49 protein-coding genes and 1 rRNA gene (1 of these 50 only partly in view) are annotated in these 57,474 nt (G+C 72.4%); 12 read left to right on the top strand and 38 right to left on the bottom strand.

Annotated elements, in window-relative coordinates; translation table 11 throughout:
• The 5 genes from ACWD3E_RS20910 to ACWD3E_RS20890 form a co-directional block, all read right to left on the bottom strand.
• Window positions 1-894 carry the 5' portion of a DNA polymerase Y family protein gene (locus ACWD3E_RS20910; protein WP_451389039.1) on the bottom strand. It extends 117 nt beyond the left edge of the window, so 894 of the gene's 1,011 nt are visible here — the first part of the coding sequence; its start codon is at window positions 892-894; the stop codon falls past the left edge of the window.
• Window positions 891-4,322, bottom strand: coding sequence for a DNA polymerase III subunit alpha (locus tag ACWD3E_RS20905; RefSeq protein ID WP_451389038.1), 3,432 nt, complete (start codon window positions 4,320-4,322; stop codon window positions 891-893). Before ACWD3E_RS20905 ends, ACWD3E_RS20910 begins: the two co-directional genes overlap by 4 nt.
• A gap of 226 nt (window positions 4,323-4,548) precedes the next feature.
• Entirely contained in the window at window positions 4,549-5,631 is a 1,083-nt protein-coding gene (locus ACWD3E_RS20900) for a S1 family peptidase (RefSeq protein ID WP_451389037.1), read from the bottom strand.
• A 334-nt stretch (window positions 5,632-5,965) separates the two neighbouring features.
• Window positions 5,966-6,865: a S1 family peptidase gene (locus ACWD3E_RS20895; RefSeq protein WP_451389036.1), complete on the bottom strand. Its 900-nt coding sequence runs from the start codon at window positions 6,863-6,865 to the stop codon at window positions 5,966-5,968.
• Window positions 6,866-7,334: 469 nt separating this feature from the next.
• Entirely contained in the window at window positions 7,335-8,471 is a 1,137-nt protein-coding gene (locus ACWD3E_RS20890; protein ID WP_451389035.1) for a DUF5685 family protein, read from the bottom strand.
• Between the two features lie 263 nt (window positions 8,472-8,734).
• On the opposite strand from ACWD3E_RS20890, the gene ACWD3E_RS20885 reads away from it, so the two are divergent.
• Window positions 8,735-9,172: a cell division protein SepF gene (locus ACWD3E_RS20885; RefSeq protein ID WP_451349658.1), complete on the top strand. Its 438-nt coding sequence runs from the start codon at window positions 8,735-8,737 to the stop codon at window positions 9,170-9,172.
• Between the two features lie 37 nt (window positions 9,173-9,209).
• Here ACWD3E_RS20885 and ACWD3E_RS20880 read toward each other — a convergent pair whose 3' ends face one another.
• Together ACWD3E_RS20880 and ACWD3E_RS20875 are read right to left on the bottom strand one after the other, a co-directional pair.
• The gene (locus tag ACWD3E_RS20880) at window positions 9,210-10,400 is read right to left on the bottom strand and encodes an acyl-CoA dehydrogenase family protein (RefSeq protein WP_451389034.1); all 1,191 of its coding nucleotides are present in this window, start codon (window positions 10,398-10,400) and stop codon (window positions 9,210-9,212) included.
• A gap of 68 nt (window positions 10,401-10,468) precedes the next feature.
• Window positions 10,469-12,136, bottom strand: a complete 1,668-nt coding sequence (locus ACWD3E_RS20875; RefSeq protein WP_451389033.1) for an MFS transporter — start codon at window positions 12,134-12,136, stop codon at window positions 10,469-10,471.
• Window positions 12,137-12,396: 260 nt separating this feature from the next.
• Here ACWD3E_RS20875 and ACWD3E_RS20870 point away from each other — a divergent pair, with 260 nt between their 5' ends.
• Both ACWD3E_RS20870 and ACWD3E_RS20865 read left to right on the top strand, forming a co-directional pair.
• Window positions 12,397-13,791, top strand: coding sequence for a hypothetical protein (locus ACWD3E_RS20870; RefSeq protein WP_451389032.1), 1,395 nt, complete (start codon window positions 12,397-12,399; stop codon window positions 13,789-13,791).
• A 236-nt stretch (window positions 13,792-14,027) separates the two neighbouring features.
• Window positions 14,028-15,056, top strand: a complete 1,029-nt coding sequence (locus ACWD3E_RS20865) for a phosphatase PAP2 family protein (protein ID WP_451389031.1) — start codon at window positions 14,028-14,030, stop codon at window positions 15,054-15,056.
• A gap of 119 nt (window positions 15,057-15,175) precedes the next feature.
• Here ACWD3E_RS20865 and ACWD3E_RS20860 read toward each other — a convergent pair whose 3' ends face one another.
• The 3 genes from ACWD3E_RS20860 to ACWD3E_RS20850 all read right to left on the bottom strand — a co-directional run bounded on the left by ACWD3E_RS20860 (window position 15,176) and on the right by ACWD3E_RS20850 (window position 17,540).
• On the bottom strand, window positions 15,176-15,391 hold the full coding sequence (locus ACWD3E_RS20860) for a proteinase inhibitor I78 (RefSeq protein ID WP_451349663.1): 216 nt from the start codon (window positions 15,389-15,391) through the stop codon (window positions 15,176-15,178).
• A gap of 301 nt (window positions 15,392-15,692) precedes the next feature.
• Window positions 15,693-16,736, bottom strand: coding sequence for a helix-turn-helix transcriptional regulator (locus ACWD3E_RS20855; protein ID WP_451389030.1), 1,044 nt, complete (start codon window positions 16,734-16,736; stop codon window positions 15,693-15,695).
• A 90-nt stretch (window positions 16,737-16,826) separates the two neighbouring features.
• On the bottom strand, window positions 16,827-17,540 hold the full coding sequence (locus ACWD3E_RS20850; RefSeq protein WP_451389029.1) for a transglycosylase family protein: 714 nt from the start codon (window positions 17,538-17,540) through the stop codon (window positions 16,827-16,829).
• A gap of 540 nt (window positions 17,541-18,080) precedes the next feature.
• Here ACWD3E_RS20850 and ACWD3E_RS20845 point away from each other — a divergent pair.
• Together ACWD3E_RS20845 and ACWD3E_RS20840 are read left to right on the top strand one after the other, a co-directional pair.
• Window positions 18,081-18,866 carry a hypothetical protein gene (locus ACWD3E_RS20845; protein ID WP_451389028.1) on the top strand — a complete coding sequence of 262 codons (786 nt, stop codon included), beginning with the start codon at window positions 18,081-18,083 and terminating at the stop codon, window positions 18,864-18,866.
• Window positions 18,867-18,980: 114 nt separating this feature from the next.
• Window positions 18,981-19,379 (top strand): hypothetical protein, encoded by a 399-nt coding sequence (locus ACWD3E_RS20840; RefSeq protein ID WP_451389027.1) that lies wholly within the window; start codon window positions 18,981-18,983, stop codon window positions 19,377-19,379.
• A 57-nt stretch (window positions 19,380-19,436) separates the two neighbouring features.
• On the opposite strand, the gene der is transcribed toward ACWD3E_RS20840, so the two are convergent.
• From der to aroH, 5 genes are all read right to left on the bottom strand, one after another.
• On the bottom strand, window positions 19,437-20,930 hold the full coding sequence (der, locus tag ACWD3E_RS20835; protein WP_451389026.1) for a ribosome biogenesis GTPase Der: 1,494 nt from the start codon (window positions 20,928-20,930) through the stop codon (window positions 19,437-19,439).
• Between the two features lie 75 nt (window positions 20,931-21,005).
• Window positions 21,006-21,593: a lysophospholipid acyltransferase family protein gene (locus ACWD3E_RS20830; protein WP_451389363.1), complete on the bottom strand. Its 588-nt coding sequence runs from the start codon at window positions 21,591-21,593 to the stop codon at window positions 21,006-21,008.
• A gap of 53 nt (window positions 21,594-21,646) precedes the next feature.
• The gene (gene cmk / locus ACWD3E_RS20825; RefSeq protein WP_451389025.1) at window positions 21,647-22,342 is read right to left on the bottom strand and encodes a (d)CMP kinase; all 696 of its coding nucleotides are present in this window, start codon (window positions 22,340-22,342) and stop codon (window positions 21,647-21,649) included.
• Window positions 22,343-22,439: 97 nt separating this feature from the next.
• A complete protein-coding gene (locus tag ACWD3E_RS20820) occupies window positions 22,440-23,525 on the bottom strand; it encodes a prephenate dehydrogenase (protein WP_451389024.1) in 1,086 nt (361 codons plus the stop codon).
• On the bottom strand, window positions 23,522-23,884 hold the full coding sequence (gene aroH / locus ACWD3E_RS20815) for a chorismate mutase (protein WP_451389023.1): 363 nt from the start codon (window positions 23,882-23,884) through the stop codon (window positions 23,522-23,524). The genes ACWD3E_RS20820 and aroH overlap by 4 nt, the downstream gene beginning before the upstream one ends.
• Before the next feature lie 186 nt (window positions 23,885-24,070).
• On the opposite strand from aroH, the gene ACWD3E_RS20810 reads away from it, so the two are divergent.
• Together ACWD3E_RS20810 and ACWD3E_RS20805 are read left to right on the top strand one after the other, a co-directional pair.
• Window positions 24,071-24,475 (top strand): Rieske (2Fe-2S) protein, encoded by a 405-nt coding sequence (locus ACWD3E_RS20810; RefSeq protein ID WP_451389022.1) that lies wholly within the window; start codon window positions 24,071-24,073, stop codon window positions 24,473-24,475.
• A 22-nt stretch (window positions 24,476-24,497) separates the two neighbouring features.
• Window positions 24,498-25,193 (top strand): nucleotidyltransferase domain-containing protein, encoded by a 696-nt coding sequence (locus ACWD3E_RS20805; RefSeq protein WP_451389021.1) that lies wholly within the window; start codon window positions 24,498-24,500, stop codon window positions 25,191-25,193.
• Here the strand turns inward: ACWD3E_RS20805 and ACWD3E_RS20800 are convergent, their stop codons facing one another.
• From ACWD3E_RS20800 to ACWD3E_RS20750, 11 genes are all read right to left on the bottom strand, one after another.
• On the bottom strand, window positions 25,194-26,216 hold the full coding sequence (locus tag ACWD3E_RS20800; RefSeq protein WP_451389020.1) for an ADP-ribosylglycohydrolase family protein: 1,023 nt from the start codon (window positions 26,214-26,216) through the stop codon (window positions 25,194-25,196). It abuts the gene before it with no gap.
• Window positions 26,213-26,932: an NUDIX domain-containing protein gene (locus ACWD3E_RS20795; RefSeq protein WP_451389362.1), complete on the bottom strand. Its 720-nt coding sequence runs from the start codon at window positions 26,930-26,932 to the stop codon at window positions 26,213-26,215. Before ACWD3E_RS20795 ends, ACWD3E_RS20800 begins: the two co-directional genes overlap by 4 nt.
• Window positions 26,933-26,994: 62 nt before the next feature.
• The gene (locus ACWD3E_RS20790; protein ID WP_451389019.1) at window positions 26,995-28,062 is read right to left on the bottom strand and encodes a pseudouridine synthase; all 1,068 of its coding nucleotides are present in this window, start codon (window positions 28,060-28,062) and stop codon (window positions 26,995-26,997) included.
• A gap of 12 nt (window positions 28,063-28,074) precedes the next feature.
• Window positions 28,075-28,725: an SMC-Scp complex subunit ScpB gene (gene scpB / locus ACWD3E_RS20785; RefSeq protein WP_451389018.1), complete on the bottom strand. Its 651-nt coding sequence runs from the start codon at window positions 28,723-28,725 to the stop codon at window positions 28,075-28,077.
• Window positions 28,722-29,831, bottom strand: a complete 1,110-nt coding sequence (locus tag ACWD3E_RS20780; protein ID WP_451389017.1) for a segregation and condensation protein A — start codon at window positions 29,829-29,831, stop codon at window positions 28,722-28,724. The genes scpB and ACWD3E_RS20780 overlap by 4 nt, the downstream gene beginning before the upstream one ends.
• A gap of 18 nt (window positions 29,832-29,849) precedes the next feature.
• The gene (locus ACWD3E_RS20775) at window positions 29,850-30,416 is read right to left on the bottom strand and encodes a hypothetical protein (RefSeq protein ID WP_451389016.1); all 567 of its coding nucleotides are present in this window, start codon (window positions 30,414-30,416) and stop codon (window positions 29,850-29,852) included.
• Window positions 30,401-31,534 (bottom strand): ParA family protein, encoded by a 1,134-nt coding sequence (locus tag ACWD3E_RS20770; protein ID WP_451389015.1) that lies wholly within the window; start codon window positions 31,532-31,534, stop codon window positions 30,401-30,403. Before ACWD3E_RS20770 ends, ACWD3E_RS20775 begins: the two co-directional genes overlap by 16 nt.
• 425 nt (window positions 31,535-31,959) lie before the next feature.
• Entirely contained in the window at window positions 31,960-33,075 is a 1,116-nt protein-coding gene (gene ald / locus ACWD3E_RS20765; RefSeq protein ID WP_451389361.1) for an alanine dehydrogenase, read from the bottom strand.
• A gap of 147 nt (window positions 33,076-33,222) precedes the next feature.
• Window positions 33,223-35,358, bottom strand: a complete 2,136-nt coding sequence (locus ACWD3E_RS20760; RefSeq protein WP_451389014.1) for a tetratricopeptide repeat protein — start codon at window positions 35,356-35,358, stop codon at window positions 33,223-33,225.
• A 182-nt stretch (window positions 35,359-35,540) separates the two neighbouring features.
• Complete coding sequence (locus tag ACWD3E_RS20755) at window positions 35,541-36,167, bottom strand: NUDIX domain-containing protein (RefSeq protein ID WP_451389013.1); 627 nt, start codon at window positions 36,165-36,167, stop codon at window positions 35,541-35,543.
• 98 nt (window positions 36,168-36,265) lie between these two features.
• Entirely contained in the window at window positions 36,266-37,915 is a 1,650-nt protein-coding gene (locus ACWD3E_RS20750; protein ID WP_451349684.1) for a CTP synthase, read from the bottom strand.
• Between the two features lie 574 nt (window positions 37,916-38,489).
• Here ACWD3E_RS20750 and ACWD3E_RS20745 point away from each other — a divergent pair.
• The 3 genes from ACWD3E_RS20745 to ACWD3E_RS20735 all read left to right on the top strand — a co-directional run bounded on the left by ACWD3E_RS20745 (window position 38,490) and on the right by ACWD3E_RS20735 (window position 43,493).
• Complete coding sequence (locus tag ACWD3E_RS20745; protein WP_451389360.1) at window positions 38,490-40,292, top strand: glycoside hydrolase family 15 protein; 1,803 nt, start codon at window positions 38,490-38,492, stop codon at window positions 40,290-40,292.
• A gap of 127 nt (window positions 40,293-40,419) precedes the next feature.
• Window positions 40,420-41,802, top strand: coding sequence for an FAD-binding oxidoreductase (locus ACWD3E_RS20740; protein ID WP_451389012.1), 1,383 nt, complete (start codon window positions 40,420-40,422; stop codon window positions 41,800-41,802).
• Between the two features lie 44 nt (window positions 41,803-41,846).
• A complete protein-coding gene (locus tag ACWD3E_RS20735; RefSeq protein WP_451389011.1) occupies window positions 41,847-43,493 on the top strand; it encodes a PucR family transcriptional regulator in 1,647 nt (548 codons plus the stop codon).
• Window positions 43,494-43,499: 6 nt separating this feature from the next.
• Here the strand turns inward: ACWD3E_RS20735 and ACWD3E_RS20730 are convergent, their stop codons facing one another.
• From ACWD3E_RS20730 to ACWD3E_RS20705, 6 genes are all read right to left on the bottom strand, one after another.
• A complete protein-coding gene (locus ACWD3E_RS20730) occupies window positions 43,500-44,636 on the bottom strand; it encodes a glycosyltransferase family 4 protein (protein WP_451389010.1) in 1,137 nt (378 codons plus the stop codon).
• A gap of 298 nt (window positions 44,637-44,934) precedes the next feature.
• The gene (locus ACWD3E_RS20725) at window positions 44,935-45,687 is read right to left on the bottom strand and encodes a hypothetical protein (protein ID WP_451389009.1); all 753 of its coding nucleotides are present in this window, start codon (window positions 45,685-45,687) and stop codon (window positions 44,935-44,937) included.
• Window positions 45,684-47,435 carry a DNA repair protein RecN gene (recN, locus tag ACWD3E_RS20720; RefSeq protein ID WP_451389008.1) on the bottom strand — a complete coding sequence of 584 codons (1,752 nt, stop codon included), beginning with the start codon at window positions 47,433-47,435 and terminating at the stop codon, window positions 45,684-45,686. The genes ACWD3E_RS20725 and recN overlap by 4 nt, the downstream gene beginning before the upstream one ends.
• Before the next feature lie 39 nt (window positions 47,436-47,474).
• A complete protein-coding gene (locus tag ACWD3E_RS20715; RefSeq protein ID WP_451389007.1) occupies window positions 47,475-48,392 on the bottom strand; it encodes an NAD kinase in 918 nt (305 codons plus the stop codon).
• Window positions 48,389-49,204, bottom strand: a complete 816-nt coding sequence (locus ACWD3E_RS20710) for a TlyA family RNA methyltransferase (RefSeq protein ID WP_451389006.1) — start codon at window positions 49,202-49,204, stop codon at window positions 48,389-48,391. The genes ACWD3E_RS20715 and ACWD3E_RS20710 overlap by 4 nt, the downstream gene beginning before the upstream one ends.
• A 44-nt stretch (window positions 49,205-49,248) precedes the next feature.
• On the bottom strand, window positions 49,249-49,551 hold the full coding sequence (locus ACWD3E_RS20705) for a hypothetical protein (RefSeq protein ID WP_451389005.1): 303 nt from the start codon (window positions 49,549-49,551) through the stop codon (window positions 49,249-49,251).
• 42 nt (window positions 49,552-49,593) lie between these two features.
• Here ACWD3E_RS20705 and ACWD3E_RS20700 point away from each other — a divergent pair, with 42 nt between their 5' ends.
• Complete coding sequence (locus ACWD3E_RS20700; protein WP_451389004.1) at window positions 49,594-49,941, top strand: sterol-binding protein; 348 nt, start codon at window positions 49,594-49,596, stop codon at window positions 49,939-49,941.
• On the opposite strand, the gene ACWD3E_RS20695 is transcribed toward ACWD3E_RS20700, so the two are convergent.
• The 4 genes from ACWD3E_RS20695 to ACWD3E_RS20680 form a co-directional block, all read right to left on the bottom strand.
• Window positions 49,925-50,737 carry an ABC transporter ATP-binding protein gene (locus ACWD3E_RS20695; RefSeq protein WP_451389003.1) on the bottom strand — a complete coding sequence of 271 codons (813 nt, stop codon included), beginning with the start codon at window positions 50,735-50,737 and terminating at the stop codon, window positions 49,925-49,927. The genes ACWD3E_RS20700 and ACWD3E_RS20695 overlap by 17 nt on opposite strands.
• Before the next feature lie 59 nt (window positions 50,738-50,796).
• A complete protein-coding gene (locus tag ACWD3E_RS20690) occupies window positions 50,797-51,834 on the bottom strand; it encodes a FecCD family ABC transporter permease (RefSeq protein ID WP_451389002.1) in 1,038 nt (345 codons plus the stop codon).
• Entirely contained in the window at window positions 51,831-52,874 is a 1,044-nt protein-coding gene (locus tag ACWD3E_RS20685; protein WP_451389001.1) for a FecCD family ABC transporter permease, read from the bottom strand. The genes ACWD3E_RS20690 and ACWD3E_RS20685 overlap by 4 nt, the downstream gene beginning before the upstream one ends.
• Before the next feature lie 79 nt (window positions 52,875-52,953).
• Window positions 52,954-53,982: an HAD hydrolase-like protein gene (locus ACWD3E_RS20680; RefSeq protein ID WP_451389000.1), complete on the bottom strand. Its 1,029-nt coding sequence runs from the start codon at window positions 53,980-53,982 to the stop codon at window positions 52,954-52,956.
• Between the two features lie 75 nt (window positions 53,983-54,057).
• On the opposite strand from ACWD3E_RS20680, the gene ACWD3E_RS20675 reads away from it, so the two are divergent.
• The gene (locus ACWD3E_RS20675; protein WP_451388999.1) at window positions 54,058-55,341 is read left to right on the top strand and encodes a DUF1015 family protein; all 1,284 of its coding nucleotides are present in this window, start codon (window positions 54,058-54,060) and stop codon (window positions 55,339-55,341) included.
• A gap of 67 nt (window positions 55,342-55,408) precedes the next feature.
• Here ACWD3E_RS20675 and ACWD3E_RS20670 read toward each other — a convergent pair whose 3' ends face one another.
• Together ACWD3E_RS20670 and rrf are read right to left on the bottom strand one after the other, a co-directional pair.
• Complete coding sequence (locus tag ACWD3E_RS20670; RefSeq protein ID WP_451389359.1) at window positions 55,409-56,188, bottom strand: tetratricopeptide repeat protein; 780 nt, start codon at window positions 56,186-56,188, stop codon at window positions 55,409-55,411.
• Window positions 56,189-57,379: 1,191 nt separating this feature from the next.
• Window positions 57,380-57,474, bottom strand: a 5S ribosomal RNA gene (rrf, locus tag ACWD3E_RS20665); the annotation flags it as partial.

Raw genomic sequence — 57,474 nt, 5'->3', positions numbered from 1 at the left:
CGACGCCTGGTCGGCGGGGGTGAGCCCCTCGGCGCGCAGGGCGAGTGCGCGGACCCGGGCGCGCTGGAGGCCGAGGGCCTCGTACATGCCGTAGGCCGTCTTCGTCAGGGCCGCCGAGTGTGCGGTCGGCTCCTTGAGGGTGCGGCTGCGGGTGGTGGAGGAGCGGTCGGCGTAGCGGACGGTGAGGGTCAGGGTGCGGCAGACCTTCTCCACCGTGCGCAGCCGGGCGCCCAGTTCCTCCGCGGCGGACAGGAGTGCCCTGCGGTGCCGGTCGGGGTCCAGCTCGTCCAGCTCGAAGGGGCGTTCGGCGGCGAGGATGGGGGTCCCCCCGCTCGAGCGAAGCCGAGAGTGGGGGAGGGAAACCGCGTTCGGGACGACCCGGCCGCGGTCGACGCCGTTCGCCTTCTCGCGCAGCTCGCGGCCCGCCTTCGCGCCGATCAGCCGCTGGAGCGTGGACAGCGGCGCGGCGGCGACGAGACCGAGGGTGTCCAGGCCGTACTCGCACAGGGTGCGGGCGGTCGCCGCGCCGACGCCGGGCAGCGCGGACACGGGCCGTGCGGCGAGGAACTCCGCGACGACGTCCGGCTCTTCGGGTACGGCACAGGTCACCCCGGGCCGCGCTTCGCGCAGCGCCATACAGGCCAGCATCGGGCCCGGCCCGGCGCCGATCACGCAGTCGACGCCGTACAGCGCGAGCGCCCGGACGCGGATCACCGCCGCCAGTTCGACGGCGCTGCGCCCGAAGTAGCGTTCGGCGCCCCGGAGATCGGCGAGCGCCCCGTCCGGGGGCAGCGCCTCGACGACCGGGGTGAACTCCTCCAGCAGGCCGAGCAGCCCGGGCAGGGCCGCCTCGTACATCGGCGGCAGCTGGAAACGTACGCAGAGAATGGTCATCCCGCACTCCCCGGACTCTGGTGCCACAACTTCCGTGTCGTAGAAGGCCCTTGTGAGGCCTCCTGACCCGCCGGGCGCAGATCGGCCCACGGGTGCAGTTCGTATCCGGTCGGCAGCTGGATGCGGCGGCCGTGCGTCGGGTCCCCGCCCGTCGCCCCCTCCGGCACGGGCGCCGCCAGCCGGGCCGCCACCTCGTCCAGGCCGCCCTCGGCGCGCAGTTCTGCCAGTTCGGCGAGGTTCCAGGCGGCGGAGCCCACCACGCTGAGGCTGCGCGGGCCGCGCCGCTGTACCACTCCGCGCACCAGCAGCAGCCAGGAGTGGAAGACGGTGTGCGCGCAGGCGTCGTGGGAGTCGTCGAAGAAGGCGAGGTCGACCAGGCCCGTGCCGTCGTCCAGCGTGCTGAAGATGACCCGCTTGCCGGACCGGATCGGCGGGGTCTGGGTGGCCGCCTTGGTGCCCGCGACCAGCACGGTCTCCCCGTGCCGGGCCGCGCGCAGCCGGCGTGCCGAGACCACGCCCAGCTCGTCGAGGAACTCCCGGTGGTCGTCCATCAGGTTGCGCGAGGCGTCCATGGACAGCACGCCCAGCTCGGCGCTGAGCCGCTCCGCCGAGGTCAGGTCGGGCAGCCCGGCCGAGGCCGTCTTCCGGCCGCCGGCGAGAGGGAGCTGGCCGCCGCCCGCACCCCGGGCGCCCCGGTGCAGCTCGGTCAAGTGCAGTTGCAGATCACGGCGATTGGCGCCGAAGGCGTCCAGTGCGCCGACCTGAGCAAGCCGCCCGGCCAGCGGCCGGCTCGGGCGGGCCCGCTCCCAGAAGTCCAGCAGGGAGGAGTACGGCTGCCCGTCCGCGATCCGCTTCGCCTCGGCCTCGCTGATGCCGTGCACGTCGGAGAGGGCGAGCCGCAGCCCCCACATCCGAGGGGGTTCAGACACCAGTTCGATACGGTGTGCGACCCCGGACACGTTCACGTCCAGCGGCAGGATCGGCACCCCGCGCCGCCGCGCGTCCGCCAGCAGCAGCCGCTTCGGGTACATCCCGGGGTCGTGCGTGAGCAGCCCGGCGTAGAAGGCGGCCGGATGATGGGCCTTCAGCCACGCCGACTGGTACGTCGGCACGGCGAAGGCGACCGCATGCGCCTTGCAGAAGCCGTACGAGCCGAACGCCTCGATGGTCTCCCAGGTCCGCTGAATCGTTTCCGCGTCGTATCCGTGCGCCGCCGCGTGCTGCGCGAACCACACCTTGATCCGCCCCTGCGACTCCGGGTCGGACAGCCCGCGCCGGACGCGGTCCGCCTCGCCGCGCCCGCAGCCGGTCATGATGGCGACGATGTCGATGATCTGCTCGTGGAAGACGACGACCCCGTACGTCCCCTTCAGCGGCCCCTCCAGGTCCGGGTGCGGATAGCGCACCGGCGCCCGGCCGTGCCGCGCCTCGATGAACGGCCGCACCATGTCGGCGGCGACCGGGCCGGGCCGGAAGAGCGAGATGTCCACGACCAGGTCGTGGAAGGTGGCCGGCTGGAGCCGTCCCACCAGGTCCCGCTGGCCCGGCGACTCGATCTGGAAGCAGCCGAGCGTCTCGGTGGAGCGGATGAGCCCGTACGTCGCCGGGTCGCCCGGCGGCACCGCGTCCAGGTCGATCCGCTCGCCCGTCACCCGCTCCACCTCGGCGACCGCGTGCGCCATCGCCGACTGCATCCGCACACCGAGCACGTCGAGCTTGAGCAGCCCGAGGTCCTCCACGTCCTCCTTGTCGAACTGCGACATGGGAAAGCCCTCGCCGCTGGTCGGCACCACCGGCGTACGGGCGAGGAGGGAGGCGTCGGACAGCAGCACCCCGCACGGGTGCATGGCGACTCCGCGCGGGAGGGCGTCGAGGGCCTCGACCAGCTCCCACAGCCTGCCGTACTTCTCCTTCTCCCCCGCCAGCTGCCGGAGTTCGGGCAGCTCCTCCAGCGCGGCACGGGCGTCCCGGGCCCGGATGTGCGGGAAGGACTTGGCCAGGCGGTCGATCTCGGCGGGGTCCATGGACAGGGCGGCGCCGACGTCCCGGATGGCGTGCCGGACGCGGTACGTCTCCGGCATGGAGACGGCCGCGACGCGCTCGGTGCCGAACCGGCCGATGATCGCGCGGTAGACCTCCAGGCGGCGCGCGGATTCCACGTCGATGTCGATGTCCGGCAGCACGACCCGCTGCTTGGACAGGAAGCGCTCCATCAGCAGTCCGTGCGCGACCGGGTCGGCGTGCGCGATGCCCAGGAGGTGGTTGACGAGGGAGCCGGCACCGGAGCCGCGCGCGGCCACCCGAATACCCATCGCCCGTACATCATCGACAACTTGAGCAACGGTCAGAAAGTAGGAGGCAAAGCCGTGGTGGGCGATGATGTCCAGCTCGTGGTGCATCCGCTCCCAGTACTCCCGGCGGCCGGCGTAGCCGTACCGCAGCATGCCCGCCGCCGCCCGGGAGGCGAGCACCCGCTGGGCGGTGCGACGGCCGGCGCCGACGAGGTGCGCCTCGGGGAAGTGGACGGTCCCGATACCGAGATCGTCCTCGGGATCAACGAGACACTCGGCCGCCGTGGCCAGGGTCTGCTCCAGCAGCCGGTGGGCGGTGTCGCGCCGGTAGCCGGCCGCCTCCACCACCCGCTCGGCGAGCTGGAACATGGCGTCCGCGCCCTTCAGCCAGGCCTCGCCGGAGTCCAGCTCCTTGCCGGGGTCGATCGGGACCAGGCGGCGGGCGGCGTCCAGGACGTCGGCGACCGGGCCCTGGCCGGGGTCGGCGTACCGGACGGCGTTGCTGAGCACCGGCCGGATCCGCTGCTCGGCGGCGAAGCCGACGGTACGGGCGGCCAGGCGCAGGGAGCCGGGCCCGGTGCCCGTGCGCCCGTGGCAGACGGCCTCCAGGCGCAGGGCGTCGCCGTAGACCTCGCGCCAGGGGGCGAGCAGCTTCGCGGCACGGTCGGGACGGCCCGCGGCGAGGGCGCGCCCCACGTCGGAGGCGGGCCCGAGCAGGACGGTAAGACCGTCGGCACGATTGCCGGACCAGGGAAGAAGCGGCGCGCCCTCGACAGCGTGGGCGGCGGTGACCAGGCGGCACAGGTCCGCCCAGCCGCGGGCGCCGTCCCGGGCGAGGAAGGTCACCCGGGGTGCCGACTCATCGACAAAGGCACCGCCACGCACCGGGGTACGGCGCTGCTCACGCCGTACGACCTCCGGCTCGGCCACCGCCAGGTTCACACCGAACAGCGGACGGACGCCCGCCTCGGCGCAGGCCTTGGCGAAGCGGACCGCGCCGCCGAGGGTGTCGCGGTCGGTGAGGGCGAGGGCATCCATGCCCCGTTCCCCGGCGCACTCGGCCAGCCGCTCCGGGTGCGAGGCGCCGTACCTCAGGGAGAACCCGGAGACGGTGTGCAGATGCGCGAAGCCCGGCACACGCACCTCCCGCACTCGCGAGCCCCGAACGGCTCTCGAACATCAGTTCCAACATCCCCACCCCCACCATACCCTCATTTCCGAACACGTGTGCGACATCCACTCCAACGCCTCCCACCTGCACAAACGCCCGGCCGACCGGGCCGTGGGGGACGCCGAAAAGTCCCGCCCCTCGCGCGCGGGGCGGGACTCCGTGGAGCGGGGTGGTGCGGGTGGTGCGGGTGGGTCAGCCGATCTGGGTGCCTGTGGCTTGCAGGGCCGCGGTGACCGGCTGGAAGAAGGTCTCGCCGCCGTTGGTGCAGTCGCCGCTGCCGCCGGAGGTCAGGCCGATGGCGTTGCTGTCCGAGAAGAGCGAGCCGCCGCTGTCACCGGGCTCGGCGCAGACGTCGGTCTGGATCAGACCGTTGACCGTGCCCTCCTGGTAGTTCACGGTGGCGTTCAGGCCGGTGACCTTGCCGTCGTGCACCTTGGTCGTCGAGCCGCTGCGGCTCACCTTCATGCCGACGGTGGCCTCGGCGGCGCCGGTGATCTTCTGGCTGGAGCCGTTGTACAGGTCGACCTCGCTCGGGTGGTCGACCTGCGAGGTGTACTTGACCAGGCCGTAGTCGGTGCCCGGGAAGTGGGACTCCGCGTTCTGGCCGATCTCCTTGCCGCTGGAGTCCGTCCAGGTGGAGATGGCCTCGGTGCAGTGGCCCGCGGTCAGGAAGTACGGCTGCCCGTCCTTGACCACGTTGAAGCCGAGCGAGCAGCGCCCGCCCGAGCCGGTGATGGCGTCGCCACCGGCGATGAAGGACTTGAACTCTCCCTGGGATCGCTTCAGTTCGGCCTTGCCGCCGAGCCCCTCGACCACCTTGCCGAGCTTGGCCCACTGGGCACCCGACACCGTCCTGTCGGCGGTGACGACGACCTTGTTCGTGACCGGGTCGGTGGCCCAGGACGTGCCCGGGATGGTTGCGTCCTTCTTCAACTCCGTGCGCGCGCCGTTCAGTTCGGCCAGCGAGTTGGCGACGATGCGGGCCTTGGCGCCGGCCGCCTCGACGGTCTTGGCCGCCGTGGCGTCCAGCACGTTGACGACGAGGCTCTTGGCCTGGGCGTCGTAGTAGCTGCCCGCCGCGTCGGAACCGAGGTCCCTGCTCAGGGTCGAGGCGAGGTTTCCGGCCGCAGGGGCCGACAGCAGCCGCGGCTGCGGTGTGGACTTCGCGGACTCACTGGCGTTCGCACTCTGCAAGCTGACACCCGCTGCGACCAGAGCGGCGATTCCCGCGCCGATCACGGCGGCCCGCCGCCCGGGTATGCGTCGGTGCTTCAACTCATGTCCTCCTGTGGGGGGTCGGCCCAGGAAGTTGTGGGGACCTCGAGGACCGGAAGGCTGGTTGACGGGCGCCTACTATTCCGAGGTCCACAGCGGACACACAAGGCCGGATTCCGGACGCGCGGACGGGCACGCCGCACACACTCGACACGCTCGACTCACTTGACCGAGGACAGTCATCCCAGGGGAATTCGCACTGCAAACACTACGGGCGAGTAACTCTTCACCGGACGGTCACCGTTACCCTTGGCCTGAATTCGCCCTCCGGTCGAGGATCGGCAAGAGAAAGCCCCCGTACGCCGGTTGCGTACGGGGGCTTTTGCGAGGTTCGTCAGCCGACGCTCACGCCGTACTTGCTCAGCGCCTCGGTGACCGGCTGGAAGAAGGTCGTACCGCCGGAGGTGCAGTTGCCGCTGCCGCCGGAGGTCAGGCCGTAGGCCACGCTGCCCGCGTAGAGCGGACCGCCGCTGTCGCCGCCCTCGGCGCAGACCGTGGTCTGGATCAGGCCCTTGACGATGTCACCGCCGCCGTAGTTGACGGTGGCGTTCAGCGCGGTGACCCGGCCACTGTGCGTGCCGGTGGTGGAACCGCGACGGTAGACGGTCTGGCCCACGCTGGGCGTGGCCGCGCTGGAGATGGTCTGGTTGCCGACCGTGCTCGGGTGCGAGATGGAGGAGTTGGTGTAGCGCACCAGGGCGAAGTCGTCGCCCGGGAAGCTGTAGCCCACGTTGGTGCCCAGCACCGTGCTGTGGCTGGAGTTGCTGTACCAGGTGGAGGCGACCTGGCCGCAGTGGCCGGCGGTGAGGAAGTAGTACGTGCTGCCGCTGTGCACGTTGAAGCCGAGCGAGCAGCGGTACTGGCCGCCGTAGATGGCGTCGCCGCCGCTGATCAGCTTGTTGAACTTGCCGGAGGTGTGCTTGATGGTCAGCGCGCCCGCGTCGGCGCCCGCCTGCCGCTTGATCTTGGCGATCTCGGCCTTGGACACCGTGTTGTCGACGGTGACGACGACACGGTGGGTCCTGCCGTCCACCACCCAGGCCGTGCCGGGAACGTCCGCCTTGAGGACGGAGTCGCTCGCCTTGCTGAGCTGGGTCGCGCTGAACGTGTGGGCGTCGCTCGCGTTCGCGGTGGGGGCCGCGAACGCGGCTGCGGCCAGGAAACCGCTTGCCACGGCGATCAGCCGGGTCCGTCTCGCGGTACCGCTGTGGGGAGTGGTGCGCTTGATCCTCACTTTTCGTTCCCTCCCAGGGGAAGTCGGGGGCCCGCGTGGGGTCGGAGGCCCGTGAGTCGCAGCCAGAGGCAGGGCCGGGATCCCCAGCACGTACGCCCCTGACAAGCGCTGAGGGGGAGTATTCGGCCGAACGGCCGGTTGCCACAAGGGTGCCTTTCGGCCGTGAACTTTTGAACCACCTTGGGCGCACCATTCCTTGACGCCGGCTCGGGACGCGTCCCGCCATCGGCTCAGGTCCTGTCCGGCGAGGGTGAAGGCCGGTTGTCAGGCCGTCGGCCTCGGTGACCGTCAGCACCACGGCGTCCCCGTCGGCCACCCAGATCCCGGGAATGTCCGGAAGTCACCCCTCCGGATAGTCCTCCAGCCAGTGGGCGGAGGTCAGTAGGTCAGGCCCAGATGCTCGCGCAGGGTGCCGCCTCCGCAAGGACGGCGACGGCGTCCAGCCGTCGTAGCGTTCAAGCGTTGACCGTCAGCAGCCGTCACAGGGGCAGCAGCAGTCGCACCCGTCGCAGCAACCGCCGTCACACCCGTCGCACGGACAGTCGCAGTCCCGGCAGCAGCCTTCCCGCTTCTTGCGCGACCAGGGTCCTTCGTACTCCTCGGCGCAGCACATCTGGCACGAGCAGCACAGCAGCAGGAACATCCCGCAGCCGGGCAGGAAACTCCGGGGCTCCTTGGGCTTTTCGGAGTGGTGCGGGGCACCGGGGATGTACGGCCCCGCCGGACCCGGCTGATGCGTCGCGCAAGCCGGCACGGTGCCGAACGCCCGGTCCACCGAGCGGCCCAGCTCGTGCACGAGCAGCAGATGGGCGAGCCTGCCGTCCGCGAACTCGGCCTCCCGCAGGGCCAGTCGGATGCCATGCAGAGCATCGTCGGCGAGCCGGCGGGCCTCGGCGAGGGAGGTGCCGGTGGCGGCCAGGGGGTTCCAGGCGCCCGTCTCGGCGTCGGCGTGCCGGTCCTCCACGGCGTCCAGGAGGTGGGCGAGCCGCCCGAAGAGCCGCCCGGCCTCGGCGAGGGGCTCCGCGTTGGCCGGCCGCCCGGCGAGCACCGCGGTGTGCGCGAACGCGGCGGCGGTCGCCGTCTCGGTCGGCTCGGTGACCGTCAGGATCGGGGTGCCGTGACCCGCGAGGGCCTCGATGCCCACCTGCCGGTCCACGGCGTCGACGAGCAGCCCGGTGTCGAACCCGACCGCCGAGCCGCTCCGTGCCCCGGCCCGGCCCCAGCTCGCGGCGACCCTGCGCGCGGCAGCCGCGACGGGCGCCCGCGCCAGCAGCCCGTCCCGGTCCACGACATGGTCGCGGACCTTGGCCGAGGCGAGCACCAGCGAGACGGCGGCGGCGAGCCGCGCTCCCTCGCCCTGGGCGACCGAGGCGGTGCGCATGCCGCGCAGTGCGCACGGCCCGGCGGTGCGCCGCGATCCGCTTGCCCGTCCCGCCTGAGCCTCCGTCAAAACGGATATGAGAAGCCCGTCATAGTTCGTCACAATACGAGCGAGCTGTCCGTGGTCCCGGCGCAGCGCGAGACACAGTCCGCACAAATGCGCCATCCACTCGGCCTTGAGGCTCTGCCCCAGCCGGTGACTGCATGGCCTGACGATCCCGAACACCGTTGATCCCCCCGTGACCTGATGAGACGTTCACCCGGACGCACCGCGTCTCACCCATCCGCCGACAACAATCATATTTCACTCACAGTCAGCAGCCGTATGTGTCACGCCCCTTGGGACACAAGGACTCTCGACGTTTGGGCTGTGCACCAGTACCGTCACAAACCCCCCGCGCGGCGACTATCCACTTGGCGCGCCGTCCGCATCATGGATGACCATAGGGATGCGATAAGCAAGAGAGACCGCTGTGAGAGGAGGCGTCCATGGGATCGGTACGCAAGGCGAGTGCGTGGCTCGGCCTCGTCGACGACAACGATGACGAGCGCTACTACGACGACGACTACAACGAGGGGACCGAGCCCGGCGATGCCTGGGTCACCGACCCCCGGGTGAAGGTGGCGACGGACGTCGCCGAGGAGAAGGGCCGCCGGATCGGCACGGTCACCCCGGACAGCTTCCGGGACGCGCGCGCCATCGGCGAGCTGTTCCGCGAGGGCGTTCCGGTCATCATGAACCTGACCGCCATGGAGCCGGCCGACGCCAAGCGCGTGGTGGACTTCGCGGCCGGACTGACCTTCGGGCTGCGGGGCACGATCGAACGGGTCGCGACGCGGGTCTTCCTGCTGACGCCCGCGAACACGGAGATCATCACCGGCGAGCCGGCGGCCCGCCGCGAGGACGGCTTCTTCAACCAGAGCTGAGGCAGGGCCGCTCACCGGCCCTGCCCCGCTTCTGGGGTCAGTGGAAGGCGTCGAGCCCGGTGAGCGCCTTGCCCAGCACGAGCTGGTGCATCTCGACGGTGCCTTCGTAGGTGAGCACCGACTCCAGGTTGGTCGCGTGCCGCATCACGGGGTACTCCAGGGAGATCCCGTTGGCACCGAGGATCGTCCGCGCCGTACGGCAGATCTCGATCGCCTCGCGGACGTTGTTGAGCTTGCCGAAGCTGACCTGCTCAGGACGCAGGCGGCCGGCGTCCATCCGCCGCCCCAGATGGTGGGCGAGCAGGATCCCCTTGTGCAGCTCGACCGCCATGTCGGCGAGTTTGGCCTGGGTGAGCTGGAAGCCGCCGATGGGCCGCCCGAACTGCTCCCGCGTCTTCGCGTACTCCAGGGCCGACTCGAAGCTGCTGCGCGCGGCGCCCATCGCGCCCCAGACGATGCCGTAGCGGGCGTGTGAGAGGCAGCTGAGCGGGCCGCGCAGGCCGATGCCGTCCGGCAGGGCGGCGGTGGCGGGCAGCCGTACGTCGTCGAGGACGAGTTCGCTGGTGACGGAGGCGCGCAGGGACCACTTGTGCTTGATCTCGGGGGCCGAGAATCCGGGGGTGTCGGTCGGTACGACGAAGCCGCGGATCCCTTCCTCGGTCTGGGCCCAGACGACGGCGACCCCGGCCACGGACCCGTTGGTGATCCACATCTTGCGGCCGTTGAGAACCCAGTCGTCGCCGTCGCGCTTGGCGTGGGTGCGCATGGAGGCGGGGTCGGAGCCGATGTCGGGCTCGGTGAGGCCGAAGCAGCCGATCACCTCGCCGGCGGCCATGCCGGGCAGCCACTCCTGCTTCTGCTCCTCGCTGCCGAACCGGTGGATCGCGTACATCGCGAGGGAGCCCTGCACGGAGACCAGGGAGCGGATGCCCGAGTCGGCGGCCTCCAGCTCAAGGCAGGCGAGGCCGTACTGGACGGCGGTGGCCCCGGCGCAGCCGTACCCGGTGAGCGACATGCCGAGGGCGCCGATGCCGCCGAGTTCGCGCGCGAGTTCCCGGATCTCGGGCAGCTCGCCCTTCTCGTACCAGTCGGCGATGTTCGGCAGCACGCGGTCGGCGGCCCAGCTGCGGACCGTGTCCCGGACGGCCAGGTCCTCCGGCTCCAAAAGGTCGTCGAGCCCGAGCGGGTCGGCGGCATCGAACGGGGGCAACTTCGCGGACGCGGACATGGAAACACCCTCCGGCACACTGAGACACAGTGAAAACTAGCGACGCTAGTTACAACTCGCGGCCGACGTTACGGTGCCACGTCCCGCACGTCCAGAGCCGCCACGGGGACCCTGGGCTGCACAACCTCCACCGGCGCGACCGCGGCCTCCCGCGGGGCCGGCAGCTCCATCTCCGGCTGCTCCCCGCACTGCATGATCCGCGGCAGCCGCAGGGCCATCACCGCGCCGAGCAGCAGCAGGCCGGCGCTCACCAGCAGGGTGACATGGAGCCCGTGCACGAAGGAGTCCCGGGCCGCCTGCCGCAGCGCGGCCCCGGCAAAGCCGCCGAGCCGGTCGGCGACGTCGTAGGCCTCGCCGAGCGAGTGCCCCGCCGAGGCCGAGGCCGACGCCGGGACGCCCGGCACCGAGGCCAGCCCGGGGGCGTAGGCCGCGTTCATGACGCTGCCGAGCAGCGCGATGCCGATGCCCGCGCCCAGCTGGTACGAGGTCTCGCCGATCGCCGCCGCCCCGCCGGCCTGCTCGGCCGGGGCCTCGCTCAGCATCGACTCGTAGGCGCCGAAGAGGGTGGTCTCCAGCCCGAAGCCGAGCAGCACGAAGGCGGAGAGCAGCAGGGCGGCGTTGTCGGTCGCGCCCATCTTCGTCAGCACGAGGACCGCGGCAGCGGTGAGGCAGAAGCCGAAGCACACCATGCGGCGCGGCCCGAAGCGGCGCAGCATCCGCGCGCCGGCCAGCCCCGCCGCCATCGCCGCGAAGGTCAGCGGCAGCAGCCTGAGGCCCGTCTGCAGCGGGGAGAGCCCGAGCACCAGCTGCAGGTACTGGGCCGCGATCAGCTCCAGGCCCACCAGCGCGAGCATCGCCAGCACGATGCAGCCCACCGACGTGCTGAACGCGGGCCGCCGGAACATCCGCAGGTCGACCAGCGGATACGTCCGCCGGCCCTGCCGCCGTACAAAGAAGAAGAGGAGCGCCGCACCCGCGAGCAGGGGCAGGAGGGTGAACGGGCTCGCGGCCGGCTCCCCGCCGCCGAGCCGCTTCACTCCGAGAACGACACCGAACAGGCCGGCCGCCGCCATCAGCGCGCCGACCACGTCCCAGGGACCGTTGCGGTCGCCGCGGGACTCGGGCAGCAGCATCCGGCCGACCGGCAGGCTCACCAGCATCAGCGGGATGTTGACCAGGAAGACCGCGCCCCACCAGAAGTGCTCCAGCAGGAAACCGCCGAGCAGCGGCCCGACCGCCGCGCCGACGGCGGCCACCGCGCTCCAGATGCCGATGGCCAGCGCGCGCTCGCGCCGGTCGGGGAAGACCTGGCGAAGGATCGACAAGGTCGCGGGCATGATCATCGCGCCGCCGACACCGAGCAGCGCGCGGGCGAGGATCAGCATCTCGGCGGTCTGTGCGAAGGCGGCCCCGGCGGAGGCGACGCCGAAGAGGGTGTAGCCGAGCAGCAGGACGCGTCTGCGGCCGACCCGGTCGCCGAGGGTGCCGAAGAGGATCAGCAGCGAGGCGCAGACCAGCGGGTAGATGTCGACGATCCAGAGCAGTTCCACGCCGCCGGGCCTGAGGTCCTCGGTGACGGCGGGGACCGCCACGTGCAGCACGGTCGCGTCCAGGGCGACGAGCAGCAGGCTGACGCAGAGGACGACGAGCACGACCCAGCGGTTGGACCCGAGGTGGGCACTGGCCCCGGCCGCCCGACGGCGCTGCCGCACGGCAGCCGTGGTCGTCCCGGACATGTACGTACCTCCCAGATGTTCCCTCGCGCGGTGCGGGCCGACGGGGTGGGGAAGCCCTGTCGTACGGCCGGAGAGGAGCGGTGTCTCCGGCCCGCGCAAACCCACGCGGGTGACTCGCCAATGTACGCGAGTTCGCCTGGGGCACGCGTGGCGGACCTCTCACACGCGCGACCGAACCCGTGTGGCGTACGCCACTGCAGCGACCCTTGACCGCGCCCCGCCGGACGGTCCGCTCCCCCGGTCCGTCGATAATCGAGCCCGTGACCGATCTTGCGACGCCCCTGTCCCCGCCCCGCGCGACCCTGCTGCGCCGGGCGGTCCCGGCTCTCCTGGGCTACGCGGCGGTGCGGTCCCTGGGCCTGATCGTGCTGGCGGTGTGGAGCGCCGCGCGGGGCAAGAGCGCGCACACCTTGCTGACCGCGCGCTGGGACGCCCTGTGGTACTCGCGGGTCGCCGAGCTGGGCTACGGCTACGAGGTGCGGCTGCCGAACGGCGACGTCCACTCCAACCTGGCGTTCTTCCCGCTGCTGCCCTGGCTGGAGCGGCTGCTGCACGCTCTCACGCCGCTGTCGTACGCCGACGCGGGCTTCGCGGTCGCCCTGCTCGCCTCGCTCGCCGCGGCCGGGGGGATCTTCGCGGTGGCCGAGTGGGTCTACGGCCCCCGGGTCGGCGTCTTCGCGGTGCTGCTGTGGGCGGTGCTGCCGGTCGGGATCGTGCAGTCGATGGCATACAGCGAGTCCTTGTTCACGGCGCTGGCCGCGTGGTCGCTGTACGCGGTGCTGACCGGCCGGTGGGTGAGCGCCGGACTGCTGGCGGCGCTGGCGGGGCTGACCCGGCCGGTGGGGGCGGCGGTGGTCGCGGCGGTGTGGGTGGCGGGCGCGGTCTCCTTCGTGCGAACCCGGGGCACGGCCGTCCCGCAGGGCGCGCGGGACGGCGAACGCGCCCCTGCCCCGGAGGGCGACGCCTCCGACGGGCGCACAGCGACACCGGACGGCGTGCACGACCAGCCCCGCGCCCCCTCCTCTTCTACTGGCGCACTCCACACCACGCACGCCTCTTCCGATCCCACCAGCGCGCACCGCTCGACACGCGCCTGTTCCGTCACCCCCGGCGCACAGGATCCGACACGCGCCCCATCCCCCACCCCCAGCGCCCCCGGGTGGCGTCGCGTCCTCGGCATGGTGCTCGCACCGCTCGGCGCCGCCGGATATGTCCTGTGGGTCGGGAACCACACGGGCAAGGGGCCGCTCGGATATCTGGACGTGCAGGCGGGATGGCGCAACGGTTTCGACGGCGGGTACGCCTTCGCGCGCTTCGTCGGCGACAAATTCACGTCATTTCCGTCGGCCCTGGCCGGCGCCGGACTGGTCATCGGGGTCGCCCTGCTGATCTGGCTCTACGTGACCGGCGTACGCCGGCGCCAGCCCGTCCCCCTGCTGGTCTACACGGGTGTCGTCCTGGCGCTCGCGCTGTGCGCGTCGAGCTACTTCGGCTCCAAGCCCCGGCTGCTGCTGCCCGCCTTCCCGCTGCTGCTGCCCCTCGCCCGCGCCCTGGCCCGGTCGCGCACGCCCCGGTCGGTGCTGGTCACGGTGGGCGTGGCGGTGGCGTCGGCGATCTACGGCGCGTTCTGGCTGAACGGCTCCGGCCCACCATGATCAACTTTCGCTCAGGGTGAGCGGGCGGAGAATTCCACCCCATGATTCGGTGAACGAATTTATAAGCGCCTTATAACCGACACCGGCATGATCAAAGGAATTGAAGGGGTCGGCCACACAGGATTGCGGAATCCTTGGAATTAAAGGCACAGCTGAGACGTTTCCCACATCACATCGTCATCACAAAGCCCCTGTTTCGACCGGGCGCACAGCTCACTCGCTGTAACGTCGATTGGGTGCGTACCGAACGAAACCTCACCCGGCGTCTGGACCGGGTGTTCGCCAGGCTGGACCGCGAGCCGGAACGAGCGGTTCAGATCGATGTGCCACGGATGAGCCGGCACCGGGTCGTGCTGTTCTCCGCGACCCTGGCTTTCTACCTGGCGATCGTATGGGCCGTGATCACCACCTCCTGGCTGGTCCGGCTCGACTGGCAGGTCATGTTCTTCCGGCCGTACCAGCAGTGGCCGCAGATCCACGCCTTCCTCGACTACTACGTGGTGCTCGGCCAGCGCGGCCCCACCGCCGTGATGGTCGCGGCCTGGCTCGGCTGGCGCTCCTGGCGGCAGCACACCCTCCGCCCGCTGCTCACCCTGGCGGCCTCACTGCTCCTGCTGAACGCCACGGTCGGCGCCGCCAAGCTCGGCATGGGGCGGCTCGGTCCGCACTACGCCACCGTGATCGGCTCGAACGAGATGGGCCTCGGCGGCGATATATTCCCCAGCGGCCACACTGCCAACGCGGTGGTGACCTGGGGAATCCTGGCGTATCTGGCCTCCACCCCGAGAGCGCGCCGCTGGCTGTCCGCGCTGTCGGCGGTCACTTCGCTCGGCGTCGGCCTCACCACCGTCTACCTCGGTACGCACTGGCTGAGCGACGTGCTGCTGGGCTGGGCCGCGGGTCTGCTGATCATGCTCGCCCTCCCCTGGTTCGAGCCGCTGATCGCACGGACGGAGGCGTGGCTGTTCGACCTGCGCGACCGTTGGCGCGCGCGCCGCGGCCGGCCGGTCCCCGTGCCCGCCGTGCCGGTCACGCCGGTGGCGCTGCTCAAGCAGCGCACCACTGCGGCCGAGCCGTCCGTCCCGGAGCGCGAGCCGGTCGCCTCGACCCGTGCCTCCCGGGGCACGATCCATCTGGCGGCAGGCCCGCACACGGCCCGCTCGGAGCGCACCCCGGTCACGCCGGCGGGCAGCAGACGCCCGCCGCACCCCGCCGGTGTCCCGCGCGGCACGACCCAGCCGGCCCGCCCCCTGACAGGCGGCTGACGGCTCGGAGGGCGACGGGGCCCGGTACGCACCACCACCCCCGCGCCACGACGAAGGCCCCGCTTCCCGAGAGGGAGGCGGGGCCTTCGTCGTCCGTACGGCCACGCGGCGAGCAGGGGTCAGCCCTTCCAGGCGCGGGCCACGCGGCCGTCGCGCACCACGAAGTTCAGCCGGCCCACCAGGTACTCCATGGTGATGATCGCGTCGGGCGGAAGGGACCGCACCGTCGACCATCCCCGTTCCCGGGCGAGCTGTTCGGCCTGGCCGGCGTCGAGGCCGACGTACCCGTCCGGGCTGTCCTGGGGCTCCGCCGGCGGAGTGGGAATCGGTGCCATGCGGCCACGCTAGGCGGTATCCGGCGGCGGCGGAAGCCGGGCACCGCCGGGTAAGAATCGCATCAGAAGCCGGTCACACTTCTGTCACAGATTCCCGGCACCCGGTCTCACTCGAACTCCGTCACACGAACGAGGGTTTCCGTACGGCTTACCGGCGTAATCAAGCGAAATTCAAGCGCGCCGGAGCCCCTCGTCCAATTGTCCGGCGGAAAGCGCCGGGAGGAGGATCGGCGCCGGACCGGGGCTCATTCCCCGCCGGAATCCGGGGCGGTGTCACGGGAGCTGACACCGGATGGGAAATTCACGGTTCCCGCACATACGGCCGTGCGCCCCTTGTCGGCGCGGACCGGGCCAGAGCCGCGTCGAGCCGGTCGCGCACCGTCCTGATGGTCTCGGTCAGCTCGGCGGGCTCCAGCACCTCGAACGGGAAGCCGAGCATCATGACGTGAATGACCATCACCTCCAGGTTCGCGGCACCGCTGCGCAGGATGCACGCGTCCGTCCCGTCGGCCTCCAGCGTCCCGGCGGACGGTGAGATCCGCTCGGCGGCCTCGTGCAGCGGGACCAGCAGCCGGACGGTGGAGTGCGTGGCGTACGCGCGCGTGGAGACGCCCTGCGAGACGTAGGCGGCCAGGTCCTCGGCGGGCGCCTCGCGCGGGGTGAAGTGCGGTCCGTGCGGCGGCCTGGGGGTGATGCGGTCGACGCGGAACGTCCGCCAGTCCGCGCGGTCCACGTCCCAGGCGACCAGGTACCAGCGCCGCTCGGTGCACACCAGCCGGTGCGGTTCGACCGTACGACGGCTGGCGGTGTCCATGGGGGTCCCCCCGGTCGAGTCTGTTCGAGACTGGGGGAGGCTGCGGTACTCGAAGCGCAGCCGCTCGGCGTCCCGGCACAGGTGGGCGAGTTCGGTGAGCAGGGCCGGGTCGACGGCACCGGCGGGCGGGCCGCCGCGCAGCATCGGCACGGTGAAGGCGTTCAGCGCGCTCACCCGGCGGCGCAGCCGGTTCGGCAGCACCTGCTCCAGCTTGGCGAGGGCGCGTACGGAGGTCTCGCCGATGCCATCGATGCCCTGTCCGGCGGCGGTGCGCAGGCCGACGGCGACGGCGACGGCCTCGTCGTCGTCCAGCAGCAGCGGCGGCAGCTCGGCGCCCGCGCCGAGCTGGTAGCCGCCGCCGGTGCCGGGGCTGGCGTTGACCGGGTAGCCCAGCTCGCGCAGCCGGTCCACGTCCCGGCGGACCGTGCGCGGGGTGACGCCGAGGCGCTCCGCGAGTTCGGCGCCGGACCATTCGCGGTGGGCCTGGAGCAGCGAGAGCAGACGCAGCAGACGTGCCGAGGTCTCCAACATGGGCGCGAGTCTGCCAGTGGATGCGGACAGCCGCTGTCCTCATTCGGGACAGCGGCTGTACCAGTCGGGCGATCGGCTCTCGCCGCCCGCTCAGAGGGCGAGGCGCTGGCCGGGCACGATCAGGTTCGGGTCGTCGCCGATGACCGGCTTGTTGGCGGCGTAGATCCGCTGCCAGGTGGTGCCGTGCCGGGCGGCGATGGCGCTCAGGGTGTCGCCCTCGCGGACGATGTAATCGCCGTGGGACGGGCGCTCCGGCGCCTTCGCCGGTCGCTGCGGGGCTGCCTTGGTGGTGGCGCTGCTCTCCGTGGCGGTGTGCTGCGTGGCGGCGCTGTGCCTCGTCGCGCTCTGCTCGGCCGTGCTGTGCTCGGGCGTGCTCTTGCGGCCCGTCCCGGAGGACGAGGTCGACGGTGCGGTGCCGGAGGCTCCGGCCCGGGCCGCGCAGACCGGCCAGGCGCCCCAGCCCTGGGCGTGCTGGACCTTGGTGGCGACGGCGATCTGCGCGCTCCTGGAGGCCTGGTCGGCCCTCGGGGCGTACGCGGTGCCGCCGTACGCGCGCCAGGTGCCGGCGGAGAACTGGAGCCCGCCGTAGTAGCCGTTGCCGGTGTTGATGTGCCAGTTGCCGCCACTTTCGCACTGGGCGATGCGGTCCCACACTCCGTTGTCCGCGGCGGCGGCGTTGCCGGTCGCGGCCAGCAGCCCCAGCGGGGCGAGCAGCGCCGCTCCGGCGAGAGCGGCCGTCGTACGGCCCTTGCGGGCGCTGTCGGGACGAGCGGTGCAGCGGTTGGTATCGGCACACTCGGACATGTAATTCCCTCTCCACGAACCCGGGCTCCCCCAGGACGCAGCGCGTCTGCCCGCGCAGGACCGCGGTTCCTCGCGCCCGTCCCCGTCCGCCGCGGCCGGTGCCGTGATCATGCTCTTCCGGTGCCGGCCGGCGGACGTACCCGAGCGGTGCTCGTTGCACACGGCCGAGGAATCTAGGGAGATCGGGTGGGCGGTTTCAACCAACTCCTTGTCCTTCCAGGCCAGTTAGGAGTTACCGCGGGTAGAGGCAATTTTCGGACACCCATTTCATTCGCTGATTTCATGATTTGTCGACCACCTTCACAGGCATCCTGTGACTGACGTCACCCGTTCAAGTTCCTTGAATCCGCAAAGAGTTGACGGTGAGTGGCCAATTTCGCGCCGTAGGTGACCGTGTGCGGTGGATGGTTCGATTCCGTTCCGCTCGGAGCGTGACTCCCACCACAGGACGTCCGTTGTCTTCTTCATGAGCCCGGAACCCCGGGGCTCAGCCGCCGGGAGCCACCCGGCCGCCCCAGCACGCATCCCGAGGGAGCCACCGTGCCGCGCATGCTCGACGTCAGTGACGCCGTACGCGCCGAGATCGGCGACGAAGAAGCCGACCGGCTGCTCGCCGGAGAGAACGCCCCTGGCAGTTACGACTGCACGTCCTGTCGCACCCCGGGCGACTCCGAGCAGGAGCGCACCAGCACCGTTCTGTTCGTGGGCGAGGAGACCGCGGTCCTCGCCTTCGCCCACGCCGGCTGCCTGCCCTCGCAGGTCGTCCAGGTCACCGAGGAACAACTGCGCGGCGCCGTCCGGTCCATCGGCGGGGACGCCTCGGTCGGCGGCCGGCCGCAGCAGGCCGTGCCCGAGCAGGCCGTGCTCGGCGTGACCAGCGGACTCGTCCTGATCGACGGCGAGTTGCACCCCGGGCTGGTCGTCGAGCCGACCACGCCCATCGTGCGTCCGGGCTCCGCCGGGACCGGCGACGACTTCCTCCCGCTCCTCATCGAGCAGGGCTTCATGCCGCTGACCGAGCTGGCCTCGGTGCCGCCGGTGCTGCACGGCTGGTCGGTGCTGCTGGCCGCCGGCCAGCTGCACGCGGTGCTCCAGCCGGGCGCCAACGGGGGGCAGCCGGTGGCGTGGTGGCAGGCGCATCAGCCGCTGCAGGTGACGGACCCCTGGCGGGCTGCCGCCAACAAGCACCAGCAGGTGCTGATGTTCGCGGCGCCGGTGGGGTGCATCGGGCGGCAGCCTCGGGAGGATCTGTTGCGGGACGCTCTCGACAGGGCGGCGGCGAACGGAAAGCTGGTTGCCGCGGCACTGCCTCTTGCCGGGGTCTGAGCTTGCCCAAGGGGCATCGCGCCCACGCGGCGGAGCCCCGTATCGAGCACAGCTCCGTACCCCTAAGGAGTCGTACGACCGCATCTCTTTGACGTTCCGGTCGTTTGCACATACGTGCACGCATACGACACTCCTCTTCCCCGCCGGGCCCTCTTCTCCGCCGTTCCCTCCGCTCGGGCGGGTCAGGACGTCGGTGTTGGGCCATCGGCCACGCCGATCTACGACTCGCTCTCCGCGGAGTGGGTCAAGGCCTTCCGTACGCTGCCGGGTGACCGCAGCGGTGAGGAGGAGCTGGGCTTCACCGCGTTCGGGAACATGGACCGTACGAACTCCTTCGGCGGTCACCGGCCGGGGTCGTTCAGCAGCTCGTACAGCGCCTACAGCGCGGGGGCCTACAGCGCACGGCAGCAGTCGCAGTCCCAGTGGCAGCGGGTCGGCACGCTCGGGCGGCAGCAGGACTCCGGGACGCAGTACGTGCCGGCGCTGCCCCCGGCCCCGCGCCGGGGGGCGTGAGGTACGGCGAAGGGCGGCCCTTGATCTGCAAGGGCCGCCCTTCGCGTCGTACAGCGGTTACTTCTTCTTCGTGCCGCGCTTCTCGCGCACCCGCACCGAGATGTGGAGCGGGGTGCCGTCGAAGCCGAACTCCTCGCGCAGGCGGCGCTCGATGAAGCGCCGGTAGCCCGCCTCGATGAAGCCGGAGGCGAACAGGACGAACCGCGGGGGCTTCGTGCCGGCCTGGGTACCGAAGAGGATGCGCGGCTGCTTGCCGCCCCGGACCGGGTGCGGGTGGGCCGAGACCAGCTCGCCGAGGAAGGCGTTCAGGCGGCCCGTGGGGACGCGGGTCTCCCAGCCGGCGAGGGCGGTCTCGATCGCGGGGACCAGCTTCTCCATGTGGCGGCCGGTACGCGCCGAGACGTTCACGCGCGGGGCCCAGGCGACCTGGCCCAGCTCGGTCTCGATCTCCCGCTCCAGGTAGTAGCGGCGCTCCTCGTCGAGGGTGTCCCACTTGTTGTAGGCGATGACCATCGCGCGGCCGGCCTCGACGGCCATGGTGATGATCCGCTGGTCCTGCACGGAGATGTTCTCGGAGGCGTCGATCAGGATGACCGCGACCTCGGCCTTCTCCACGGCCGCGGCCGTGCGCAGGGAGGCGTAGTAGTCGGCGCCCTGCTGGAGGTGGACGCGCTTGCGGATACCGGCGGTGTCGACGAACTTCCACGTCACGCCGCCCAGTTCGATCAGCTCGTCGACCGGGTCGCGGGTGGTGCCCGCCAGTTCGTTGACGACGACGCGCTCCTCGCCGGCGACCTTGTTCAGCAGCGAGGACTTGCCGACGTTGGGGCGGCCGATGAGGGCGATGCGGCGCGGGCCGCCGACGGCGGTGCCGAAGGCCTGCTCGGGGGCCTCGGGCAGCGCCTCCAGGACGGCGTCGAGCATGTCACCGGTGCCGCGGCCGTGCAGGGCGGAGACCGGGTGGGGCTCGCCGAGGCCCAGGTTCCACAGGTAGGCCGCGTCGGCCTCGCCGCTCGGGCCGTCGACCTTGTTGGCGCACAGCACGACCGGCTTGCCGGCCTTGCGCAGCAGCCGGACGACCGCCTCGTCGGTGTCGGTCGCGCCGACCTTGGCGTCGACCACGAAGACGACCGCGTCGGCCGCCTCGATCGCGTACTCGGCCTGGGCGGCCACGGAGGCGTCGATGCCGAGGACGTCCTGCTCCCAGCCGCCGGTGTCGACGACCTTGAAGCGGCGGCCGGCCCACTCGGCCTCGTAGGTCACGCGGTCGCGGGTGACGCCCGGCTTGTCCTCGACGACCGCCTCGCGGCGGCCGATGATCCGGTTCACCAGGGTCGACTTGCCGACATTGGGGCGGCCGACGACGGCGAGCACGGGCAGCGGACCGTGGCCCGCCGCCTCGATGGCGCCCTCGACGTCCTCGATGTCGAAGCCCTCTTCGGCGGCGAGCTCCATGAACTCCGCGTACTCGGCGTCGCCGAGAGCCCCGTGGTCGTACTCGTGCGCGCCCTCGTACGCGTCCGAGCCGTCGGGCTGGATCTGGTCGTTCATGAAGTCCGTACCTCGTTCGTTCGTGGTGATCGGTGGGCCGCGCCCCGGTGGGCCGGACCACTACTCAAGTGTCGCTTAGCGCCCGGTCAGGCGCCTGGCGTTTTCCAGGTGCGCGGTGAGCTGCTTCTGGATGTGCTCGGTCGCCGCGTCCAGCGCCGCGCGCGTGCGCCGTCCGCTGTCGTCGCCGGCGAAGAACGGCTCGCCGAAGACGACGTCCACGCGGGAGCGCAGCGGCGGCAGTCCCTTGACCAACCGTCCGCGCCGCTCGGCGCTGCCCAGTACGGCCACGGGCACGATCGGCGCCTCGCCGCGGACGGCGAAGTAGGCGAGCCCGCTGCGCAGCGTGGCGAAGTCGCCCTCGCCCCGGGTGCCCTCCGGGAAGATGCCCAGCACGCCCCCGGCCTCCAGCACGCCGAGAGCCTGGCTGATGGCCGCGCGGTCGGCGGCCCTGCGGTCCACCTTCAGCTGGCCGATGCCGGTCAGGAAGGAGCCGAGCGGTCCGACGAACGCCTCCTTCTTGATCAGGAAGTGCGTCGGCCGGGGCGACACGCCCATGACCATCGGGCCGTCGATGTTGTGCGAGTGGTTCACCGCGAGGATCACCGGGCCGGTCGCGGGCATCCGCCAGGCACCGATCACCCGTGGCTTCCACAGCCCGTGCATCAGGCCGACGCCGATGCGCCTGCCGACCTCGGCCCCCCGCTCGGACGGAAGTGTCACTTCCCGGCTCGCTTCTCCTGGACCAGGGTGACGACGCACTCGATGACCTGGGGCAGGGTGAGCTCGGTGGTGTCCACCTCGACCGCGTCGTCGGCCTTGGCCAGCGGCGAGGTCTTGCGGCTGGAGTCGGCCGCGTCCCGCTTGATCAGCGCCTCACGGGTGGTGTGCAGGTCCACGCCCTTCAGCTCGCCGCTGCGGCGGGCCGCGCGGGCCTCCGGGGACGCGGTGAGGAAGATCTTCAGGTCGGCGTCCGGGAGCACGGTCGTACCGATGTCCCGGCCCTCGACCACGATGCCCAGCTCCGCACCGGCGGCCAGCGAGCGCTGCAGCTCGGTGATCCGGGAGCGCACCTCGGGCACCGCGCTGACCGCGCTGACCTTGGAGGTGACCTCCTGGGTGCGGATCGGTCCGGCCACGTCGACGCCGTCGACCGTGATGGTCGGGGCGGCCGGGTCGGTGCCCGAGACGATCTCCGGCTTGCCGGCGACGGCCGCGATCGCGGTCGGGTCCTCCAGGTCGATGCCGTTGTTCACCATCCACCAGGTGATCGCCCGGTACTGGGCGCCGGTGTCCAGGTAGCTCAGGCCGAGCTGCGCGGCCACGGCCTTCGACGTGCTCGACTTGCCCGTGCCGGACGGGCCGTCGATCGCGACGATCACGGGCTTGGCGGTCGGGGCGGCGCCGTTTTCCACGGGAGGGCACCTTCCTGGTGAAGGGTGGTGGATGGGGTGCGGGGCGTAAGGGCGCCCCGCACAAGGTTACCGGCCCTCGGACGACGCTCTCACCGGGTTACTGGCGCAGCGCCCAGCCCCGCTCGCGCAGCGCGTCCATCAGCACCGGTGCCGCCTTCGGCTCGACCATGAGCTGCACCAGACCGGCCTGCTGGCCCGTGGCGTGCTCGATCCTGACGTCCTCGATGTTGACCCCGGCCCGCCCGGCGTCCGCGAAGATCCGGGCCAGCTGGCCGGGCTGGTCGTCGATGAGCACGACGACGGTCTCGTAGACGCGCGGGGCGCTGCCGTGCTTGCCGGGCACCCGCACCTGGCCGGCGTTGCCGCGGCGCAGGACGTCCTCGATGCCGGCGCTGCCCTCCGCGCGCTTGGCCTCGTCGGAGGACTGCAGGGAGCGCAGGGCCTGCACGGTCTCGTCCAGGTCGGAGGCGACGCCGGAGAGCAGGTCGGCGACCGGTCCCGGGTTCGCGGACAGGATGTCGATCCACATCCGCGGGTCGGAGGCGGCGATCCGGGTCACGTCCCGGATGCCCTGCCCGCACAGCCGTACGGCCGCCTCCTCGGCGTGCTCCAGGCGCGCGGCGACCATGCTGGACACCAGGTGGGGCATGTGCGAGACGAGGGCGACCGCGCGGTCGTGGGCGTCGGCGTCCATGACGACCGGCACGGCCCGGCAGTGCGAGACCAGCTCCAGGGCGAGGTTCAGGACCTCGGTGTCGGTGTCCCGGGTCGGGGTGAGCACCCAGGGGCGGCCTTCGAACAGGTCGCCGGTGGCGGCCAGCGGGCCGGACTTCTCGCGGCCCGACATCGGGTGGGTGCCCAGGTAGCGGCTCAGGTCCAGGCCGAGGGCCTCCAGCTCGCGGCGCGGGCCGCCCTTGACGCTGGCCACGTCGATGTAGCCGCGGGCCAGGTCCCGGCGCATGGCGTCGGCGAGCACGCCGGCCACGTGCGCGGGCGGGGCGGCGACGATCGCCAGGTCGACCGGGCCCTGCGGGGGCGCGTCGGTGCCGGCGCCCAGGGCGGCGGCCGTACGGGCCTGCTCGGGGTCGTGGTCGGCGAGGTGGACGGTGACGCCCCGCTGGGTGAGGGCGAGCGCGGCGGAGGTGCCGATGAGGCCGGTGCCGATGACGAGTGCGGTTCTCACTGGGCGATGTCCTTGCGCAGGTCGGCTGCGGCGCCGAGGTAGACGTGGACGATGTCGGCGCGGGGCCGGTCGGACTCGATGTGCGCGAGGACCCGGACGACCCGGGGCATGGCGCCCTCGATGTCCAGTTCCTGGGCGCAGATCAGCGGTACGTCGACGATGCCGAGCCCCCGCGCGGCGGCGGCCGGGAAGTCGCTGTGCAGGTCGGGCGTGGCCGTGAACCAGATGCTGATCAGGTCGTCGACGGTCAGTCCGTTCCGCTCCAGGACGGCGGTGAGGAGGGACCCGACCTGCTCCGCCATGTGTCCGGCCTCGTCCCGGTCGAGCTGGACGGCCCCCCGGACCGCTCGTACCCCCACGGCCGTGCTCCTCTCCGACATACATAGCGGTTCTTGGTGCGCTGGTGCGTCCAGCCTAGTCAGCCCGCGGCGGGCCGGGCGCGCGGCGCCCGCCCGTCGCGGGCACTCGATGCCAGAATGCCGGGGATTGTGCGTTTTCCCGATATGTGCGGATTGAGATGGACTGACGCTGTAGGGAGTGATGACATGACCCAGGGCGCGACACGGCGCACGATCCTGGCGACGGGCGCGGTGGCGCTCGGTGCCGGGGCGGCGGGGTGCGGCAGCAAGAAGAGCGACGCGAGCGAGCCGAGCACGCCGAGCGAGTCGGAGCTGGCGAGGACGAGCGACATCCCGGTGGGCGGCGGCAAGGTATTCAAGGAACAGAAGATCGTCGTCACCCAGCCGACGCAGGGCGACTTCAAGGCCTTCACGGCGATCTGCACGCACCAGGGCTGCACGGTGAACAAGGTGGCGGACGGCACGATCGACTGCCCCTGCCACGGCAGCAAGTACCACATCACCGACGGCTCGGTGGCGCACGGACCGGCGCCCCGGGCGCTGGCCCCCGAGCCGATCAAGGTGGAGGGAAATTCGATCCGCCTGGCGTGAGCTGTCCGCGTACGCTCCGGGAATGCAGCCCGAAGACCTCGTACGCGAACACACGATCTACGCCTGCGTCATGGGTTCGCGAGCCTTCGGCCTGGCCACGGACACCAGTGACACCGACCGGCGGGGCGTGTTCCTCGCCCCCACCCCCCTGTTCTGGCGGTTCGAGAAGCCGCCGACACATGTGGACGGGCCGGGCGAGGAACGGTTCTCCTGGGAGCTGGAGCGGTTCTGCGAGCTGGCGCTGCGCGGCAACCCGAACATCCTGGAGTGCCTGCACTCCCCGCTGGTCGAGCACGTGGACGACACCGGCCGCGAACTGCTTTCCCTGCGCGGCGCGTTTCTCTCCCGCCGCGTCTACGACAGCTTCACCGGCTATGCCCTCGGCCAGCGCCGCAAGCTCGACGCCGACGTCCGTACGACCGGCGCCCCGCGCTGGAAGCACGCCATGCACCTGCTGCGCCTGCTGATGAGCGCCCGCGAGCTGCTGCGCACCGGCGAGCTGCGGATCGACGTCGGCGAGCAGCGCGAACCGCTGCTCGCGGTGAAGCGGGGCGAGGTGCCCTGGGCGGAGGTCGAGGCGCGCATGGCCCGGCTGGCGGCGCAGACGGAGGACGCCCTGCGGCACACCCCGCTGCCGCCGGAACCGGACCACGCGCGCGTGGCCGACTTCGTCTACCGGGTACGCCGCACGTCGGCCCTGCGGTCCGTCGGGGCCTAGTCAGGCGTCCCAGAGGGCTCCCAGGGTCACCAGGTCTCCCCTGTACTCGATCCGGTCGGCCCACTCGGTGGGCCAGGCGTCCGCGCCCAGCCACGCGCCCGCGAAGGCTCCGGCGAGGCAGGCGATGGAGTCCGAGTCGCCGGACGAGCAGGCGGCGCGGCGCAGGGCGGTGACCGGTTCGTCCGGGAAGAGCAGGAAGCACAGCAGCCCGGTGGCGAGGGCCTCCTCGGCGATCCACCCCTCGCCGGTGGCGAGGCACGGGTCGGTCTCCGGGGAGTGGGTGCGTACGGCCTCCTGGAGGCGGGTCAGGATCTCCAGGCACTCGTCCCAGCCGCGCGCGATGAAGTGCTCGGGGCTCGGGTCCTGGGAGCGGGTCCACAGGTCGCCGAGCCAGGTGTGGTGGTAGCGGGTGCGGCTGTCGAGGGCGTACGAGCGCAGCCGGCCGACGAGCCCGGCCGGGTCGGCGCCCTGGGCGAGCAGGTGGACGGCGTGGGCGGTGAGGTCCGAGGCGGCCAGCGCGGTGGGGTGTCCGTGGGTGAGCGCGGACTGCAACTGGGCGGCGCCGGCGCGCTGTTCGTCGCTGAGGCCGGGGGCGAGGCCGAGGGGGGCCACGCGCATGTTGGCGCCGCAGCCCTTGGAGCCGATCTGGCTGGCGTCCTGCCAGGCCCGGCCCTCCTCCTTCAGCAGGGCGCACGCGGTCAGGCAGGTGTTGCCCGGGGCCCGGTTGTTCTCCGGCGACTGGTACCAGTCCACGAACTCCTCGCGCAGCGGGCGCTCCAGCCGCTTCGGGGCGAGCACACCCCGGTCCATGGCGGTCCGCAGGGCGCGGCCGAGGGCGAGGGTCATCTGGGTGTCGTCGGAGACGCGGGCGCGCTGCGACAGCTCCATCTCCCGCCAGGGCCCGAACATCGAGAGGATCAACGCCTCGGTCTTGAACTCGGTCGGGTAGCCGAGGGCGTCCCCGAGGGCGAGGCCGATCAGGGATCCGGTGGCGGCACGCTTGTGCGCCGGGCTCTTGGTCATGCGGGGCGTCCTTCCCGGGGCGGTCGGAGCAGGGGCGGGTGCAGCGCGGTGGCGGGGCCGGCGCGGTAGAGGGCGGCCGGCTTGCCCCGGCCGCCGGTCAGCCGGGCGGCGCCGGGGACGGGTTCGACGAAGCCGGGGGTGGCGAGCACCTTGCGGCGGAAGTTGGGCCGGTCCAGGGCCGTGCCCCACACCGTCTCGTAGACCTGTTGCAGCTCGCCGAGGGTGAACTCGGGCGGGCAGAAGGCGGTGGCCACGCAGCTGTTCTCCAGCTGGGCGCCGACGCGCTCGTGGGCGTCGGCCAGGATCCGGTCGTGGTCGAAGGCGAGCGGACCGGCGGTGTCGTACGGCAGCCAGCGGGCCTGGGCCGCGTCACCGCCGCCGTGCGGCTCGGGAGGGTCGGGCAGCAGCGCGGTGAAGGCGACCGACACGACCCGCATCCGGGGGTCGCGGCCGGGCTCGCTGTAGGTGCGCAGCTGCTCCAGGTGCAGTCCGGAGGCGTCGGCGAGGCCCGTCTCCTCGGCCAGTTCGCGCCGGGCCGCCGTCTCGGCCGACTCGTCGGGCAGCAGAAAGCCGCCGGGCAGCGCCCAGCGGCCCGCGTACGGCTCCTGCCCGCGCTCGACCAGCAGCACGTGCAGGGTGCCCGCGCGGAGGGTGAGGACGGCGAGGTCGACGGTGACGGCGAAGGGTTCGTACGCGTACTTGTCGTAGCCGTCCACGACTTCCACCCCCTTTAATAGTCGCACTGACTATAAAAGGGGGTGGAGGCGGGTGACAAGGTTTAGAGGTCGACTTCCTTCATCAGCATGCCGACCTCCGTGTTCGACAGGCGGCGCAGCCAGCCCGACTTCTGGTCGCCCAGGGTGATCGGGCCGAAGGAGGTGCGCACCAGCTTCTCGACCGGGAAGCCCGCCTCGGCGAGCATGCGGCGGACGATGTGCTTGCGGCCCTCGTGCAGGGTCACCTCGACCAGGTAGTTCTTGCCGGTCTGCTCGACCACCCGGAAGTGGTCCGCGCGCGCGTAGCCGTCCTCCAGCTGGATGCCGTCCTTCAGGCGCTTGCCCAGATCGCGCGGGATCGGGCCGACGATGGCCGCGAGATAGGTCTTCTTGACGCCGTACTTGGGGTGCGTGAGGCGGTGCGCCAGCTCGCCGTGGTTGGTGAGCAGGATGACGCCCTCGGTCTCGGTGTCCAGCCGGCCGACGTGGAAGAGCCGCGTCTCGCGGTTGGTGACGTAGTCGCCGAGGCACTGCCGGCCCTCGGGGTCCTCCATGGTGGACACCACGCCCGCCGGCTTGTTCAGCGAGAAGAACTGGTACGACTGCGTCGCGACCGTCAGGCCGTCGACCTTGACCTCGTCCTTCTCCGGGTCGACCCGGCGGCCCTGCTCCAGGACGATCTCGCCGTTGATCTCGACCCGTGCCTGCTCGATCAGCTCCTCGCAGGCACGCCGGGAGCCGTAGCCCGCGCGCGCGAGGACCTTCTGCAGCCGCTCGCCCTCCTGCTCGGCGCCCGGGAAGGTCTTCGGGGGCTTGATGTCCTTCTTGCCCGCGTACCGCTCGCGGTTGCGCTCCTCGGCCCGGGCCTCGTACTCACGGGAGCGCCCGGGCGCCGTACGGCCGCCACCGCTCTGCTGGGACTGCTTCGGGCCGCCCTTGGCGCCGCCGCGGGCCGCGCCGCCGCGCCCGGACTTGGGGCCGTCCTTCGTGGCGCCGGGGCCGACGTCGTAGCGGCGCTCCTCGGGGCGGGGCTTGCGGGGACGGTCCTGCCCCTGGCGCTCGTCCCGGTTGTTGCCGGCGCCGCGGTAGTTTCCGCGCCCGCCACTCTTTCCGCTGCCGCTGCTTCGCATCAAAGTTCCGTCTTAGTCGTCCGCATCCTGACCGCCGGGCGCGTCGGGCGCGTCCGGGTCGAACGACGGGACCCCTTCCTGGGTCTCGGCCTCGATCGCCTCAGCCTCCGGGAGGAAGGGCGCCAGCTCCGGAAGCTCGTCCAGGCCGCGCAGGCCCATCCGCTCCAGGAAGTAGTTCGTCGTCCTGTACAGGATCGCACCTGTTTCGGGTTCCGTGCCCGCCTCCTCGACCAGACCGCGTTGGAGGAGGGTGCGCATGACCCCGTCGCAGTTGACTCCGCGTACGGCGGAGACGCGGCTGCGGCTGATCGGCTGGCGGTAGGCGACCACCGCGAGGGTCTCCAGCGCGGCCTGGGTGAGGCGGGCCGTCTGGCCGTCCAGGACGAGCCGCTCGACGGCGGGCGCGTACTCGGGGCGGGTGTAGAAGCGCCAGCCGCCCGCGACGAACCGCAGCTCGAAGCCGCGGCCCTGCACGGTGTACTCGTCGGCCAGCTCGCGCAGCGCGTCGGCGATCTGCCGCCGGGGGCGCTCCAGGATCTTCGCCAGGTGCTCCTCGGTCGCGGGCTCGTCCACGACCATGAGGACCGCCTCCAGGGCGGGCTTGAGGTCGAGTCCGGCGACGCCGCGCAGCCCTGCCGGGAGTTCCGCGGTGTCCTCGCTCATGCCTTCTTCTCCTTCTCGGACTCCTGGGACTCCTTGAACTCCATGGACTCCGTGGACTCCGTGGGCTCCCTGGGTTCCTCCGGCGGCCGGTCGAACTCGTCGGTGACCCTCGGCGCCGTGTCCCCGTCCCCGCCGGTCCAGCGGACGGTCAGCTCCCCGAGCGCGGCCTCCTGGTCCAGGGCGACCGCCTTCTCGCGGTACAGCTCCAGCAGCGCGAGGAACCGGGCGACGACGGTGAGCGTGTCGTCGGTGTCCTCGATGAGCACGCGGAAGCTGGCCTCGCCCAGCTCCTTCAGCCGCGCCACCACGATCCCGGCCTGCTCCTGCACGCTGACCAGCGGAGCGTGGATGTGGTCGACGTACACGGTCGGCTTGGCCTTGGGCTGCATCGCCTTGACGGCGAGCCTGGCGAACCCCTCGGGGCCGATGCTGATGACGACCTCGGGCAGCAGCTCGGCGTGGTGGGGTTCGAGGCCGACGGTACGGGGGTAACGGCGGGCCTCGTCGTCGAGGCGCTGGTTGAAGATGTCGGCGATCTGCTTGTACGCGCGGTACTGGAGCAGCCGCGCGAACAGCAGGTCCCGGGCCTCCAGCAGCGCCAGGTCGGCCTCGTCCTCGACCTCGGCGGCGGGCAGCAGCCGGGCGGCCTTGAGGTCGAGCAGCGTGGCGGCCACGACCAGGAACTCGGTCGTCTGGTCCAGGTCCCAGTCCGGGCCCATGGCCCGGATGTGCGCCATGAACTCGTCGGTGACCTTGGAGAGGGCGACCTCGGTGACGTCCAGCTTGTGCTTGGAGATCAGCTGCAGGAGCAGGTCGAAGGGGCCCTCGAAGTTGGCGAGCCGGACCTTGAAGACTCCGTCGGGAGCAGGCTCTGGCTCCGTGGTCTCGGGTTCGGCGGGCTCGGGTTCGGCGAGGACTGGCTCGGGTTCAGCGAGGACTGGCTCGGGTTCGGGCAACGCTGGTTCAGGAACCTCGACCTCGACCGCGACCTCAACCGCGACCGGCACAACCGGCTCGGCCACCGGAACCCCCGGCCCGCGCCCCAGCGCACGTCGACGCCCCGGAGCCGGGCCGGAAGCGGGGGCGGGAAGGTCGGACGAGGTCATAGCCCCCGCAGGCTACCCCTACCGCCCCCGCAGGCGGCGTACGAGGATGCTCGCGTCCCCGCGGGACTCCAGGTCGGCCAGGACCACGGCCACCGCCTCGCGCACGATGCGCCCGCGGTCCACCGCCAGCCCGTGTTCGCCGCGGAGCACCAGGCGGGCGTGCTCCAGGTCCATCAGCTCCTCGGCCGACACGTACACGGTGATCTTCTCGTCGTGCCGCTCACGCCCGCTGGGGCGCCTGTTGGCCGCCCGCCCGCGCTTGCGGGGCTGTGCGGCAGCGGGGGCGGCAGAAGAACCTTCCTGCGCCGTCTGCCGCCGCGCCGGGCGGGTGCGGGCCTCCCCGGCCTCCGCCGGTTCCGGCTCGGCCGCCGCCACGTGCTCCGCGCCGTCGCCGTCGCCGCCCTGCGCGGGCACCGACTGAGGCGCGTCCTCCGCCGCGGCCGGCGTCGGGTCGCTCTCCCCCGCGGGAGCCGGCACCCGGGCCTCGCCGTTGGCCGCGCGGCGGGGCGTGGACGGCTGGAGTGCCATCCCCCCCGTCGTACGGAACAGTTCGTCGGCCCCGGGCAGACTCACTCGGCGTGACACCGGGCGAGCACCTCCCTGGCGAGCTGGCGGTAGGCGGCGGCACCGACGGAGTTGGAGGCGTACGTGGTGATCGGCTCACCGGCGACCGTGGTCTCCGGGAAGCGGACCGTGCGGCCGATGACCGTGTGGTAGACGTGGTCGTCGAACGCCTCGACCACACGGGCCAGCACCTCGCGGCTGTGGACCGTGCGCGAGTCGTACATCGTGGCGAGGATGCCGTCCAGTTCCAGCTCGGGGTTGAGCCGCTCCTGGACCTTCTCGATGGTCTCCGTCAGCAGGGCCACACCGCGCAGGGCGAAGAACTCGCACTCCAGCGGCACGATCACCTTGTGCGCGGCCGTCAGCGCGTTGACGGTGAGCAGGCCGAGCGAGGGCTGACAGTCGATCACGATGTAGTCGTAGTCCGCCATCAGCGGCTTCAGGGCGCGCTGCAGCGTCGACTCGCGGGCGACCTCGGAGACCAGCTGGACCTCGGCGGCCGACAGGTCGATGTTGGACGGCAGCAGGTCCATGTTGGGGACGGCCGTCTTCAGCAGGACCTCGTCCGCCGACATGCCCCGCTCCATGAGCAGGTTGTAGACGGTCAGGTCGAGTTCCATCGGGTTGACACCGAGACCCACCGACAGCGCGCCCTGCGGGTCGAAGTCGACGAGCAGCACGCGCCGGCCGTACTCCGCGAGCGCGGCACCCAGGTTGATGGTCGACGTCGTCTTGCCGACGCCGCCCTTCTGGTTGCACATCGCAATGATCTTCGCGGGGCCGTGGTCGGTCAGCGGGCCCGGGATCGGGAAGTACGGCAGCGGGCGTCCGGTCGGGCCGACGCGCTCACGGCGCTGGCGGGCCGCGTCGGGCGCGAGCGTGGCCGCGTACTCCGGATCCGGCTCGTACTCGGCGTCGGGGTCGTAGAAGTGCCCCTGGGGCAGTTCGTCGTAGTCGGCGAATTGGTTGTGGGGCGCGCCACTTCCGTCGCCGGCCATGGCGTTCACGTGATGGCCATCCATGCTCTGGTGTGCTGTCCGGGCGGTCTGCGGAACCGGACTCTGGTGGGCTGCGAAGGTGCGCACAGCTACGGAGCCGACAGCCTCGAATCCCGTGGGGCCCTGGCCCCGTACCGGCATTCCTGGTTGACCACCCCCGGGAGAAAATGTCGACTCATTCACAAGTCGTCTTACCTCCTTGGTGACCAGGAAACTTCTAGACAAGGTCAGCGTGGCACCATGCCGACGGTTGGCGACTCTATGGCGTGTCGGTGGTCCGCAGCAACACAATCCGCCGGACCCGGCAGGATGTGTCGGCAATGAAACATCGCGCTGTCAAGGGCGTACGGCCGTCGCACAGCAGGTTTCACCGGTGTGCGAATCGGTCGAAGGGTTACGTTCGAGGCGAGTTGACCGAGAGCCGCAAAGTGACCATACACACACCCGGCCGGACCTTGTCGGGCAAGGTCCGGCCGGGTGCGCGGTGTTGACGATGCGTATTGACGAATCGCCTTTCACCTGTTGGTGACTTAGTGACTCATGGGGTCACACAGGTCGGTCGGGCGTCAGCCGAGCAGGCTCTCCAGCTCGACGTGCTCCAGGCCGTGGGCCTCGGCGACCTCCTTGTAAACGACCTTGCCGTCATGGGTGTTGAGACCCTTGGCGAGCGCGGGGTCGCGGCGCAGCGCCTCGACCCAGCCGTTGTTGGCGAGCGAGACGATGTACGGCAGCGTCGCGTTGGTGAGGGCGTTGGTGGAGGTGTTCGGCACCGCGCCCGGCATGTTGGCGACGCAGTAGAAGACCGAGTTGTGGACCCGGAAGGTCGGCTCGGCGTGGGTGGTGGGACGGGAGTCCTCGAAGCAGCCGCCCTGGTCGATCGCGATGTCGACAAGGACACTTCCCGGCTTCATGCGGGACACCAGCTCGTTGGTGACCAGCTTCGGGGCCTTGGCGCCCGGGATGAGGACCGCACCGATGACGAGGTCGGCCTCGAGGACGGCCTTCTCCAGCTCGAAGGCGTTGGACATGATCGCCTTGACCTTCGTACCGAAGATCTTGTCGGCCTCGCGCAGCTTGTTGATGTCGCGGTCCAGCAGGGTGACCTCGAAGCCCATGCCGATGGCGATCTGGGCGGCGTTCCAGCCGGAGACACCGCCGCCGATGACGACGGCCTTGGCCGGGGTCACGCCCGGGACGCCGCCCGGCAGCACGCCACGGCCGCCGACCGGGGCCATCAGGTGGTAGGCGCCGACCTGCGGGGCCAGGCGGCCCGCAACCTCGGACATCGGGGCGAGCAGCGGCAGCGCGCGGTTCGGCAGCTCGACGGTCTCGTAGGCGATGGCCGTGGTGGCGGACTCCAGCAGGGCGTCCGTGCACTCCTTGGAGGCGGCCAGGTGCAGGTAGGTGAAGAGGATCTGGTCCTTGCGGAGGCGGTGGTACTCCTCCGCGATGGGCTCCTTGACCTTCAGCAGCAGGTCGGAGGTGGCCCAGACCTCGTCGGCGGTGTCCAGGATCTGGGCACCGGCGGCCACGTACTCGTCGTCCGTGATGGAGGAGCCGACGCCGGCGCCGCGCTCGATGACGACCTGGTGGCCGTTGCGCACCAGCTCGTGCACACCGGCGGGGGTGATGGCCACCCGGAACTCGTTGTTCTTGACCTCGCGGGGGATGCCGACCTTCACGTCGATCACGGTCCTTGGCTCAGAGGGTATGGGGGGTGCGTTACAAGACATACCCAGGCATGCCGGGGCACACCGGGAGACACCGCAGAGAGCGTGCGGCAGAGCCAGTTTAATGAAGGTGTTCCGCCTGTCTAGCCTTTCATTGCATCAATCTTCGCTTGGTGCACTACGGATTTCGCAGGCGTTAACGGTGTCTCCCCGTGTCACGGGGTCCTCTGGGGTGTCCTCCGGGGTGGATTCGGGGGTCTCCTCCGGAGTCTCCACCGGGGTGTCCTGCGGGGTCTCCTCCCCCAGCATGCGCCCGGCCGCCGCGCGGTGCAGTCGGGCCGCGGCAGGGTCGCCGAGGTGCTCCAGGGTGTCGGCCAGCCGGAGGTGCAGCGCGGCCTGGAGCCGGACGTCCTCGGCGCGCCGCGCCCACTCCACCGCCTCACGGCAGGTGTGCAGCGAATCCTCGGGGCGCCCGGCGTACTCCTGGACCCGCGCGAGTTCGCTCAGCGCGCGGGCGTGGGCCGCGACGTCGCCGTTCCTGCGGTACCCGGCGATCGCGGCGCGCCAGTTCCGCATCGCCTCGCCGTAGCGGCCCGCGTAGGTCTGTGCGGTGGCCAGCCGGCCGTACACCCGGGCGGCCTCCGCGCCCTCGTCCCGGGCCAGGCGCTGGGCGAGGGCCCGGCCGAACCAGTCGGCGGCCCGGTCGTAGTCCCCCAGCTCCTGGTACGCACCGCCTACGGATTCCATCGCGCGGCCGGTCGCATACGGGTCGTCCGCGACGCGTCCGGCGTCCAGCGCGGCCCGGTAGCGGGCCAGTGCGTCCCGGGTGCGGCCGGTCTGCGCGTCCAGATCGCCCAGGTTCAGCAGGGCCGCGGCCTGCTCCCGGGGCAGCCCGCGCCGTTCGGCGACATCCAGGACGAGGCCGTGGATGCCGTACAGATCCGGGGCGGCGGCCTGCGTGCCGAAGTGCGCCACCATGGCCCTGACCAGCTGGGACATCAGCCTGCGGGCCAGGGTGTCCAGCTCGCCGTCGGCCACGGCCAGCCGGGCGGCGGCCAGCAGGGCGGGGCGGCGGACGCGCAGCCAGTCGGCGGCGGCCCGCGGGTGCGGAAAGCGCAGCGCGCGCGGCAAGCCGTGGAGCTTCTCGCGGGCCTGCGCGCTGTCCGTCTCGGTGATCGCCCTGCAGGACTGGAGCAGCCGTACGGTGCGCTCCAGCATGCGGGCCCGGGCCAGCTGCAGCTCCCCCGGGCGGTCCTGGCCGACGGCGAGGGCGCGCAGCAGCGGCTGCAGGCAGCCGGGGACGTCGTACTCGGGCAGCGGCGACTCGACGGCGCGCAGCAGGCCGAGGGCGACGAAGTCGTCCAGGGTGGCGCGGGCGGTGCTCAGCGAGCAGCCGGCCAGGGCCGAGGCGGTGTGCGGGTCGACCAGCCCGGCCGGGGCCAGACAGAGCAGGCGCAGGATCCGGGCGGCCGGGCCGGGCAGCTCCTCCTGGACGAGCCGGAAGATGCGGCCCAGCGGGGTGCCGCCGGCGCCGACGGCACCGTCCTCGGTGGCCGCGTGCATGCGCTTGGCGAGGTCGGAGACGGCCGCCTTGGGCCGGGCGGCGAGCCAGCCGCCGGCCAGGGTGAGCGCGGCGGGCTGGCCCTGGCAGGCCTCGGCCAGGCTCTCGGCGGAGCGCGGGTCGACGGTGATGCGGACCGAGCCGGCGTAGCGGCCCAGGAACTCCACCGCCGACTTGGTGTCGAGCCCGCCCAGGGTGCAGGGGCGGACGTCCGCGATACCGGTGAGCGGGCCACCGGAGACGACCACGGCCAGGCTGTCCGGGCTGTCCGGGAGCAGGGCGTCGACCTGCTCGGCGCCGGCCGCGTCGTCCAGCAGGAGCAGCACCCGCCGCCCCGCCAGGGCGGCTCGCAGCGCCTCGCCGAGTTCGTCCGCGTCGGCCCCGGCCGGGGCCCGTACGCCCAGCTCGGTGAGCAGCTCGCGGGCGGTGGTCTCGACCGGGACCGGGGTGCCGTCGGGTTCGCTGAGCCGGGCGCGCAGCACGCCGTCGGGGTAGCGGTCCTCGACCTGCCGTACGAGTTCCTCGGCGAGGGCGGTGCGGCCGGAGCCGGGGCGGCCGGCGATGAGCAGTACGCGCGCGCGGGGGGCTTTGCGGCCGGAGATGGTGTCCAGGCCCGCGCGCTCGATGTCGGCGCGCAGTTCCTTCAACTCCCGTGTACGGCCCAGGAAATGGTCCTCCGTGGCCGGTTGCGCCGAGAGCCGGGCACCGCCTGCGTCCATCGCCTCATCCGTCACGGGCCACACTCCCGTCCCACCGCACGCGCAAGCCCGCCGGGTCTCCGAAACGGGCACGTGTAGAGCCTAGTTCACGCTCTGCAACGTTCACGGCGGAGCACCGCGGGGCGCGGCGGGCACATCGCCCGATCGGATCAGGCGATCGTCACACCGGTGCGCGAACGGGTGGGTTCAGGCCAAGTTCAGGACTCGAAGGGCCGCGCGGGCCACGGCGCGTCGGCCGGGCGCAGCGCGTCGAGGCCGTCCCCGGTGCGGGCGGCCACCAGGGAGAGCACGCCCACGACGAGGCAGTTGTTGTGCAGGTCCCCGGCGAGCACCCGGCGGACGAGTTCGTCGACCGGTAGGCGCGCGTACTCCATGTCGGTCTCCTCGTGCTCCGTCTCGAAGCGCTCGCCCTCGGCCTCGGACAGATTGCGGGCGAGGAAGATCCGTACGGCCTCGTCGCAGCCGCCGGGGGTGGTGTACACGTCGGTCAGCACCCGCCAGTCCTCGGCCTTGACGTGCGCCTCCTCGTACAGCTCGCGCTGGGCGGCGTGCAGCGGGTTCTCGCCGGGGACGTCGAGCAGGCCGGCCGGGATCTCCCACAGCTTCTGCCGCACCGGGTGGCGGTACTGGCGGATCAGCAGCACCCGGTCCTCCTCGTCCAGGGCGAGGACGGCGACCGAGCCCGGGTGGACCTGGTAGTCGCGGCGGACCACCGAGCCGTCGGGCATGACCACGTCGTCCGTGCGGACGGAGGTCTTGTTGCCCACGAAGGGGGTCTCCGTCGCCCGGATCTCCCACTCCTCGGGGGTGTCCTTGATCGTCATGCCCTGTCCTTCCACACGCCTTCACGAAGCCGGCCACGGAAAAGCCGGGGTGCTCCCTCCTGAAAGGTATGCACCCCGGCCACCGTACAACTGGTGTGTTACTTGGAGTTCTTCCGCTCGACAGCCGCCTTCACCAGGCCGGCGAAGAGCGGGTGCGGACGGGTCGGGCGCGAGCGCAGCTCGGGGTGGGCCTGCGTGGCGACCAGGTACGGGTGGACGTCACGCGGGTACTCGACGTACTCGACGAGCTTGCCGTCCGGCGAGGTGCCGGAGAACAGGATGCCCGCCTTCTTCTCCAGCTCCGCGCGGTAGCTGTTGTTCACCTCGTAGCGGTGGCGGTGCCGCTCCTCGATGTACTCCTTGCCGTCGTACACCTCGCGCACGATCGAGCCCTCGGCCAGCTTCGCCGGGTACATGCCCAGGCGCATGGTGCCGCCCATGTCGCCCTCGCCGGCGACGATGTCCATCTGCTCGGCCATGGTGGAGATGACCGGGTGGGCCGTGCCCGGGTCGAACTCGGTGGAGTTGGCGTCCGGGATGTCGGCCAGGTTGCGCGCGGCCTCGATCACGGTGCACTGCAGGCCGAGGCAGAGGCCCAGCAGCGGGATCTTGTTCTCGCGGGCGAAGCGGATCGCGCCGACCTTGCCGAGCACACCGCGGTCGCCGAAGCCGCCCGGGATGCAGATGCCGTCGACGTCGCCGAGCTGGGCCTTGGCGCCCGCCGGGGTCTTGCAGTCGTCCGAGGTGACCCACTTGATCTTCACGCGGGCCCGGTTGGCGAAGCCGCCGGCGCGCAGCGCCTCGGTGACCGACAGGTAGGCGTCGGGCAGGTCGATGTACTTGCCGACCAGGGCGAGGGTGATCTCGTGGTCGGGGTTGTGGACGCGGTCGAGCAGGTCGTCCCAGGTCGTCCAGTCCACGTCCCGGAACGGCAGGTCCAGCTTGCGCACGACGTAGGCGTCCAGGCCCTCGGAGTGCACGACCTTCGGGATGTCGTAGATCGAGCGGGCGTCCGGGCAGGCGACGACGGCGGCCTCGTCCACGTCGCACATCAGCGAGATCTTCCGCTTGATCGCGGTCGGCACCTCGCGGTCGCAGCGCAGCACGATCGCGTCCGGCTGGATACCGATGTTGCGCAGCGCGGCGACGGAGTGCTGGGTCGGCTTGGTCTTCAGCTCGCCGGACGGGCCGATGTACGGCAGCAGCGAGATGTGCACGACGAAGACGTTGTCCCGGCCGACCTCGTGGCGGACCTGGCGGACGGTCTCCAGGAACGGCAGCGACTCGATGTCGCCGACGGTGCCGCCGACCTCGGTGATGACGACGTCCACCTCGTCGGTGGCCATGCGCCGGATGCGGTGCTTGATCTCGTTGGTGATGTGCGGGATGACCTGCACGGTGTCGCCCAGGTACTCGCCGCGCCGCTCCTTGGCGATCACCGTCGAGTACACCTGGCCGGTGGTGACGTTCGCGGAGCCGTCCAGGTTGCGGTCGAGGAAGCGCTCGTAGTGGCCGATGTCCAGGTCGGTCTCGGCGCCGTCGTTGGTGACGAACACCTCGCCGTGCTGGAAGGGGTTCATCGTGCCCGGGTCCACGTTCAGGTACGGGTCGAGCTTCTGCATCACCACGCGCAGGCCGCGGGCCTTGAGCAGCATGCCCAGGCTGGAGGCCGTGAGGCCCTTGCCCAGCGAAGAGGCGACACCCCCGGTGACGAAGATGTGCTTGGTCGTCGTAGATTTCGGCGGCATGGCCAAGAGGGGGCTCCCGTGGTCGCTGTCTGTCGTGCGGAACGGCTACCGGTCCGGTCGCTTCCGGGGGTGCCATCGCTGCGGTTCGGGGGACCCCTTGCGGTTTTGTTTCCTTCGGGGGCATCACCGGTCCACGGGCTACCAGGGTATCAGCGCCGAGCGGGAATGACTTCCGGCCACGCTTCGCGCTCACTCCGACACGAGTACGGACACGGTACGGATCGGCTGCGGCCGGGCGTCGACACAGGCACGCGCCGGTTACACGGAAATCACTCGACGCTCACTCGTTCGGCCCACATCCGTTGCCCTCAGCGGCACGCAGATCATCTACGTGCGTCGTATCCTGCTCGGACACTCACTGCCGAGCCCGGCCGGCACGACGGCACACCCCCGCCGGCAAACGCACCGGAACAACGAGAGCGCGGCAGTTCGTTGAGCAAGGACTGCCGTGTTGCCTCAGGGCTCGGCGGGCTGTTTTGCTTCACCGCTCAACGACGCACAACAACGACCCCTTGACCGCACTAGCGACAGCCCCCTGCGCGGGGGTGACGTGGCCGTTCGACTGGAGTTGCACGTGGCCGGGCGCATCGAAGACTACGCACTCATCGGAGACATGCAGACCGCTGCCCTGGTCTGCCGGGACGGCACGGTGGACTGGCTGTGCCTGCCCCGCTTCGACTCGCACGCCATCTTCGCCGGCCTGCTGGGCACCGAGGAGCACGGCTTCTGGCGGCTCGGCCCGGCGCACGCGGCCGACTCGCCGCCGCCCACTGCGGCCCGGCGCAGCTACCGGGGCGACTCGCTGATCCTGGAGTCGGAGTGGGACACCCCGCGCGGCACCGTCCGCGTGACCGATTTCATGCCCCCGCGTGACGGCGCCCCGCAGCTGATCCGGATCGTGGAGGGCGTCACCGGCCGGGTGCCCATGCGGTCGGCGCTGCGGATGCGGTTCTCCTACGGCCGGATCGTGCCGTGGGTGCACAAGAACGAGGGCCGCACGGTCGCGGTCGCGGGTCCCGACTCGGTGTGGTTCGACACGGAGACCGAGACCTACGGAGAGTCGCTGACGACGTACGCCGACTTCACGGTCGCCCCCGGTGACCGGATCGCGTTCACCATCTCGTGGCAGCCCTCGCACAAGGAGGCGCCGCCGCTGCCGGAGCCCGAGGAGTCGCTGGAGGCGACGGAGGAGTTCTGGCGCGAGTGGGTCGAGCACTGCACGTACCACGGGCCGTACCGCGAGGCTGTGGTCCGCTCGCTGATCACGCTGAAGGCGCTGACGTACGCCCCCACGGGCGGCATCGTGGCGGCCCCCACCACCTCGCTGCCCGAGGACATCGGGGGCGTGCGCAACTGGGACTACCGCTACACCTGGCTGCGGGACGCGGCGATCACCCTGTCCTCGCTGCTGCGCACCGGCTACCGCGAGGAGGCCCGCGCCTGGCGCGAGTGGCTGCTGCGCGCGGTCGCGGGCGACCCGGAGAACCTGCAGATCATGTACGGCCTCGCCGGCGAGCGGGAACTCGGCGAGGCGGAGCTGGACTGGCTGCCGGGCTATGAGAACTCCGCGCCGGTCCGGGTCGGCAACGGCGCGGCCCACCAGCTCCAGCTGGACGTGTACGGCGAGGTCACCGAGGCGCTGCACCTGGCCCACATGACCGGCCTGGCCCGCCACGACTACGCCTCCCTGCTCCAGCTCAAGCTGATCCGCTACCTCGAGGACCACTGGCAGGAGCCGGACGAGGGCATCTGGGAGGTGCGCGGCCCGCGCCGGCACTTCGTGCACTCCAAGGTCATGGCCTGGGTCGCCGTCGACCGCACGATCAAGCTCATCGAGTCCGGCGACGCGGACGGCCCGCTGGAGCGCTGGAAGGAACTGCGCGACGACATCCACCGGGACGTGTGCGAGAAGGGTTACGACAAGGAGCGCAACACCTTCACGCAGTCCTACGGCTCCGAGGAGCTGGACGCCTCGCTGCTGCTGATCCCGCAGATGGGCTTCCTGCCGCCGGACGACAAGCGGGTCATCGGCACGATCGAGGCGATCCAGCGCGAGCTGTCCACCCCGGACGGGTTCATCCTGCGCTACCCGACGGAGGGCGAGGAGGAGGGCGTCGACGGCCTTCCGGGCGACGAAGGGGCCTTCCTGGCCTGCTCGTTCTGGATGGCGGACGACCTGGCGATGATCGGCCGGGTGGACGAGGCCCGCAAGCTGTTCGAGAAGCTGCTCGTGCTGCGCAACGACCTCGGACTGCTCGCCGAGGAGTGGGACCCGCGCCTGCAGCGCCAGGTCGGCAACTTCCCGCAGGCCTTCAGCCACGTCCCGCTGATCGACACGGCCCTGCGGCTGACGGCGTCCGGGGCGTACGGAGGCTGAGCCCGGCAGGGGCCCATGGAGGCCGAACGCGCCCGGAGCGTACGACTTCGCGTCTGCGGGCGCGACCGGGCGACCGCGCCCGCCTAGGCTGAGAGCCAACAAACCCCCTTTCCGGAAGGGGGCGGCCATGGCTTCCCTCTCGAAGGCGGGCGCGGCCCTCGCCGCGCTGCGCGAGGATCTGGTCGGCGACGTGTTCGCCCCGGGGGATCCGGGCTACGACGAGGCCCGCACGGTCCACAACGCCATGATCGACCGGCGGCCGGCCGTGATCGCGCAGTGCGTGGACGAGAGCGATGTCGTACGGGCCGTGCGCTTCGGGAGAGAGCTGGACCTGCCGATCGCCGTGCGCGGCGGCGGGCATGGCGTGGCGGGTACGGCACTGGGCGAGGGCGCGCTCGTGGTGGACCTGCGCCGGATGCGCGCGGTGACCGTCGACCCGGCCGACGAGGCGGCGCGGGTACAGGGCGGCGCCACCGTGGGCGAGCTGGACCGGGCCACCGCGCCGTACGGCCTGGCGACCACCGGCGCCCGGAACTCCACCGTCGGCGTCGGCGGTTTCGTCCTAGGCGGCGGCAGCGGCTGGCTGGACCGCGTCTTCGGGCTCGCCGCCGACAACCTGATCGGCGTGGAGTTGGTGACCGCCGACGCCGAGCGGGTGCACGCGAGCGCCGACGAGAACCCGGAGCTGTTCTGGGCGCTGCACGGCGGCGGCGGCAACTTCGGCATCGCCACCGCCTTCACCCTGGAGCTGCACGAACTCCCCGAGTTCTCGCTCGCGCTGTTGCTCTTCCTGCCGTTGTTCGGCTCCGACGTGGTGCGCACCTTCCGGGACATGGTCACCATGGGGCCGGACGAACTGGGCGGCGCGGTCATGTACCTGAGCGGCCCGCCCGCGGCGTTCGTACCGGAGCACCTGGTGGGCACGCTGCTGTGCGGCCTGCTGCTGACGTACGCGGGCGGTGTGCAGGCCTTGCGCAAGCTCGCCGAGCCGGTGCTCGCGCTACCGCACGAGGCGGAGCTGGTCGGCGCTCTGCCGTACGCCGAGGCGCAGGGACTGCTGGACGGGCCGCCCGGCCTGCGCAGCCACTGCTCGGCCGAGTATCTGAGCGGCCTGCCCGATCATGTGGTGGACCTGTTCTGCGAGCGCGCGGACAGCATGCCGGTGCCGACGGGCACCCGGCACATGCTGTTCCCGCAGGGCGGGGCGGTCGCCGCCGGACCCGCCGACGATCCGTTGGCCTTCCGGATCGCGCCCTGGGCGGTGCACCCCTACGCGGAGTGGACGGACCCGGCCGACGACGGACGGGCCGTCGCCTGGGTGGGGCGGGCCTGCGCCGACGTCCGGCCGTGGAGCACCGGCACCGTCTGCCTCAACCTCATCGGCGACGAGGGCCCGGAGCGGGTGTGGGCGGGCCTGGGCGCGGGGAACACCCTGCGCCTGGAGAAGGTGAAGCGGCGCTGGGACCCCGACAACGTGTTCCGCTTCAACCACAACATCCGGCCGGTGTAGCCAGGAGATGTTCTCGGGGCGTCCACGCAGGTAGCGTCCGCTTCATGGACAGGGGCACGGACAGCAGACTCGCCACTCAGGGCGCCGGAATCACCGTTCAGCAGGCACTGGAGCTGCCCGGGCTGCGCAGCGGGCTCCCGGAGATCCTGGCCGGCGGCGACCGGCTGGGGCGCACGGTCCGCTGGGTGCACGCGGGCGAGGTGCCCAACATCGCCTCGCTGCTCAAGGGCGGCGAGCTGCTGCTCACCACCGGCTACGGCCTCGGCACCCGCCCGGCCGAGCAACGGGCGTTCGTGCGCACGCTCGCCGAGCGCGGCATCGCGGCCCTGGTGGTGGAGTTGGGCCCGCGCTTCGCCCGGCTGCCCGCCGCGCTGGTGGACACCGCCCGCGCCGCCGGGCTGCCGCTGGTCCAGCTGCACCGCGAGGTGCCGTTCGTGACGGTCACGGAGGAGATCCACACCGAGATCGTCAACGGCCACTACGCGCTGCTCCAGCGGGCGGAGGAGGTGCACCGGCGCTGCACCGAGGCGCTGCTGGGCGGGGGCGGGGTGCCGCAGGTGCTGGGCATCCTGGCCGACTTCAGCGGCAACCCGGTGTTCCTGGAGACCGCCGACGGCCGGCTGCTGTACGCCGCCGGGTCCGGACCCGAGGGCGCGGACCCGCTCCAGGTCTGGGAGGGGCTGCGCGGCCCGCACAAGGAGGCGCCGCCGCCCGCCGGTTCGGTGCTGGTGGACGTACCCGGCGGCGGTCCGGGGACGGCGGGCTCGGTGCGGGCCCGGCTCGTCCTGCTGCCGGTCCGCTCGCCGCTGGCCCCGGTGCACCGGATCGCGGCGGATCGGGCCGCGGGCATCCTGGCCGTGGTGCTGATGCAGGCCCGGCAGGAGGAGGAGCTGGCGGCGCGGGGCCGGGGCGACTTCCTCACCGATCTCGCCGAGGGCCGCATCACCGCCGAGGACGCGCCCGCGCAGGCCCGGGTGCTCGGCTTCAAGCCCGGGGACAGCCCGCTGCTGCCGGTCGTCATGCGGGTCGGGGACTCGCTCTCCCCCGGCGGGGGCTGGGCGGTGCTGGCGCGTGCGGTCGCGGAGGAGCTGGCCGCGGTGGGCGTGCCGGTGCTGCTGGGCGTGCGGCCGGTCGAGGGCCGGGTGCCGGTGCTGCTGGGGCTGCGTTCGGAGTCGGAGCGGTCGGCGGTCGCGGACCGGGTCGCGGCGGCGCTGCGCGCGGGCGTGGAGCGGGCCGGGATGCGGCGGCCGGGGTCTTTGCCGCCGGTCGTGGTCGTGGGTGTGGCGGGCGGCTGGGCCGCCGCGTCGGCCGGGCTCCGGCACGCGGCCGAGACGGCGACCGCGGCCCAGGGCCTGACCGACCGACCCTGGTACGACGCCCGCCGCCTGGACATCGACCTGCTGCTGTGGCGGCTGCGCGACCACCCGGACCTGGCGGCGTTCGTGGACCGCGCGATCGGCCCGCTGCGCGACCACGACAACCGCTCCAAGCCGCCGCTGCTGCCCACCCTGGAGACCTATCTGGCGCACGCGGGCCGCAAGGCGGAGACCGCCCGCGAGCTGCATCTCAACCGCCAGACCCTCTACAACCGCCTCGCCCGCATCGGGGAGTTGCTGGGCACCGACCTCGACGACCCGCAGACGGTGCTGGCGTTGAGCCTCGCCCTGCGGGCCCGCCGGCACGTGCCGTAGGGGCTGCTACGCGAGGGGCCTGGGCTGGGTCAACTCGTCGTAGACGCTGAGCACTTGGGCGACGGTCTCGTCCTCCGTCGGCCAGGTCGCCGCCTGCCGTGCGCCCCGCTCGCGCAGCCGTTCCTGCCGTCCGGGGTCCGCGAGCAGCCCTACGACGGCGGCGGCGAGGGCGTCCGGGTCGCCGTACGGGACGAGTTCGGCCGCGTCGCCGACGAGGTCGGGGGTGCCGCCGACGGCGGTGGCGACGAGCGGCACGCGCGCGTGCAGCGCCTCCTGGGCGAGGACCGACCGCGACTCCCAACTGCTGGGCAACAGCGCCAGATCGGCGGCGGTCAGCAGCTGGGGCAGATCCTCGCGCTTCCCGATGAGCCGCACCGGCAGCTCCTCGTCCTCGATCCGCCGCTGGAGCACCGGGCGCAGCTCCCCCTCCCCCGCGACGACGACCAGCGGCACCGGGTCCAGCTCCCGCCACGCGCGTGCCGCGTCCAGCAGGACCTCGTAGCCGCGGTACCGGTCGAGGGAGCCGACCGCGATGAGCAACGGGCGGCCGGTGGCGCCCAGTTCGGCCCGCACCTTGGACCGCAGCCGGTCGGGGTCCTCCCGGTCGACAGGTGGGCGCCGGCCCGGCAGGGCCACGGCCGCGAGCCGGGCGTCCCTGGCTCCGCGGCGGCGGGCCCGGTCCACCAGGTCGGAGGTGGTGCCGAGCACCACCGCAGCCGTGCGCACCACACGCCGCTCCAGCAGCCGCAGCAGATGCGCCCGCGCGCCCTCGGCCCGGGCCCGGTTGTGCCAGGTGACCACCAGCGGGGTGGTGCGACCGCTGAGCGCGAGCACGGCACGGAAGGAGGCGTGCAGGCCGTGCGCGTGCACCAGGTCGGCCTCGGTGCAGGCGGCCCTCAGCGCGCCCACGGCCGCCGGGTCGCTGCTGCGTGGCACGTGTACGTGCTCGGCACCGGCCCCGGTGAAGTCGTAGCAGCGGTCGGCCTCGACGGGGGCGCACACGGTCACCCGCACGCCCCGCGCGACGAGCCCCTCGGCCAGGGAGCGCACGTGCGCGCTGCTCCCGGCGTTGCCTCCGCCCAGCACCTGCACGGTGCGCAGCGGCGACTGGCCGTGCGGTGCGTTGCTGCTCGCGAGGCTCACGTGGCCGGGGCTCCTGGTTCGGCGTGGGCGGTCGGCGGTCACGGGAAAACGTACAGAACGTAGCGGGCGAAGGGGCGCTGAAGGACTTGCCGTGCGCGCCTGCCGGCGATGCGGGTTCCCCGCCAAGCATGCCAGGCCGTACGGCTGTTCCGGCAATTACCGGGAGGCGCACAGCGCGGCGGGCCGGGGCAATGCGCCGGAGCACGTCACCCACACGGGTGAAGGAAGGCCCGGCACGGACGAACGGCCCGCGCCGCCGCACGTCGGGCCCGCGCCGCCGTACGGCGAGGTCAGCCGCTCACAGCTCGCGTGCCCAGGCGCTCACCCGGTCCCCGTACACGGCGGCGGCCACCACGGCGACGGCGTGCGCGAGCAGTCCCGCGCGCCGGTTGCCCGCGACGGCGGCGGCGCCCAGGGCCGCGCCGAGGGCGTGCGCCCCAGTGTCCCCGATCATCGCGCGCTCCCCCAGGTCGTCCGGCAGTACGGCCGCCGCGGCCCCCATCGCCACGGCGGACAGTTCGGCGGCGGGCCCGCTCCGCAGCAGGCCCGGCGCGCCCAGCGCGAGCACCGCGCCGGCGGCCCTCCCCGGGCGTACGTCCACGAGGTTGACGAAGTGGGCGGCGCCCGCGATGACGACCCCGGCGAGGAGCTTGTCGAACGGCCGCTCCTTCAGCAGCGCGCCCGCGACCAGCCCGGCGGCCGAGATCCCGAACAACTTCACGGCGCCGCTGGTGACTTCTCCCTGCCGCAGCGCCCCGAGGTGCGCCCGGAAACCGCGCCGGGTGTCCCCGGTGGCGTGGCCGACGACATCGTCGTACGCCCCGCAGACACCGGCGGCGAGTACGGCGGCCCCGGCGGCGGGGTGCACCCGCGCGGCCCCCACCGCGGCGGCGACGGCCGAAGCCGGCCCGGCGTACAGCTCGACGGTCCGCCCGGCGTAGTTCTTCCGCTCCCAACGAGCCCGTGTTCCGGGCGCGTCGGCACGCAGGGCGGTGATGCCGGCGCGGGTGACGCCGACGGCGAGAAGCAGGGCGCCGGCCCGGCCCCTCACCCGTCCGCCCGTGCCGTGGCCAGCAGCTCCTCCGCGTGGGCGCGTGCCGTCTCCGAGTCCTCCTGGCCGGCCAGCATCCGGGACAGCTCGCGGACGCGCTCCTCGCCCTCCAGGACCTTCACGCCGGAGCGGGTGACCGAGCCGTCGTTGGTCTTCTCGACCAGCAGTTGCCGGTCGGCGAAGGCGGCGACCTGAGGCAGGTGGGTGACCACGACGACCTGCGCGGTCTTGGCGAGCTTCGCCAGGCGCCGCCCGATCTCGACCGCGGCCTTGCCGCCGACGCCGGCGTCGACCTCGTCGAACAGGTACGTCGGCACCGGGTCCGTCCCCGCGAAGACGACCTCCACGGCCAGCATCACGCGCGACAGCTCACCGCCGGAGGCACCCTTGGCGATGGGCCGCGGCGGCGCGCCCGGGTGCGGGGCCAGCAGCAGCTCGACCTCGTCCGCGCCGGACGGCCCGTACGCGACCGTGCGCCCGCCGACCTCGACGCCGTCGGGGTCCTCGGTCTGCCGGATGTCGAAGGACACGCGCGCGTGGGGCATCGCCAGCGAGGCCAGCTCCGCGGTCACGGCCGCCGCGAACCGCTCGGCCGCCTCGGTCCGGGCGTCCGTCAACGCCTGGGCCAGACCGCCCAGTCCGACGCGCAGGGCGTCGCGTTCGGCGGTCAGCTCGTCGATCCGCTCGTCGTCGCCGTCGAGCTCGGTCAGCCGGGCGGCGCCCTGCTCGGCCCAGGCGAGGACGGCGGCGGTGTCCTCGCCGTGCTTGCCGTACTTGCGGGTGAGCGCGGTCAGCGCGGCCCGCCGCTCCTCCACGGCGGCCAGCCGCAGCGGGTCGGCGTCCAGGTCGTCGGCGTACCCGGCCAGCTCACCGGCGACGTCACCCAGCAGGATCCCGATCTCGCCGATCCGGTCGGCGAGCGCGGCCAGCGCCGGGTCGTGCGAGCGCACGGCCTCCAGCGCCCGGTGTGCGCCCGCGACGAGGGTGGCGGCGTCGATGCCCTCGGGGTCCTCGGGATTGCCTGCGAGAGCGGCGTGCGCGGCGGTCGCCGCGGAGGCCAGGGCCTCGGCGTGCCCGAGCCGCTCGGCCTCCTCGGCCAGCTCCACGTCCTCGCCGGCGCGCGGCTCCACGGCGGCGATCTCGTCCAGCCCGTAGCGCAGCATGTCGGCTTCCTGGGCCCGCTCACGTGCGCGCGTGGTGATCTCGTCCAGCTCGGCGGCTACGGCCCGCAGCCGCCGGTAGGCCTCGGCGTACTTGGCCAGCGGCACGGCGACGGCGTCGCCCGCGTACCGGTCCAGGGCCTGCCGCTGCCGGGACAGCTTCAGCAGCCCCTGCTGGTCGGTCTGGCCGTGCACGGCCACCAGGTCGTCGGCCAGCTCGGCGAGCAGCCCCACAGGCACGCTGCGCCCGCCCAGGTGGGCCCGCGAGCGGCCCTCGGCGGAGACGGTCCGGCTGATCAGCAGGGCCCCGTCGTCCAGCTCGGCCCCGGCCTCCTCGGCGCGTACGACGGCGGAGGCGCCCGCGGGTACGGTGACCCGCCCCTCCACGACCGCCTTCTCGGCCCCGATCCGCACCAGCGCCGGGTCGGCCCGCCCGCCGAGCAGCAGCCCGAGGCTGGTGACCACCATGGTCTTGCCCGCACCCGTCTCACCGGTGACGGCGGTGAACCCGGGCGACAGCTCGACGACGGCATCGTCGATGACCCCGAGCGACCGTATCCGCATCTCCTCCAACACGGAACAGACCATACGAGGTCCGGGCCCGGGAACGCACATGGCCCGCCTACATCACTCCCCGGAGTGGTGTGGTGCCCCCCGCCACCCGGTGGTCGGCAACGCGAACTTCGCCACGAGCCGGTCGGTGAAGGACGCGTGGTGCAGCCGCGCCAGCCGCACCGGCACGGCGCCCCGCCGCACCTCGACCCGCGCCCCGGGCGGCAGCTCGATGGTCCGCCGCCCGTCGCACCACAGCACGCCCGGCGGGATGTGCGGCAGCACCTCCACCGCGAGCACGGAGTCCGGCGAGGTCACCAGCGGCTTGGCGAACAGCGCGTGCGCGCTGATCGGCACCATCAGCAGCGCCTCCACCTCGGGCCACACCACCGGGCCCCCGGCGGAGAAGGCGTACGCGGTGGAGCCGGTGGGCGTCGACAGGACGACTCCGTCGCAGCCGAACCCGGTCACCGGGCGCCCGTCGATCTCCAGCACGACTTCCAGCAGCTTCTCGGCGCCGGCCTTCTGCACGGCCGCCTCGTTGAGCGCCCAGTCGGTGTGCACGATGTCGCCGTTGCGGTGCACGACGACGTCGACGGTCATCCGCTCCTCGACCTCGTACGAGCGCGCCACCACCCGGTCCACGACGCGGTCGAGGTCGTCCCGCTCGGCCTCCGCGAGGAACCCGACGCGCCCGAGGTTGACGCCGAGCATCGGCACCCCGGAGGCCCGCGCGAACTCGGCGCCACGCAGCAGCGTGCCGTCGCCGCCGAGCACGATCAGCAGCTCGCAGCTGTCGAGACACTGCGGGGTCGCCTCGGCGACGAGCTCCACCTCGTCCGGCAGCGGCAGGTCGCGCGCCTCCTCCGCCAGGACCCGCACACCGATCCCGCACCGCAGCAGGCCCTTGACCACGAGCTCCGCACTGCGTATGGCCGCGGGCCGGCCGGTGTGGGCGAGCAGGAAGACAGTACGCGCCTGGTTCTGTGTCAACGGGGCCCCTCCGCCACTGCACGGTCAACGTCGGCCGGGTCCAGTTCGGGGGCGCCGGACCGCAGCCACAGAAAGTACTCGACATTGCCCGAGGGCCCGGGCAGCGGACTCGCGGTGACGCCACGCACCCCGAGCCCCAGCTCCCAGGCCTTCTCGGCCACTGCTCGCACGGCCTCCGCCCGCAGCTGCGGACTCCGTACGACACCCCCGCTGCCGAGCCGTTCCTTCCCCACCTCGAACTGCGGCTTGACCATCATCACGAGGTCGGCGTCCGGCTTCACGCACCGCTTCAGGGCGGGCAGCACCAGCCCCAGCGGGATGAAGGACAGATCACCCACGACAAGATCCACAGCTTCCCCGTCGATCGCCTCGAGCGTCAACTCACGTACGTTCGTACGGTCCTTGACGGTGACGCGTTCATCGCTCTGCAGCGACCAGGCGAGCTGTCCGTACCCCACGTCGACGGCGACGACGTGCGCGGCGCCCGCGCGCAGCAGCACGTCGGTGAAGCCGCCGGTGGACGCCCCGGCGTCCAGTGCGCGCCGGCCCTCGACGACGAGCCCCTGCGGGACGAAGGCCTTGAGCGCGCCGGCGAGCTTGTGCCCGCCGCGGGAGACGTAGTCCGGGTCGCTGTCGTCGGACTGGACCACGATGGCCGCCGCCGTCTCCACCTGCGTGGCCGGCTTGGTCGCCACGGTCTTGCCGACGGTGACCCGCCCGGCGGCGATCAGCTGGCTGGCGTGCTCGCGCGAACGCGCGAGCTTCCGGCGGACCAGCTCCGCGTCCAGACGACGGCGTGCGACTCCTGCCACGTTCGGTTCAGCTCCTGCTCGGTTGGTACGACTGGTACGGCGATTCAAAAGGTGTGACCCGAAGGGTCTCGTTGAGGGGCGGCGGTCGGGTGACGGGTGGGAGCCGGAGGTTCCGGGCGGGCGTCGAGCGCGGTGAGCGCGTCGCGCAGCCCCCGATGTACATCCTCGTACACCCCGACGTGTCCGTCGGTGGCGAGGTGGTCGGCGTCGCCGAGCCGGTCCAGCTGGGCGTCCACCTCGGCGTTGCCGGTGGGGGTGCGCGGCACGTGCAGGGGGGCCGGGGCGGCGGGGTCGTACGCGGGCTCGGCCTCGGACCCCTGGGACGCCTCGGACACAGACTCGCTCATGCCCAGACGCTACCTCGAACCCCTGGGGTACCGTCGTGCGCGATGGCCACGATCGAGGAATGCCGCGCCGCGCTGGGACAGCTTTCGGACAACATGCAGGGCGCCGAGGGCGAGGTTCGCGCGGCGGCGGCGCTGGACCGCTCGGTGAGCTGCCACATCACCGATCTGGATGTCACCTTCGCCGGCCGGATGACGGGCGGCCGGATCGAGGTGGACGAGACCCACCCCGGGCCGCCGCGGGAGAAGGCGCAGATCAGGCTCGCCATGGCCGGGGACGACCTGGTGTCCCTGGTGGACGGCGAGCTGAATTTCGCGACCGCCTGGGGCAGGGGCCGGGTGCGCCTGGAGGCGAACCTGCTGGACCTGTTCCGGCTCAGGAAGCTGCTGTAACCCGCTCGACGCGGGCCTTGCGGGCCGCCGGCACCACCAGCGGGGTCCCGGTCTCGGGGTCCTCGATCACCTGGCAGCGCAGCCCGAAGACCTCCTCGACCAGTTCGGCGGTCACGATGTCGTTCGGGGCGCCCTCGGCGATCACCTTCCCGCCGCGCAGGGCGACGAGGTGGGTGGCGTACCGGGCCGCGTGGTTGAGGTCGTGCAGGACGGCGACCAGGGTGCGGCCCTGGGTCTCGTGCAGCTCGGCGCACAGGTCGAGGACGTCGATCTGGTGCTGGATGTCGAGGTAGGTGGTCGGCTCGTCGAGCAGCAGCAGGGGGGTCTGCTGGGCGAGAGCCATGGCGATCCAGACGCGCTGCCGCTGCCCGCCGGACAGCTCGTCCACGTACCGGTCGGCCAGTTCGGCCACGCCGGTCTGCCGCATCGACTCCCGCACGACCCGCTCGTCCTCGGCCGACCACTGGCGCAGCAGGCCCTGGTGCGGGTAGCGGCCCCGGCCGACGAGGTCGGCGACGGTGATGCCGTCCGGCGCGATGGATGCCTGCGGCAGCAGGCCGAGCGTGCGGGCGACCTTCTTCGCGGGCAGCGACTGGATGGCCTGCCCGTCCAGCAGCACCCGGCCCTGGCTGGGCCTGAGCATCCGCGACAGGGCCCGCAGCAGCGTCGACTTGCCGCACGCGTTCGGGCCGACGATCACCGTGAAGGAGTTGTCGGGGATCTCCACCGACAGCTGCTCGGCGATGACGCGCTGGTCGTAGGCGAGGGTGACCTTCTCGGCGGACAGGCGGTTCACGGTGCTCCTCTTGCTGTCTGACTCGGGGAGGGCCTCTGGGACGGCCTCGGGGACGGCGCTCATATCCGGCCCGCCCGGCGCTCGGTGACCAGCAGCCACAGCAGATAGCCGCCGCCCAGGACGCCGGTGACCACGCCGACGGGCAGCTGGTCGGCGCCGAAGGCGCGCTGCGCGGCCCAGTCCGCGGCGACCAGCAGGGCGGCGCCCATGCAGAGGGAGGGCACCAGGTTCGGCCCCGGTGAGCGGCTCAGGCGCCGGGCGAGCTGCGGGGCGGTGAGCGCGACGAAGCTGACGGGTCCGGCGGCGGCCGTGGCGGCGGCGGTGAGCAGCACGGCGCAGACCATCTGCACCAGCCGTACGCGCTGCACCCGCACCCCGAGGGCGCCCGCGACGTCGTCGCCCATCTCCGTCATCCTGAGGGCGCGCGCGCCCGCGAGGACCAGCGGGACGAGGACGGCGCACAGGATCGCCAGCGGCTCGACCTGGTCCCAGTCGCGGCCGTTGAGCGAGCCGGTCATCCACACGACCGCGCGGGCCGCGTCGACCAGGTCGGCCTTGGTGAGCAGATAGCCGTTGACCGCGGTGACGACCGCGTTGACGCCGATGCCGACCAGGACCAGCCGGTATCCGTGCACGCCCTGCCTCCAGGCGAGCAGATAGACGGCCAGGCCGGTCGCCAGGCCGCCGATCAGGGCGCCGACGGTGACCTGGGTGGCGCTGCCGGACATCAGCACGATCACGACCAGCGCGCCCGCCGTGGAGCCCTGGGACAGGCCGAGGACGTCCGGGCTGCCGAGCGGGTTGCGCGAGACGGACTGGAACAGGGCGCCGCCGAGGCCGAGCGAGGCGCCGACCAGCAGGCCGACCAGGACGCGCGGCAGCCGCAGCTCGTTGACGATGAAGTCCTGGTAGGCGGTGCCGTTTCCGGCCAGCGTCCTGATGACGTCGGCGGCCGGGATCTTCGCGTCGCCGGTGCCGATGAGCGCAATGCCCGCGGCGCCCGTGGCGGCCAGCAGCAGGACGACGACGAGCAGCGCGCGCACGTCCAGGCGCAGGGACAGCCCGCCGGGCGCCCTGAGGACACGGTTGGTCTTCACAGCTGGGCCGTCCTCCGCCGTCGTACGAGATAGATGAAGACCGGGCCGCCGATGAGCGCGGTGACGATGCCGACCTGGAGTTCCGAGGGGCGGACGACGACGCGGCCGGCGACGTCGGCGCCGAGCAGCAGCACGGGCGACAGGACCGTGGCGTACGGCAGGATCCAGCGCAGGTCGGGGCCGGTGAAGGAGCGCACGACGTGCGGGACCATCAGGCCGACGAAGACGATCGGGCCGCAGGCGGCGGTGGAGGCACCGCTCAGCACGGTCGCGGCCAGCATGGCCAGCGCCCGGGTGCGGCCCAGGTTCGCGCCGAGGGCGCGGGCGGTGTCGTCGCCCATCGCCACGGCGTTCAGCGGGCGGGCCAGGGCCAGGGCGAGGACCGTGCCGGCCGCGAGGAACGGCAGCACCTGCATGATCGTCGCGTCGGTGGCCGAGGACAGCGAACCCACCGTCCAGAAGCGCATCCTGCCGAGCGCCGCGTCGTCCGTGATCATCACGGCCTGGAGGTAGCCGTAGAGCGCGGCGCTGATCGCCGTGCCGGCGAGCGCGAGCCGTACCGGGGTGGCGCCCCTGCTGCCACCGAGGAACCACACCAGCGCGCCGACCGCCGCCGCACCGGCGAAGGCGAACCACACATAACCGGTGAGGCTCGTGACGCCGAGGTAGGTGATGGCGGTGACGACGGCCGCCGAGGCGCCCGCGTTGATGCCGAGCAGCCCGGGGTCGGCCAGCGGATTGCGGGTGAGCGCCTGGAGCACCGCCCCGGACAGACCGAGCGCGGCACCGGCCAGCAGGCCGAGGACGGTGCGCGAGAGCCGCTCGTCCACGACGACGTCGCCGTAGGTCCCCGAGGCGTGGAACAGGCCGTGCCAGACCTGGTCCACCGAGAGCGCCTTCGCCCCGATCGCGATGCTCGCCAGGGCGACGAGCAACAGGATCGCGAGGGAGAGCAGGAGCCCGAGGGCCCGTGCCGCCCGGCGGGTCGGGGGCGCGGGGGCGGTCTCCGCGCGCGGTTCCGGAGGACTGTCGATCACCACGAGGTTAGGTTAGCCTACCCTCGCTTACGAACTCGACCCCCGGCCCACACGCGGAGTCACGGTGCCCGGTCCCGGTGCTCTACAGTCCGAGCCTGGCCAGCGCCTTCCCCCCGTCCAGCGCGCAGGAACCCGTACCGGCCGCCGTCCAGGCCGCGGCGCACAGTGCCCGCAGCCCGTCCGTCGCCTCCCCCTCGCCCTCCAGCTCCAGCTGCTCGGCCCCGGCCCGGGCCGTCCAGCCGCCGCAACGGAACCCGTCCCCGTCCTGGGTGACCTCCGGCTGCCCGGTGAGCAGTCCGCGCAGGTCGGCGTCCACAAACGTCGGGCGGTGGTGCGGGGGCGCGGCAAGGAGCCGGGCGCCGTCGGTGACGCCGGTCAGCACCAGCAGCGAGTCCACCTCGCCGTTGAACGCGCCCTCGATGTCCGTGTCCAGCCGGTCCCCGACGACCAACGGCCGCTTCGCGCCCGTCCGCAGGATCGTCTCCCGGTGCATGGGCGGCAGCGGCTTGCCCGCCACCTGCGGCTCGGCGCCCGTCGCGATCCGTACGACCTCCACGGCCGCGCCGTTGCCCGGCGCGATGCCCCGCCCGCTCGGGATCGTCAGATCGGTGTTGGACGCGAACCACGGCACCCCGCGCGCCACCGCGTACGACGCCTCCGCGAACCGCCCCCAGGTCAGCTGGGGCCCGCCGTACCCCTGCACGACCGCCGCCGGGTCGTCGTCCGCCGACTCCACGGGCACCAGCCCCCGTTCCCGCAGCGCGACCCGCAGCCCCTCACCGCCGATCACCAGCACCCGTGCCCCGGCCGGCACCTGCTCGCTGATCAGCCGCGCGACGGCCTGCGCCGAGGTGATGACGTCACCGGCGCCCGTCGGTATCCCCAGCTCGGTCAGGTGCTCCGCCACGGCATCCGGTGTCCGCAGCGCGTTGTTCGTGACGTACGCCAGATGCATCCCGCCCGCGCGGGCACGGGCCAGCGAGCCGACGGCGTGCGCGATCGCGCTCCCGCCCGCGTACACCACTCCGTCCAGATCGAGCAGCGCCGTGTCGTACGCCTCGCTCAGGGGACGGCCGCTGCCCTCGGGCCTCGTCCTGACGCTCTGGCTCATTCCACATCGCTCCTCGTTCGCTCGCTTTCCCACATCGATCATCCCGCACGGCACTGACACACGTACGATGCCGGGATGAACACTGCAGGTCACTCGGAAGCAACGGCGCGCCGAGGCCTGGAACTGACCCCGTTCCGAGGCCTTCGCTACGACCCCGACCGGGTCGGCAGCCTCGCCTCCGTCACGTCCCCGCCGTACGACGTCGTCGTACGCCCCGACGGTGTCGTTCACCTCCAGTCGGCCGACCCGTACAACATCGTCCGGCTGATCCTTCCCCAGGCCGGCACCCCTACCGCCCGCAACGAACAGGCAGCCGACACCCTGCGCCGCTGGCTCGCCGAGGGCGTCCTGACCGCCGACCCGGACCCCGCTCTGTACGTGTACGAGCAGCGGGACGGGGGCGGCATGCTCCAGCGAGGTGTCATCGGCGCTCTACGCGTGTCAGAGCCCGCGGAGGGCGTGGTGCTGCCGCACGAGGACGTCATGCCCCCGCTGGTGGCCGACCGCGCGGCCCTGATGCGCGCCACCCGCGCGAACCTGGAGCCGTTGCTGCTCACCTACCGCGGCAACGGCAGCGCGGCCGAGGTCGTCGAGCGCACGGTGCAGGGTCCCGCGCTCCTGGACACGACCACCGAGGACGGCTTCCACCACCGCCTGTGGTCGGTCACCGACCCCGCCGACATGGCCCGCATCCAGTCCGACCTGGCCCACCACCAGGCCCTCATCGCCGACGGCCACCACCGCTGGGCCACCTACCGGATGCTCCGCGCGGAACAGCCCTCCCCGAGCCCCTGGGACTACGGCCTGGTCCTCCTGGTCGACACCGCCCGCTACCCGCTGCGCGTCCGCGCCATCCACCGCCTGCTGCACGGCCTGCCGGTCGCGGACGCGCTCGCGGCCGTGGAGGGCCTGTTCCGGGTACGGCACCTGGAGGTGCCCCTGCCGGAGGCCCTGGAGGCGCTGGCGGACGCGGCCTGCGCCGGCAACGCCTTCCTGCTGGCCGGCGACGGCGCCTTCCACCTCATAGACCGCCCCGACCCCGGCCTCCTGGCCCGTACGATCCCCACGGACCGCCCGACGGCCTGGCGCTCCCTGGACGCGACCGTCCTGCACGCCGCGCTCCTGGACCACGTGTGGTGCATCCCCGAGGACTCCCCCGCCCACATCGCCTACATCCACGACACGGCCGCGACGGTCGCGAAGGCGGAACAGGACGGCGGTACGGCCGTGCTGCTGCACCCCGTCCGCGAGGAGGTCGTACGCGAACTGGCCCGGCAGGGCGTGACGATGCCCCGCAAGTCGACGTCCTTCGGCCCGAAGCCGGCGTCGGGGCTGGTGCTGCGGGCGCTGGAGATCTGAGCCGTTCACATGCGAAAGGGCGGGACCTCGTCGGTCCCGCCCTTCGTCATGCCGTCACCGGCTCACATCAGTCCCGGTCGTCAAGGTCGCCCTCGGCGCCCTGGTCGCCCTCGTCGTCCTTGTCGCCCTCTGCGGAGGTGTCCTCGGCGTCCGTGTCGTCCTCGCTCTCGTCGAGGGCGTCCACGAACTCCACGCCGTCCAGTTCGGCGAGCCGGTCGGAGGCGTCCGTGCTGCCGTCCCGGTCGGCCTCGACGGCCTTCGCGAACCACTCGCGGGCCTCCGCGGTACGACCGCCGGCGAGCAGCGCGTCGGCGTAGGCGTAGCGCAGGCGAGCGGTCCAGGGCTGCACGGAGTTGGAGGCCAGCTCCGGGCTCTGCAGGGTCACGATGGCCGCGTCCAGCTGCCCCATGTCACGCCGGGCACCGGCCGCGACGAGCCGCATCTCGACCTGGCCGGCCTTGTCCAGCCTCTGCACCTCCGGGGCGCCGGCCATGTCCAGCGCCTTCTCCGGCCGGCCGAGACCACGCTCGCAGTCGGCCATCACCGGCCACAGCTCCGCGGTGCCGGTCATCCGCCGCGCGGTCCGGAACTCGGCGAGTGCCTCGCTGTACTTCTGGTTGGCGTAGGCGGCGAAGCCGGCGGCCTCGCGCACGGCGGCCACGCGGGACGCGAGGCGCAGCGCCACCTTGGAGTAGCCGTAGGCGCCCTCGGGGTCCTCGTCGATGAGCCGCGCGACCATCACCAGGTTCTTGGCGACGTCTTCCGCGAGCGTCTTCGGCAGGCTCTGCAGCTCCTGGCGGACGTCCTTGTCGATCTCCTCGCCGGTGACGTCCTCCGGGATCGGCAGCCGCTTGATCGGCTCCCGGTCACGGTCGCGCTCCCGCTCCTCGCGGAAACGGCCACCGCCACCACGCCGGTCGTCACGTCCACGGAAGCCTCCGGGGCGACCACCGCGGTCGTCCCGACGGGGCCCACGGCCGCCTCGGTCGTCCCGGCCCCGGAAGCCACCGCGCTCACCCCGGCTGTCGTCCCGCCGGAAGCCGCCGCGCTCCTCGCCCCGGCGGTCGTCGCGGCGCTCGTCACGACGGTCACCGCGGTAGTCGTCGCGGCGCTCGTCACGACGGTCGTCACGGCGCTCGTCACGACGGTCGTCACGGCGGTAGTCATCGCGACGGTCATCGCGGCGGTCGTCGCGGCGGAAGGCCGGGCGGTCGCCGCCACGGTCGTCGCGGCGGAAGCCGCGGTCACCGCGGTCGTCCCGACGCGGCCCACGGTCGCGGTCGTCACGCTGGAACGCCGGACGCGAACCACGGTCGCCCTCACGACGGTCATCACGGCGGTCGTCACGACGGCCGTAACCACCACGGTCGCGATCGCCATAGCCACCACGGTCGCGGTCGCCATAGCCACCGCCGCGGCGGTCATCGCGGCGGAAACCGCCACGGTCACCGCGGTTGTCGTCACGGCGGTCGTCACGGCGGTCGTCGCGGCGGTCGTCGCGGCGGAAGGCCGGGCGGTCGCCGCCACGGTCGTCGCGGCGGAAGCCGCGGTCACCGCGGTCGTCCCGACGCGGCCCACGGTCGCGGTCGTCACGCTGGAACGCCGGACGCGAACCACGGTCGCCCTCACGACGGTCATCACGGCGGTCGTCACGACGGCCGTAACCACCACGGTCGCGATCGCCGTAACCACCACGGTCGCGGTTGTCGTCGCGGCGGAAGCCGCCACGCTCGCCGCGGTTGTCGTCTCGGCGGTCATCGCGGCGGAAGCCGCCACGGTCACCCCTGTTGTCGTCACGCCGGCCGTAACCACCGCGGTCGCCACGGTCGTTGTCGCGACGGAAGCCGCCGCGGTCACCGCGGTAGCCGCCACGGTCACCGCGGTCACCACTGTCCCGTCGCCGCTGGTCGCGCTCCGGTCGATCCTCGGGAGAGTTGGTGGACATGGGTGACTCCTGTCTTCGGTACCGCAAGCATTGTAAAAACAAAAGGACCCCTGGTCCCAGCTGAACGCTGGGACCAGGGGTCCTCCAAAGATTGTTCGGCGGCGTCCTACTCTCCCACAGGGTCCCCCCTGCAGTACCATCGGCGCTGTGAGGCTTAGCTTCCGGGTTCGGAATGTAACCGGGCGTTT

It is taken from the genome of Streptomyces sp. NPDC002676 (assembly GCF_053592455.1).
The sequence above is the reverse complement of the archived record's forward strand: the minus strand, read 5'-3'. Positions and strand labels throughout refer to the sequence as shown.

Excerpts from the sequence above, each read along its gene's own strand:
- ACWD3E_RS20885 (WP_451349658.1), top strand. The coding sequence starts at position 8,735 with ATGGGATCGGTACGCAAGGCGAGTGCGTGGCTCGGCCTCGTCGACGAC.
- ACWD3E_RS20880 (WP_451389034.1), bottom strand. The coding sequence starts at position 10,400 with ATGTCCGCGTCCGCGAAGTTGCCCCCGTTCGATGCCGCCGACCCGCTC.
- ACWD3E_RS20875 (WP_451389033.1), bottom strand. The coding sequence starts at position 12,136 with ATGTCCGGGACGACCACGGCTGCCGTGCGGCAGCGCCGTCGGGCGGCC.
- ACWD3E_RS20860 (WP_451349663.1), bottom strand. The coding sequence starts at position 15,391 with ATGGCACCGATTCCCACTCCGCCGGCGGAGCCCCAGGACAGCCCGGAC.
- ACWD3E_RS20855 (WP_451389030.1), bottom strand. The coding sequence starts at position 16,736 with ATGTTGGAGACCTCGGCACGTCTGCTGCGTCTGCTCTCGCTGCTCCAG.
- ACWD3E_RS20850 (WP_451389029.1), bottom strand. The coding sequence starts at position 17,540 with ATGTCCGAGTGTGCCGATACCAACCGCTGCACCGCTCGTCCCGACAGC.
- der (WP_451389026.1), bottom strand. The coding sequence starts at position 20,930 with ATGAACGACCAGATCCAGCCCGACGGCTCGGACGCGTACGAGGGCGCG.
- ACWD3E_RS20830 (WP_451389363.1), bottom strand. The coding sequence starts at position 21,593 with ATGCACGGGCTGTGGAAGCCACGGGTGATCGGTGCCTGGCGGATGCCC.
- ACWD3E_RS20810 (WP_451389022.1), top strand. The coding sequence starts at position 24,071 with ATGACCCAGGGCGCGACACGGCGCACGATCCTGGCGACGGGCGCGGTG.
- ACWD3E_RS20805 (WP_451389021.1), top strand. The coding sequence starts at position 24,498 with ATGCAGCCCGAAGACCTCGTACGCGAACACACGATCTACGCCTGCGTC.
- ACWD3E_RS20800 (WP_451389020.1), bottom strand. The coding sequence starts at position 26,216 with ATGACCAAGAGCCCGGCGCACAAGCGTGCCGCCACCGGATCCCTGATC.
- ACWD3E_RS20790 (WP_451389019.1), bottom strand. The coding sequence starts at position 28,062 with ATGCGAAGCAGCGGCAGCGGAAAGAGTGGCGGGCGCGGAAACTACCGC.
- scpB (WP_451389018.1), bottom strand. The coding sequence starts at position 28,725 with ATGAGCGAGGACACCGCGGAACTCCCGGCAGGGCTGCGCGGCGTCGCC.
- ACWD3E_RS20780 (WP_451389017.1), bottom strand. The coding sequence starts at position 29,831 with ATGACCTCGTCCGACCTTCCCGCCCCCGCTTCCGGCCCGGCTCCGGGG.
- ACWD3E_RS20770 (WP_451389015.1), bottom strand. The coding sequence starts at position 31,534 with ATGCCGGTACGGGGCCAGGGCCCCACGGGATTCGAGGCTGTCGGCTCC.
- ACWD3E_RS20755 (WP_451389013.1), bottom strand. The coding sequence starts at position 36,167 with ATGACGATCAAGGACACCCCCGAGGAGTGGGAGATCCGGGCGACGGAG.
- ACWD3E_RS20750 (WP_451349684.1), bottom strand. The coding sequence starts at position 37,915 with ATGCCGCCGAAATCTACGACGACCAAGCACATCTTCGTCACCGGGGGT.
- ACWD3E_RS20740 (WP_451389012.1), top strand. The coding sequence starts at position 40,420 with ATGGCTTCCCTCTCGAAGGCGGGCGCGGCCCTCGCCGCGCTGCGCGAG.
- ACWD3E_RS20735 (WP_451389011.1), top strand. The coding sequence starts at position 41,847 with ATGGACAGGGGCACGGACAGCAGACTCGCCACTCAGGGCGCCGGAATC.
- recN (WP_451389008.1), bottom strand. The coding sequence starts at position 47,435 with ATGGTCTGTTCCGTGTTGGAGGAGATGCGGATACGGTCGCTCGGGGTC.
- ACWD3E_RS20705 (WP_451389005.1), bottom strand. The coding sequence starts at position 49,551 with ATGAGCGAGTCTGTGTCCGAGGCGTCCCAGGGGTCCGAGGCCGAGCCC.
- ACWD3E_RS20700 (WP_451389004.1), top strand. The coding sequence starts at position 49,594 with ATGGCCACGATCGAGGAATGCCGCGCCGCGCTGGGACAGCTTTCGGAC.
- ACWD3E_RS20680 (WP_451389000.1), bottom strand. The coding sequence starts at position 53,982 with ATGAGCCAGAGCGTCAGGACGAGGCCCGAGGGCAGCGGCCGTCCCCTG.
- ACWD3E_RS20675 (WP_451388999.1), top strand. The coding sequence starts at position 54,058 with ATGAACACTGCAGGTCACTCGGAAGCAACGGCGCGCCGAGGCCTGGAA.